The organism is Streptomyces sp. NPDC020875 (assembly GCF_040641415.1).
In the GTDB taxonomy this organism is placed as follows: domain Bacteria; phylum Actinomycetota; class Actinomycetes; order Streptomycetales; family Streptomycetaceae; genus Streptomyces.
This window is the reverse complement of sequence record NZ_JBFADP010000002.1, coordinates 173,015-228,541: the sequence shown is the minus strand read 5'-3', so window position 1 is coordinate 228,541 and position 55,527 is coordinate 173,015. Positions and strand designations below refer to the sequence as shown.

At 72.0% G+C, this 55,527-nt stretch carries 55 protein-coding genes and 2 pseudogenes (2 of these 57 only partly in view); 34 read left to right on the top strand and 23 right to left on the bottom strand.

Going from position 1 to position 55,527, the window contains the following annotated elements; translation table 11 throughout:
* The 4 genes from AB0G74_RS02265 to AB0G74_RS02250 all read right to left on the bottom strand — a co-directional run.
* Positions 1-209, bottom strand: partial view of an NUDIX hydrolase gene (locus AB0G74_RS02265; protein WP_361139449.1) — the 5' portion only. Its footprint begins 205 nt before the window's first position; the window shows 209 of its 414 coding nt (coding positions 1-209); the start codon lies at positions 207-209; the stop codon falls past the left edge of the window.
* The gene (locus AB0G74_RS02260) at positions 206-703 is read right to left on the bottom strand and encodes a hypothetical protein (protein WP_361139446.1); all 498 of its coding nucleotides are present in this window, start codon (positions 701-703) and stop codon (positions 206-208) included. The genes AB0G74_RS02265 and AB0G74_RS02260 overlap by 4 nt, the downstream gene beginning before the upstream one ends.
* 134 nt (positions 704-837) lie before the next feature.
* A complete protein-coding gene (locus tag AB0G74_RS02255) occupies positions 838-1,029 on the bottom strand; it encodes a hypothetical protein (protein WP_361139443.1) in 192 nt (63 codons plus the stop codon).
* Positions 1,029-1,373 (bottom strand): hypothetical protein, encoded by a 345-nt coding sequence (locus AB0G74_RS02250; RefSeq protein WP_361139440.1) that lies wholly within the window; start codon positions 1,371-1,373, stop codon positions 1,029-1,031. Before AB0G74_RS02250 ends, AB0G74_RS02255 begins: the two co-directional genes overlap by 1 nt.
* A 171-nt stretch (positions 1,374-1,544) precedes the next feature.
* Between AB0G74_RS02250 and AB0G74_RS02245 the strand changes: the two genes are divergently transcribed.
* Positions 1,545-2,921, top strand: a complete 1,377-nt coding sequence (locus AB0G74_RS02245; RefSeq protein WP_361139438.1) for a hypothetical protein — start codon at positions 1,545-1,547, stop codon at positions 2,919-2,921.
* 36 nt (positions 2,922-2,957) lie between these two features.
* Here the strand turns inward: AB0G74_RS02245 and AB0G74_RS02240 are convergent.
* The 3 genes and pseudogenes from AB0G74_RS02240 to AB0G74_RS02230 form a co-directional block, all read right to left on the bottom strand.
* Positions 2,958-3,614 (bottom strand): annotated as a pseudogene (locus AB0G74_RS02240) (WbqC family protein); the annotation flags it as partial.
* A gap of 46 nt (positions 3,615-3,660) precedes the next feature.
* Entirely contained in the window at positions 3,661-4,332 is a 672-nt protein-coding gene (locus AB0G74_RS02235) for a YdcF family protein (protein WP_361139436.1), read from the bottom strand.
* Positions 4,275-5,447 carry a hypothetical protein gene (locus AB0G74_RS02230; protein WP_361139433.1) on the bottom strand — a complete coding sequence of 391 codons (1,173 nt, stop codon included), beginning with the start codon at positions 5,445-5,447 and terminating at the stop codon, positions 4,275-4,277. Before AB0G74_RS02230 ends, AB0G74_RS02235 begins: the two co-directional genes overlap by 58 nt.
* Before the next feature lie 155 nt (positions 5,448-5,602).
* Between AB0G74_RS02230 and AB0G74_RS02225 the strand changes: the two genes are divergently transcribed.
* From AB0G74_RS02225 to AB0G74_RS02200, 6 genes are all read left to right on the top strand, one after another.
* Positions 5,603-6,031: a hypothetical protein gene (locus AB0G74_RS02225; RefSeq protein WP_361139430.1), complete on the top strand. Its 429-nt coding sequence runs from the start codon at positions 5,603-5,605 to the stop codon at positions 6,029-6,031.
* An 8-nt stretch (positions 6,032-6,039) separates the two neighbouring features.
* The gene (locus AB0G74_RS02220; RefSeq protein WP_361139427.1) at positions 6,040-6,441 is read left to right on the top strand and encodes an ATP-binding protein; all 402 of its coding nucleotides are present in this window, start codon (positions 6,040-6,042) and stop codon (positions 6,439-6,441) included.
* 335 nt (positions 6,442-6,776) lie between these two features.
* Positions 6,777-7,898 (top strand): adenosylhomocysteinase, encoded by a 1,122-nt coding sequence (locus tag AB0G74_RS02215; RefSeq protein ID WP_361139424.1) that lies wholly within the window; start codon positions 6,777-6,779, stop codon positions 7,896-7,898.
* A gap of 5 nt (positions 7,899-7,903) precedes the next feature.
* On the top strand, positions 7,904-8,446 hold the full coding sequence (locus AB0G74_RS02210) for an NUDIX domain-containing protein (RefSeq protein ID WP_361139421.1): 543 nt from the start codon (positions 7,904-7,906) through the stop codon (positions 8,444-8,446).
* A gap of 20 nt (positions 8,447-8,466) precedes the next feature.
* On the top strand, positions 8,467-8,697 hold the full coding sequence (locus tag AB0G74_RS02205; protein ID WP_361139418.1) for a hypothetical protein: 231 nt from the start codon (positions 8,467-8,469) through the stop codon (positions 8,695-8,697).
* A gap of 322 nt (positions 8,698-9,019) precedes the next feature.
* Positions 9,020-9,568, top strand: coding sequence for a hypothetical protein (locus tag AB0G74_RS02200; RefSeq protein ID WP_361139415.1), 549 nt, complete (start codon positions 9,020-9,022; stop codon positions 9,566-9,568).
* Positions 9,569-9,666: 98 nt separating this feature from the next.
* On the opposite strand, the gene AB0G74_RS02195 is transcribed toward AB0G74_RS02200, so the two are convergent.
* On the bottom strand, positions 9,667-10,089 hold the full coding sequence (locus AB0G74_RS02195) for an NUDIX hydrolase (protein ID WP_361139413.1): 423 nt from the start codon (positions 10,087-10,089) through the stop codon (positions 9,667-9,669).
* 387 nt (positions 10,090-10,476) lie between these two features.
* Here AB0G74_RS02195 and AB0G74_RS02190 point away from each other — a divergent pair, with 387 nt between their 5' ends.
* Together AB0G74_RS02190 and AB0G74_RS02185 are read left to right on the top strand one after the other, a co-directional pair.
* Positions 10,477-11,787 carry a hypothetical protein gene (locus tag AB0G74_RS02190; protein WP_361139411.1) on the top strand — a complete coding sequence of 437 codons (1,311 nt, stop codon included), beginning with the start codon at positions 10,477-10,479 and terminating at the stop codon, positions 11,785-11,787.
* 2 nt (positions 11,788-11,789) lie between these two features.
* Positions 11,790-12,356, top strand: coding sequence for a GNAT family N-acetyltransferase (locus AB0G74_RS02185; RefSeq protein ID WP_361139408.1), 567 nt, complete (start codon positions 11,790-11,792; stop codon positions 12,354-12,356).
* On the opposite strand, the gene AB0G74_RS02180 is transcribed toward AB0G74_RS02185, so the two are convergent.
* The 9 genes from AB0G74_RS02180 to AB0G74_RS02140 all read right to left on the bottom strand — a co-directional run bounded on the left by AB0G74_RS02180 (position 12,325) and on the right by AB0G74_RS02140 (position 22,791).
* Positions 12,325-13,206 carry a GNAT family N-acetyltransferase gene (locus AB0G74_RS02180; protein WP_361139406.1) on the bottom strand — a complete coding sequence of 294 codons (882 nt, stop codon included), beginning with the start codon at positions 13,204-13,206 and terminating at the stop codon, positions 12,325-12,327. The two genes, AB0G74_RS02185 and AB0G74_RS02180, sit on opposite strands and share 32 nt — an antisense overlap.
* 295 nt (positions 13,207-13,501) lie before the next feature.
* Positions 13,502-14,773 carry a cytochrome P450 gene (locus AB0G74_RS02175; protein ID WP_361139404.1) on the bottom strand — a complete coding sequence of 424 codons (1,272 nt, stop codon included), beginning with the start codon at positions 14,771-14,773 and terminating at the stop codon, positions 13,502-13,504.
* Positions 14,770-16,035: a cytochrome P450 gene (locus AB0G74_RS02170; protein WP_361139401.1), complete on the bottom strand. Its 1,266-nt coding sequence runs from the start codon at positions 16,033-16,035 to the stop codon at positions 14,770-14,772. Before AB0G74_RS02170 ends, AB0G74_RS02175 begins: the two co-directional genes overlap by 4 nt.
* Positions 16,035-16,655: an ATP/GTP-binding protein gene (locus AB0G74_RS02165; RefSeq protein WP_361139398.1), complete on the bottom strand. Its 621-nt coding sequence runs from the start codon at positions 16,653-16,655 to the stop codon at positions 16,035-16,037. The genes AB0G74_RS02170 and AB0G74_RS02165 overlap by 1 nt, the downstream gene beginning before the upstream one ends.
* On the bottom strand, positions 16,636-16,992 hold the full coding sequence (locus AB0G74_RS02160; RefSeq protein ID WP_358827798.1) for a DUF742 domain-containing protein: 357 nt from the start codon (positions 16,990-16,992) through the stop codon (positions 16,636-16,638). Before AB0G74_RS02160 ends, AB0G74_RS02165 begins: the two co-directional genes overlap by 20 nt.
* A gap of 5 nt (positions 16,993-16,997) precedes the next feature.
* Complete coding sequence (locus tag AB0G74_RS02155; protein WP_361139395.1) at positions 16,998-17,423, bottom strand: roadblock/LC7 domain-containing protein; 426 nt, start codon at positions 17,421-17,423, stop codon at positions 16,998-17,000.
* Positions 17,420-18,811, bottom strand: coding sequence for an ATP-binding protein (locus AB0G74_RS02150; RefSeq protein ID WP_361139393.1), 1,392 nt, complete (start codon positions 18,809-18,811; stop codon positions 17,420-17,422). Before AB0G74_RS02150 ends, AB0G74_RS02155 begins: the two co-directional genes overlap by 4 nt.
* Before the next feature lie 492 nt (positions 18,812-19,303).
* Complete coding sequence (locus tag AB0G74_RS02145; RefSeq protein ID WP_361139390.1) at positions 19,304-20,665, bottom strand: M14 family metallopeptidase; 1,362 nt, start codon at positions 20,663-20,665, stop codon at positions 19,304-19,306.
* Between the two features lie 422 nt (positions 20,666-21,087).
* The gene (locus tag AB0G74_RS02140) at positions 21,088-22,791 is read right to left on the bottom strand and encodes a glycosyl hydrolase family 18 protein (protein ID WP_361139387.1); all 1,704 of its coding nucleotides are present in this window, start codon (positions 22,789-22,791) and stop codon (positions 21,088-21,090) included.
* A gap of 645 nt (positions 22,792-23,436) precedes the next feature.
* On the opposite strand from AB0G74_RS02140, the gene AB0G74_RS02135 reads away from it, so the two are divergent.
* From AB0G74_RS02135 to AB0G74_RS02075, 13 genes and pseudogenes are all read left to right on the top strand, one after another.
* Positions 23,437-24,294, top strand: a complete 858-nt coding sequence (locus tag AB0G74_RS02135) for a hypothetical protein (RefSeq protein ID WP_361139531.1) — start codon at positions 23,437-23,439, stop codon at positions 24,292-24,294.
* A 312-nt stretch (positions 24,295-24,606) separates the two neighbouring features.
* On the top strand, positions 24,607-25,320 hold the full coding sequence (cpaB, locus tag AB0G74_RS02130; protein WP_361139385.1) for a Flp pilus assembly protein CpaB: 714 nt from the start codon (positions 24,607-24,609) through the stop codon (positions 25,318-25,320).
* A 7-nt stretch (positions 25,321-25,327) separates the two neighbouring features.
* Entirely contained in the window at positions 25,328-26,581 is a 1,254-nt protein-coding gene (locus AB0G74_RS02125) for a P-loop NTPase (protein ID WP_361139383.1), read from the top strand.
* A gap of 79 nt (positions 26,582-26,660) precedes the next feature.
* Entirely contained in the window at positions 26,661-27,098 is a 438-nt protein-coding gene (locus AB0G74_RS02120; RefSeq protein ID WP_361139381.1) for a TadE/TadG family type IV pilus assembly protein, read from the top strand.
* 110 nt (positions 27,099-27,208) lie between these two features.
* Entirely contained in the window at positions 27,209-27,769 is a 561-nt protein-coding gene (locus tag AB0G74_RS02115; RefSeq protein WP_361139379.1) for a TadE/TadG family type IV pilus assembly protein, read from the top strand.
* Between the two features lie 166 nt (positions 27,770-27,935).
* Positions 27,936-29,279 carry a CpaF family protein gene (locus tag AB0G74_RS02110; protein WP_361139529.1) on the top strand — a complete coding sequence of 448 codons (1,344 nt, stop codon included), beginning with the start codon at positions 27,936-27,938 and terminating at the stop codon, positions 29,277-29,279.
* 196 nt (positions 29,280-29,475) lie between these two features.
* A complete protein-coding gene (locus tag AB0G74_RS02105; protein ID WP_361139376.1) occupies positions 29,476-30,417 on the top strand; it encodes a type II secretion system F family protein in 942 nt (313 codons plus the stop codon).
* Positions 30,418-30,437: 20 nt separating this feature from the next.
* On the top strand, positions 30,438-31,328 hold the full coding sequence (locus AB0G74_RS02100; RefSeq protein ID WP_361139373.1) for a DUF5936 domain-containing protein: 891 nt from the start codon (positions 30,438-30,440) through the stop codon (positions 31,326-31,328).
* Positions 31,329-31,841: 513 nt separating this feature from the next.
* Positions 31,842-32,090 carry a hypothetical protein gene (locus AB0G74_RS02095; protein ID WP_361139526.1) on the top strand — a complete coding sequence of 83 codons (249 nt, stop codon included), beginning with the start codon at positions 31,842-31,844 and terminating at the stop codon, positions 32,088-32,090.
* A 62-nt stretch (positions 32,091-32,152) separates the two neighbouring features.
* A pseudogene (locus AB0G74_RS02090) lies at positions 32,153-32,794 on the top strand (pilus assembly protein TadG-related protein); the annotation flags it as partial.
* 29 nt (positions 32,795-32,823) lie between these two features.
* Entirely contained in the window at positions 32,824-33,459 is a 636-nt protein-coding gene (locus tag AB0G74_RS02085) for a hypothetical protein (protein ID WP_361139371.1), read from the top strand.
* Positions 33,456-34,109 (top strand): OmpA family protein, encoded by a 654-nt coding sequence (locus AB0G74_RS02080; RefSeq protein ID WP_361139368.1) that lies wholly within the window; start codon positions 33,456-33,458, stop codon positions 34,107-34,109. The genes AB0G74_RS02085 and AB0G74_RS02080 overlap by 4 nt, the downstream gene beginning before the upstream one ends.
* A 479-nt stretch (positions 34,110-34,588) precedes the next feature.
* Positions 34,589-35,968 carry a hypothetical protein gene (locus AB0G74_RS02075; RefSeq protein ID WP_361139365.1) on the top strand — a complete coding sequence of 460 codons (1,380 nt, stop codon included), beginning with the start codon at positions 34,589-34,591 and terminating at the stop codon, positions 35,966-35,968.
* 71 nt (positions 35,969-36,039) lie between these two features.
* Here AB0G74_RS02075 and AB0G74_RS02070 read toward each other — a convergent pair whose 3' ends face one another.
* Entirely contained in the window at positions 36,040-36,429 is a 390-nt protein-coding gene (locus AB0G74_RS02070; protein WP_361139362.1) for a DUF192 domain-containing protein, read from the bottom strand.
* Positions 36,430-36,559: 130 nt separating this feature from the next.
* Here AB0G74_RS02070 and AB0G74_RS02065 point away from each other — a divergent pair, with 130 nt between their 5' ends.
* The 3 genes from AB0G74_RS02065 to AB0G74_RS02055 all read left to right on the top strand — a co-directional run bounded on the left by AB0G74_RS02065 (position 36,560) and on the right by AB0G74_RS02055 (position 39,572).
* Positions 36,560-37,321, top strand: a complete 762-nt coding sequence (locus AB0G74_RS02065) for an A24 family peptidase (RefSeq protein ID WP_361139359.1) — start codon at positions 36,560-36,562, stop codon at positions 37,319-37,321.
* Between the two features lie 91 nt (positions 37,322-37,412).
* Positions 37,413-39,119, top strand: a complete 1,707-nt coding sequence (locus AB0G74_RS02060; RefSeq protein WP_361139357.1) for a DUF2079 domain-containing protein — start codon at positions 37,413-37,415, stop codon at positions 39,117-39,119.
* Positions 39,120-39,221: 102 nt separating this feature from the next.
* Entirely contained in the window at positions 39,222-39,572 is a 351-nt protein-coding gene (locus AB0G74_RS02055; protein ID WP_361139354.1) for a helix-turn-helix domain-containing protein, read from the top strand.
* Between the two features lie 522 nt (positions 39,573-40,094).
* Here AB0G74_RS02055 and mgrA read toward each other — a convergent pair.
* On the bottom strand, positions 40,095-41,138 hold the full coding sequence (gene mgrA / locus AB0G74_RS02050; protein ID WP_361139351.1) for an L-glyceraldehyde 3-phosphate reductase: 1,044 nt from the start codon (positions 41,136-41,138) through the stop codon (positions 40,095-40,097).
* Positions 41,139-41,382: 244 nt separating this feature from the next.
* Here mgrA and AB0G74_RS02045 point away from each other — a divergent pair, with 244 nt between their 5' ends.
* The 5 genes from AB0G74_RS02045 to AB0G74_RS02025 all read left to right on the top strand — a co-directional run bounded on the left by AB0G74_RS02045 (position 41,383) and on the right by AB0G74_RS02025 (position 47,572).
* Positions 41,383-42,144 carry an isoprenyl transferase gene (locus AB0G74_RS02045; RefSeq protein ID WP_358827780.1) on the top strand — a complete coding sequence of 254 codons (762 nt, stop codon included), beginning with the start codon at positions 41,383-41,385 and terminating at the stop codon, positions 42,142-42,144.
* Positions 42,145-42,522: 378 nt separating this feature from the next.
* Positions 42,523-43,848 (top strand): PhoH family protein, encoded by a 1,326-nt coding sequence (locus tag AB0G74_RS02040; RefSeq protein WP_361139348.1) that lies wholly within the window; start codon positions 42,523-42,525, stop codon positions 43,846-43,848.
* Positions 43,849-44,321: 473 nt separating this feature from the next.
* Positions 44,322-45,041, top strand: a complete 720-nt coding sequence (locus AB0G74_RS02035; RefSeq protein WP_361139345.1) for a transglycosylase SLT domain-containing protein — start codon at positions 44,322-44,324, stop codon at positions 45,039-45,041.
* Between the two features lie 171 nt (positions 45,042-45,212).
* Positions 45,213-46,766 (top strand): AI-2E family transporter, encoded by a 1,554-nt coding sequence (locus tag AB0G74_RS02030; protein WP_361139343.1) that lies wholly within the window; start codon positions 45,213-45,215, stop codon positions 46,764-46,766.
* Positions 46,763-47,572, top strand: coding sequence for a hypothetical protein (locus AB0G74_RS02025; protein ID WP_361139341.1), 810 nt, complete (start codon positions 46,763-46,765; stop codon positions 47,570-47,572). The genes AB0G74_RS02030 and AB0G74_RS02025 overlap by 4 nt, the downstream gene beginning before the upstream one ends.
* A gap of 87 nt (positions 47,573-47,659) precedes the next feature.
* Here AB0G74_RS02025 and AB0G74_RS02020 read toward each other — a convergent pair whose 3' ends face one another.
* From AB0G74_RS02020 to AB0G74_RS02010, 3 genes are all read right to left on the bottom strand, one after another.
* Positions 47,660-48,196: an alkyl hydroperoxide reductase gene (locus AB0G74_RS02020; protein ID WP_361139338.1), complete on the bottom strand. Its 537-nt coding sequence runs from the start codon at positions 48,194-48,196 to the stop codon at positions 47,660-47,662.
* A gap of 3 nt (positions 48,197-48,199) precedes the next feature.
* Entirely contained in the window at positions 48,200-48,754 is a 555-nt protein-coding gene (locus AB0G74_RS02015; RefSeq protein WP_361139335.1) for a peroxiredoxin, read from the bottom strand.
* A 163-nt stretch (positions 48,755-48,917) separates the two neighbouring features.
* A complete protein-coding gene (locus tag AB0G74_RS02010) occupies positions 48,918-49,469 on the bottom strand; it encodes a hypothetical protein (protein ID WP_361139332.1) in 552 nt (183 codons plus the stop codon).
* A gap of 263 nt (positions 49,470-49,732) precedes the next feature.
* Here AB0G74_RS02010 and AB0G74_RS02005 point away from each other — a divergent pair, with 263 nt between their 5' ends.
* The 3 genes from AB0G74_RS02005 to AB0G74_RS01995 are packed head-to-tail and all read left to right on the top strand — an operon-like array spanning position 49,733 to position 53,324.
* Positions 49,733-50,257 carry a PadR family transcriptional regulator gene (locus AB0G74_RS02005; protein WP_361139330.1) on the top strand — a complete coding sequence of 175 codons (525 nt, stop codon included), beginning with the start codon at positions 49,733-49,735 and terminating at the stop codon, positions 50,255-50,257.
* Positions 50,254-50,955 (top strand): ABC transporter ATP-binding protein, encoded by a 702-nt coding sequence (locus AB0G74_RS02000; RefSeq protein ID WP_361139327.1) that lies wholly within the window; start codon positions 50,254-50,256, stop codon positions 50,953-50,955. Before AB0G74_RS02005 ends, AB0G74_RS02000 begins: the two co-directional genes overlap by 4 nt.
* A complete protein-coding gene (locus AB0G74_RS01995; RefSeq protein ID WP_361139324.1) occupies positions 50,952-53,324 on the top strand; it encodes an FtsX-like permease family protein in 2,373 nt (790 codons plus the stop codon). Before AB0G74_RS02000 ends, AB0G74_RS01995 begins: the two co-directional genes overlap by 4 nt.
* A 174-nt stretch (positions 53,325-53,498) precedes the next feature.
* On the opposite strand, the gene AB0G74_RS01990 is transcribed toward AB0G74_RS01995, so the two are convergent.
* Complete coding sequence (locus AB0G74_RS01990; protein ID WP_361139321.1) at positions 53,499-54,485, bottom strand: LysR substrate-binding domain-containing protein; 987 nt, start codon at positions 54,483-54,485, stop codon at positions 53,499-53,501.
* A gap of 118 nt (positions 54,486-54,603) precedes the next feature.
* Between AB0G74_RS01990 and AB0G74_RS01985 the strand changes: the two genes are divergently transcribed.
* Positions 54,604-55,527, top strand: partial view of an RNA polymerase subunit sigma-70 gene (locus AB0G74_RS01985; protein ID WP_361139318.1) — the 5' portion only. 165 nt of this gene lie beyond the right edge of the window; 924 of the gene's 1,089 nt are visible here — the first part of the coding sequence; its start codon is at positions 54,604-54,606; the stop codon falls past the right edge of the window.

The following is a 55,527-nucleotide window of genomic DNA, read 5'->3' as shown; positions in this document are numbered from 1 at the left end:
TGGCGCTCGCCGAGGACCGGGCCCGCAGTGATGGTGAGGCCCGTCTCCTCGCGGGTCTCGCGGACGGCCGTCGCGTGCGGGGGTTCGCCGGGTTCTGCCTTGCCGCCGGGGAACTGCCAGAGGAGTGTGCCCTCCGGGATTCTGCGGCGGACCAGCAGCACCCGGGCGCCGTGGGTGACGACGGCGAGGACGACGGGGGCGACGGTCACCGGATGGGCTCCCGTACGCAGCCGATGAGACGGGTGACGGTGTGATCGGCCAGCAGCCAGCGGAGGCGGGGGTCTTCGTACGGCAGCCGGACCGGGTCGTCCGCCGGGCGCAGGCCGTGCCGCCGGGTGGTGTCGGGGTGGTGGAGGACGCCCGCGTACCCCCAGGCGCGGGGGTAGCGCACTCGTACGGCGATATGACCGCGCAGGAGGGCGGGGCACTGCTCGACGGCGAGCGCGGCGCAGGACGGGCAGACGGGCGGGGTGACGGTGAGTTCCCCTTCGGGGAGGCGTCCGGCGTCGTCGGGCAGCAGCCAGAGAGGTCCCCGGGGGTGCGGGGGCGGTCGCCGTCCGCAGACCTGGCAGAGCAGCCGGGCGGTCGCTTTCCGCTGGCGGCGCGGGTCGAGCTGATCGTAGAGCGGACGGCCCGCGACATCGGTGGCCCGGCGGCCCCGGCCCCGGGCGAGGAGGACACCGTCGTCGGTCCGGTCGTGCACGGTCTCGTCCGTGTAGCCGATCCGCCGCCGTACGGGGTCGAGTACGAGGGGTTCGACGAGGTTCGGCGTGCCCGACCAGGGCGTGACTCAGGGGACGACGCGCCCGTGGAAGCGGGGGAGGTGGTGTCCTTCTGTCACGGGAGTTCCCCCGGTACGGGCCCGGGCGTCCGGCGGGTGGCGTCCTGCGGGCACGCGTACTGCACCCGGCCGGGCCCGCTGGCCCGTTCCACATAGCCGACTTCCACGGGGGTCGCGGTGTGCCGTCCGCAGACGCAGCACACCTCGGTACGGGGCGGGGGCGGCGCGGCGAGCAGACTCTCCAGCATCACCGCAGCCACCCCCACCCGGGCGACGGCCCGTTGGTCAACACCGGTACGGGTTCCCGGAAGGCCAGACCCTGAGGGGCTACGTACAGCATGTGGCGCGGCGGCGGGCCGACGACGGGGCGGAGCAGTTCTAGGGTCCGCTCGACCTCCGCACGGGCCCTGAGGATGGCCTGCGCCTGCCCCTGAGTGGGGGTCGTCCAAGGCCGGGACCACGGGCTCATCGGCGGCGGGCAGGGCGCGGACTCCCGGACGGGCGGGGCGGCACGTAAGCCGAGGTGGGTGAAGAGGCGGGCGATAGCATCACGCATATGGCTGATCAGTTCCTGAGCAAGCTGGTTGGTCACAGCCCCGCCGGGCCGTCGCTATACGGCTCGGCGGGGCGCTTCTGTTGGAAGCCCGGGATCGCAACAAGTGAACGTAGTCACGGGCCTTGCCGACATCGGTCGACAGGGAGCCGCGCGTTGAACGTGTTGATTGGCGGGCCCAACCGGCGTGAGCGGGTTTAACGTACGGTCATGAGCCGGTCACGCAACCTGCGCTTGGCGTGGGTGATCGAGGAGTCGGGCCTCACCTACGATGCGGTCGCCCGCGCCGTGGTCCGGATAGCCGTCGCCGCAGGTGACACGAGCTTGCGTACCAGCAGGTCGACGGTGTGCTACTGGGTGGGCGGCACACCTCCGGCGCCCGCGACGGCCCGGTATCTGTGTGAGGCTCTCAGCCGGAAACTGGGCCGGGTTCTGACTCCGTACGCCCTCGGCCTGTCCGACACCGCCTCTTCCGACCCGGCCGATATCGGGCTTACCGTCGACAGTGACCCGGTGGAGACGCTGGGGGAACTCGGGAGGGCCGACATCGAGCGCCGCAGCTTCCTCACCACATCCGCCTACTCCGTCGCGGGTGCGGCCCTCCCACTCGGCGTGGCCGGGGAGATGGAGGCGCGTACCGCGCGGGCCCTCGGCGGGGGAATCGCCGGGGCGGCGGAGATCGCGACCGTACGGGACATGGTGGCGATGTTCACCAGGATCGACGAGCGCCATGGCGGTCAGCACGGGCGCGGTGCCGTCGTGCAGTACCTCGTGGACGATGTCGCCCGCCTGTGCCGGGCGCGGTGGCAGTCCGAGGCATTGCACCGGCAGATGTATTCCGCGGCCGGGTCCCTGGCCTACCTCGCGGGGTGGAAAGCCTTCGACGCGGGTGAACACGGGCTCGCCCAGCGCTACTACCTTCAGGCATTTGGCCTGGCCCGCCGCTCGGCTCCACTCGATCAGGCGTACGTCCTGCGGATTCTCGCGCAGCACGGTATGGACAACGGCCGCCCCGAACACGTCCTCGGCATGGCCGATGCCGCACTCCGGCTGAGCCGTGGAACGGACCCCTCCACTCAGGCTCTCTTTGTCAGCTGCCGAGCCCGCGCCCTCGCCGCTTCCCAGCAAGGGGCCGAGGCGTTACGAGAGGCGGACCGCGCCCGTGAACTCGCCGCCACCGGCGAGGTAGCGGACATCACCGGATGGGCGAGGAACTGGGGATTCCCGGCCTCCACGGTGGATTACCACCGGGCCGCGATCAACGTCCGCATCGGCGATCACTCTGCTGCCGAAGCTCACTACGCCGCCGCCCGGCGCCGATGGAGCACGGCACACCACCAGCGGGTCGCGGCGCTGTCGGCCACCTTCGAAGGCCATGCTCAGTTGAGCCAGGGCAGGATCGAGCAGGCGTGTTCCACCTGGCACGGTGCACTCGACGCCATGACCGGGGTCCGGTCGTACCAAATCGTCAAGGCCGTACGGTCCATGCGGTCGGACCTGGCCCGGTTCCACGCCCGTGGCGTCCGGCCCGCCGCCGAGCTGGACGAGCGGGCGCGGGTCTGGCTGCGTCACGAAGGCGCCGCGTAGCACCGGGGCGCCGGGCGGTACGGCTGCCCGGCTCGTCGCGAGAGCCCGGAGGCGGGCTGCCACGGCGTTCGGCCCCAGGGTGGCCAAGGCCCACAGGGCACTGAGGCGGCGGCCGGAGGACCAGATGCCGGTGGTCGGCGGCCGGAACGAGGCCACGGCGATGTTCCGAACCATGAACGGGTCGGGGTCGAGATAGGTCATGCCACCGGTCCCGCACAGATACGCGCGGGCGCCGGTCGCCGCGGAAAGGTCTGCGAGCCGGACGGAGCGGCCCGGCCGGGCCGGCAGACGGCTGCTGGTGAGGACTTGGCCCTTCCAGCCCAGCAGGTCCAGCAGGACGCGGGTGGAAGCCTCGGCAACCGGCGCGGTCTTGCCGGTGTCGAATGCATCCAGCACCGGATCCAGGGCCTCGGCGAGGGCGGGCCAGTGAGGGCTGGCCCCATAGCACTGCCGCAGCATCCCTGCGGTCCTGCGGCGGGCCAGGTCCGGGTCGTCGATCACGGCGTCGCGGATGAGGGTGGGCCGTCCGCTCGGCAGGCGGGTGGGGATGGTAAGCCACTGCTGACCGGCGGGGTCATGGAGGTTCGCAAGGCGGGCTCGGTGCTGGTAGTCGCGGCGGGTGAACTGCACGTCGTCCAGGACGATCCAGTAGTCCGCCGCGAACAGCTTGGCCAGCGTGGTCAGCCGGGGCAGGAAATTCGGCTGGTGGACGGCACACAACCCGCCCGGGGCGGGCAGGTCAGGAAGCGATGACGTAGTCGGTGAAGCCGTCACGGATGAGGGATTCGTAGGCTGCATGCACGTCCTCCGGGACGTACTGGGAGATGGCGAAGCCGAGTTCCGGGTACTCGATCACCCGCTGCAAGTCGCCGACCATCATGCTGATCACAGTCTTCTCGTCGCCTATGGCTTTGAGGTAGGCGTCGAACGACAACGGGGCGGAGGCGCACACCACGTCGACCTCGGGCCACTGCTTGCGGCATGTGGCGAAGGCCCGTCGTTCCATGTACGGCATGGTGACCAGTAGCACGGAACGTGGCCGGACATCGGCCGAAGTGAGAACATCGCGCGCGTAGGCGATGTTCTGTCCGGTGTTCGCGGCCTTCGGCTCCAGCAGTATCGCGTGGGCGGGAACGCCGAGCGCCCGAGCGTTTTCCTGGAAGTGCACCGCCTCACCGCGAGGAAACACGCTGCTGGTGGCCGGGCTGTTGCCGCCGGTGAACACGAGGGTGGGGAAGAGGCCGGTCTCGTACAGGTGGGCAGCGTAGGTGCTGACGCCGAGGTCGTTGCATCCCAGCGCGATGGCCGCGTCGCATGGGCGGGGTTCGTGACGCATGTGGTGGTAGTCCCAGATCAGCTGAGCGGCTTGCTGCTGGTCCTCGGTGATTCCCTGCGGTCGTCCGTCCGCCACTCGTTGCTCCCTGGTCTGTGATGTAGGGGTTTGAAGGCTCCCTCGCATGTCCGTCTGATGGCCTCGATGCTACGTAGTTGATGTCCGAGGCCGGACTGTGCCGCTATCCGAGCGGCTTCGTCGAGAAGACGGAGGCCATCGTCACGGGTGGCGGGGTCGGTGCGCAGGATGTGGGCTTGAGCGGTGGTCAGCTGCACCTGTTGCATCGGGGACCGTGCGGTGCCCGTGGTGCGGGCGACGTCCAGGAACCGGAATGCAGCCGTGAGGTCGCCGGCACCACGGCGGGCGAGAGCAAGTTTCTGGTGGGCCACCGACCAGTCATCGGGTTCGGCGAGGTCCTCGAAGTCACGGGTCGCGGCGATCATGACACGGGTCGCGTAGTCGTGTCGGCCGTCCTTGCTCAGCGCGGTCCCCACCCATAGGCGGGCCCTCGCGCGGTCGCGGGGAGAGAGCCGGTCGTCGACAGCCAGGGTCTCGTAGCTGCGGGCGGCGATCTCCAGCTTGCCGGACATCTCCATGACGATCGCGAGGGACAGGTCGAGCTGGGCAACTCGGCGGGGGATTGCGAGCTGCGTGAAGACCTCGCGCGCGTCGGCATAGGAGTGTTGGGCCGACAGCAGTCCGACGAGAGTTCCCTGGTAGCGCTTGAGATCGCCGAGCAGAGCGGTCGAGCGGGCGAACAGATACAGGCCCTTCTCGTCCAGTTCAGGGGCTTTGAAGCGGCCCAGCCACCGGCCGATCAGGCTGTCGGCGAAGGTGAAATCCTGCTGGGAGAGGGCCACCACGACCCGGTCCAGGTCGTCGGCCCAGGACTCGTACTCCCAGGCCCGGGGCCCTGAGAGGATACCCCGGCGCCGAGTGACGACCACGGTGCCGGTCAACTCGGACAGAAGCGTTTCGAAGCGCGGCTGGGCCGAGGCGTCCGCCCGAGTCAACGCGGTGTCGAGGATGGCCTGGGTGTCGGGTCTGGGCTGGGTAGCGGTGAGCTTGCTCTCCCACTTGGAGACGGTCGCGACGGCCAGGCCGAGATGCTCGGCGAAGGCCCGCACGCTCATCCGCAGAGCCAGTCGCAGGGCCTTGGCCTCCAAGCCGGTCCAGTGGTGCACGGTCGCCACACATCGCTCCCTTCCATCGGTCATCGAACCAGATCCGTGCAATCGGCGGGACGGAAGTGGAACGGAAGTAGAACGGCCGGTGATTGGCCGCGAGTCGGTCGGACGCCACGATCGGAGCGTCACCACTTGTCGAGTCGTTTTGGACGGTCCCGAGCATGGAACCCCTCACGGAGCATCGCCCGGTCAGCGGCCCGGTCGTTTACGGCTTCTTGCGGCTGGTGCGGGTGTCCCAAGCGCGCCAGGACGCCCTGGTCGCCTCGCTCGCCGAGTACTGCTGCAGCCACGAACTGCAGTTGTTCGGCGTCTTCACCGACCGCGACGCGTCTGCCGGGTCCGCCTCGGCGGCGTTCACCGGGCTGATGGACGTGCTCGCGCTGCCGGACGTCTATGGCGTCGTCGCCCCGGCCATGTCGCACCTGGGGCCCAAGGTCATAGCCGCTGAACGCGGGCGGCGGATCGAGGCGGTCGGCTCGCGGCTGCTGCTGGTCCGCAAGCCCCGCACGGCCCACCACTCCGTCTCCCGCAGCGGTCCCGTCCGTCGCCGCCACCCCGGCACCACCCGCGTCCTGGACGCCGAGTCATGAGGACCGTGATGACCAAGACGACCCAGCGGTTCTTCGACGGGCGGCCCGAGTCGGTCGGCCAGGCACGGTCCTTCACCGCAGAAGCCCTGGCCGACTGGGGCCTGCCGGACCGCGCCGAGGACGTCCGGCTCTGCGTCTCCGAGCTCGCCACCAACGCCCTGGTCCACGGCACTGCCCCCGGACACGGCTTCCTGGTCAAGCTCGACGCCGACGAGGAAGTCGTACGCCTGGAAGTGCACGACAGCCGCCGCCAGCACCCGGAAGCCCGGCAGGCCGCTGACACGGACACCTCCGGACGCGGGCTGATCCTGGTGAACGCGCTCGCCGACGGCTGGGGAGTCGAGGACCGCACTCCGGTCGGGAAGCTTGTCTGGTCCTGCTTCAAGGCCACGGGAGGCACGACAGCATGAGCGTGTACCCTGGCCGGCGCCCGGGAGGTCGTCCCAGAGCTGGAGTCGCCTGCAGGTCGTCGGCGACCAAGTGCTGGTGCACTTGCCCGGCGCCTTCCGGCGGCTGCGGCTGCCCACCCGTCGGTCCTGGAACCGAAGTTGTCGCCCGCAGCGGCGAGGTAATCCTCCTGCTCGGGCTGGACCCTCTGCCGCAGTCCGCTGACGCCGCCAAGGTCGACGCCTACCTGGACGCAGCGCTCGCAGCCGACCGGCTGCTGTTCGGACGCGCCCGCACCCGCTGAACCCGCATCTCCTCGCACGGCCCCCCCGGACGGAACGGATGAGAGGGAACTGCCATGGAAACCTTCGAACGCGCCCGGCTGGACGCCTACTTCGCCCGGATCGCCGCCCAGTTCGCACCGGGTGAGCAGACGGTGTCGTTCCTCATCACGCATCTGCTGGCCGAGCGTCCCGCATTCGTCCGCGCGGTCGCCGCGATGACCCGCCTCACCGCGGTGCTGCCCAAGCCGAAGTCCGTCCACCCGGCCGCGAAGCGCGAGGTCGAGCAGACGCACATGGTCGACACGCTCACCCGCGAAATGTTCGCCCAGGCCGACGACGCTCTGGACTACCTCGAATCCCGTGCCGCCGACCAGACGGTCACCCTGCTGGACATCGGCGGCTACTTCGCCCCCAGCCTCGCCGACGTCCACAACCGCTTCACCGGCCGGCTCGCCGGGGTGATCGAGGACACCGAGAACGGGCACCGCCGCTACGAGGACATCGACAAACTGCCCTGTCCCGTCGTCTCCGTCGCCCGCTCCCCGCTGAAGGACCCCGAGGACTTCCTCGTCGGCCAGTCCGTCGTCTTCTCCACGGAGGCAGTCATGCGCGATCGCGGTGACATCCTCCACGGCCGACCCGCCCTGGTGATCGGCTTCGGCAAGCTCGGCAGTTCGATCGCCCGGCTCCTACATGCCAAGGGCGTCCAGGTCACCGTCTTCGACATCGACCCCGTCCGCCGCACCCAGGCCCTCTCCCAAGGCTTCACCGTCGCCCGCGACCGCGAAGCCGCCCTGACCGGCGCCGGCCTGGTCCTCTGCGCGACCGGCGCCGTCTCCCTGCGCGGCGAGGATTTCTCCCACCTGCGTAATGGCGCCTACATCGCCACCGTCACCAGCAGCGAGGACGAGCTCGACCTCGCCGGACTGCCCGACGTCTACACCCGCACCCAGGTCGGCGACCACGTCACCCGCTACCAGACCACCGGGCACTACTTCTATCTGGCGAACGGCGGCAATGCCGTCAACTTCATCCACGGCGCCAGCGTTGGGCCGTTCATCTTCCTGGTCCAGGCCGAGATCCTCGCCGCGATCAGGATGATCACCCGCAGCGACCTCGCCCCCGGCCTTCATGAGGTCCCCGCACCCGACCGCGAAGCGATCGCGGCGACCTGGCTCTCCTACTTCAACAGGTGATCACCATGACCATCACGGCCAACCACATCCGCACCACCATCGCCGCCTACCTCGACGAACACCCCGAGGACAAGCGCGAACTCGGCGTCGTCCTCGACCTCCTGGACGACGGCGACGACCTCACCAATCGCAAGACCCTGCCCGGCCACGTCACCGCAGGGGCCATCCTCGTCGGCCCCGACAGCCGCATCCTGCACATTCTCCACAACGTGACCCAGAGTTGGCTTTTGCCCGGCGGCCATCTGGAGCCCTCGGACGAGACGCTCCTGCAGGCCGCCGGCCGCGAACTCGCAGAGGAGACCGGCATCCCGCCCCAGGTCGTCACCCCGCACGGCGAGACTCCGCTCCACATCGACATCCACCCCATCGACGCCAACCCCGCCAAGGGCGAGCCCGCCCACCAGCACTTCGACTTCCGCTTCCTCTTCCGCACCACCACCGACATCGGCGAACTCCAGGCCGAAGAAGTCTCCGACGCCGCCTGGCGAACGATCGGCGCCCTCCACGACGAGACGTTGGGCCAGCGCGTCACACAAGCACTGCGTTGACGTCAAGACCGGCCGCCCCTTTGCCTGCGACCCCCGAAGCGCGCGGGGCGGCCTCCCAGCCCGCCCAGCAACAGGCTGCCACCTGGCACGGCGCGCTCGACGTCATGACCGGGATCCGGTCGTCCCGTACCGTCAAAGCTGTCCGGTCCATGCGGTCGGACCTGGCCCGGTTCCAGGCCCGTGATGTCCGGCCCGCCGCCGAGCTGGACGAGCGGGTGCGGGTGTGGCTACGTCACGAAGGCGCCGCGTAACACCGTTCCGGAACCCAGACGCTCCGCCGCCCCGTGGAGGGCGGGAGGCGCATCGGCGGTGCCGGGGGCCGTTCCTGGCAGGCCGTTCGTCGGTCTCCGGGGCGAGTCGGCTCCGTCGCTCGGGGGAGTCGGGGCGGTCCCGGTGGGCGATGTGCCGGGTGTCGCGGGGTGCGATCTTCGGAGTATGCCGGGGGGACCGAGCCCGCGGAACGGATTGCCGGAGGGCTGGCGCATGATCACTCGAACCATGGAGCGGACTCACGGAGTTCCGGCGGCCCCGGCCGGTCGGGCGCGGGCCGTCTGGGCTGCGGCTCATGCTCCGGTGGCCGGAGTTTCCCGCCGGGTGCGCAATGCCGCGCTCGCCGTTCCGCTCGTCGTACTGCCGTCCGGTCTCTGGCGGATCGCCACGGAGTTCGTCCCCGGTATGGAGGGCGGCGACACTGGCTCGGGCACTCTCCCGGGCTGGCTGCCCGGTGAGGTGTACATCGTCCTCCTGTCCGTCTTCTCGGAGCTGGTGGCGTTCACCGCCGTCGGGCTGATCGCCGCCTGGGGCGAGGTGTTCCCGCGGTGGGTTCCCGTACTGCGCGGGCGCCGGGTGCCGCCGCTCGCCGTCGTCGTGCCCGCCGCGATCGGCGCGGTGCTGCTGACGGTCGTCTGGACGGCCGCCTTCGCCGCGGACTTCGCCGGTGTCACGCTCCAAGGGGAGCCGACCCCGGCGGGCTACCCCGGTGAGGCGGGCGGCTGGACGGCCGCCGTCTACTACGTCTGCTACCTCCCGCTGCTGCTCTGGGGGCCGCTGCTCGGCCTGCTCACCGCGGCGTACCGGCGGCGGCGCCGGGCCGAACGGCCGGAGGGGATCGCGGCCCGGTGAGAGCCCGGGGCGCCGACCCTCTCCAGCCCGGGGGGTGTGGAGGCGGGCTACCCCGATCGGGGTGAGGACCTCCGCCGAGGGCCGGCGCGTTCGGATGGTCAGCCCCCCTTCCGGGCCGAGGCCGAAGCCGAGGCCGGGTGGAGATAGCGGCGGACCGGGGCGAAGACGCCGTACGGCACATAGCGGTCGATGCCGTCGTACGGTGCCCAGACCGTCGCCGCGATGTCCCGGGGGGCGGCGAGCCGCGGGGTCGGGTCGGTGCCGCGGGCGATCGCGCAGGCGACGTAGACGAGTGTGCGGCCCGTCCTCGGGTGCCGGCGTTCGCCCAGGACCGGGCCCGCGACGACCGTCAGGCCCGTCTCCGCCCGGGTCTCCCGGACCACCGCGGCGGCCGCGGATTCGGCCCTCTCGTTCTTGCCGCCGGGGAACTGCCAGAGCAGGACCCCCTTGGGGAGTCGGCGGCGGACGAGGAGCACCCGGGACTCATGGGTGATGATCGCCAGGACCACCGGGGCGGTCACCGCGGGGCTCCTTCCGCAGGGGGCCGGAACACCTCCGCGACCGGTGGCGGCGGCGGGGCGATCGGGCTTCTCCGCCGGACCGGAAAACGAGCGGGGGTTCGCGTCAACAGAGAGGCGATAGCATCACGCATATGACTGATCAGCTCCTTGGAAAGCTGGTTGGTCTCAGCTCCGGCGGACCGTGGCGACGGCCCGTCGGAGCGCCTTTCCCCGCCGGGCCGATCGGTCGGCGAACGGAACGGGGCCCGGCGAATGGTTCCGGCTTCGAGGAAAGCGGGTCGTCGCGGAGTCGAACCAGGCAATTCGGCCGCCCGGCGTCCGGTGCGGCGGCGGAAATTTTTACCCGCGCCCCGGCACGGTCGGTTCCCGCGGGGCTACCTTGGGCTGATGGTGCAGCCGGAGAACACCCGTTTCGCCGCTCATCTGCGCGCCACCGGGCTGTCGCAGGAGGAGTTGGCCGATCGGCTCAACGCTCATATCCAGGTCCTGACCGGCCGGCCCGGCAGCATTACCTCACGACACATCCGTAACTGGCTTACCGGAAAGACGAGGTGGCCCCAGGAACGACAGCGGCTCGCATTGCGGGCGGAGTTCGGATCCGACGCGTATGAGCTGGGATTCAAGCCGAGGAACAGTGCAGCAGTTCACGTTTTTACGGCCGAAGGCTCAGCGGACATGGATCCGGAGGAAATCGTGAAACGCCGTCACTTCACCGTCGCCGGGACCGCCGCAATCGGCGGGTCGGCGCTGCCCGGAACCGGGTCCGCCGCGATTCCCCTGCCCCGGTTCGGCATGGCACAGGTCGACGCCCTCGAAAAAGCCTTCGACCGGCTGATCCGGGACGACGACGGCACGGGCGCCACGGCCCGGCTGGAGGCCGAGGCCCTGGCCTTCAGCGAGCAGGCGCTGGCCCTGCTGCTCTCCGGCGGGATGCTCCCGGAGCGCGTCCGGTCCCGGATCTACGCCCTCGCGTCGTCCTTCACCGGCTTCGCGGTCTGGGCCGCCGTGGACCGCTGCCGCCCCGAACACGCCCAGCGGTACGTGGACCGCGCCCTCACCCTGGCCAGACTCTCCGGCCGGGCCGAGACCGAACTCCGGGTCTGGCGGCACGTCTCGATCCTCGCGGGCCAGCGGGGCGACCACAACGAGGCCATGGCCGCCGCCCAGGTGGCCCGTAACTCCTCCGCCTGCCAGCGGGATCCGCTGCTGGCCGCCATCACCTCCGCCCGGCTCGCCTCCGTCGACGCGGGCACCGGGAACGCCCGCGCCGGGCGGCGCGCCCTCGACAACGCCCACAGCGCCTTCGACCGCGCCGACCACACGGCGGACCGCGACAGCTGGTGGGCGTTCTTCGACGCGGCCGAACTGCACGGCCTGTCCGCCCTGGTCCTCGCCAAGCTCGGCGAGTACGAGGAGGCGGAGGCCCATCTGCACCGCGCCCTCGCCCTGCTCCGCCCCGAATACCGCCGCAACCGCGCCTACTACACCGCCCATCTCGCCCTCACCCAGCTGCGGCAGCGGGACGCCGAGACCGCCTGCGGCACGGCCCTGACCGTACTGGCGGACCGGAGCGCCCTCACCGGGCGGACCCGTAAGACACTGCGCAGGTTCGACCGGGGGCTGGCCGGGATCGCCCCCGGGGCCCGGTTCGCCGACGCCTGGACCGAACGCTTCCACGACCCGAAGGGGCGGCTCTGACCATGGAGTTCCGCCATCTCGACGCAGCCGGTCTGGAGGCCGTACGGCACCTTGTCCTCGCCGTCCATACCGAGGTCAGACACCAGGACTTCGGCATGACGGGCGACTTCCACAGCGGCGCCCGGTTCGATCTGCGGCTGAGCGCCTACGCCGCCCGCCCCGGCTGGGCCGCCGTCATCGGCTACGACGACGGCGAGCCCGCCGGGTTCTGCTTCGGCATACCGCTCGCCGCCGACACCCGCTGGTGGCGGAGCATGAACCCACCGCTCCCGGCCGGTCTGGTCCGGGAGGACGGCCACCGCACGGTCGCCCTGAACGAGATCGTGGTCCGCAAACGCTGGCGCGGTACCGGGGCCGCCCGGCGGCTGCACGACACCTGGCTCGCCCGGCGGACCGAGGAACGCGTCACGCTGCTGGTCGACCCCGGGGCCGGGGGCGGCCGGGTGAAGACCGTCTACGAGAGCTGGGGCTACCGCACCCTCGGCGAACAGCAGCCCTTCCCCGACTCGCCCCGCTTCACCGCGATGATCCGGCCCGTCACTCCGGAGCACCCGCCGCCGTCGTCGTGAAGTCGTAGACCGCCCACTCGTTGAGGACCCGGAACCCCAGCCGGTGGTAGAGCGCGTTGCTGGTGGGGTTGGCGGCGTCCGTGAAGAGGACGAGCCCGGTCGCGCCCTCCGTACGGGCCGTCTCGCAGGCCGCGGCGGTCGCCGCCGCCGCGTAGCCGTGGCCCCTGTGGTGGGCGGGGGTGTAGACGGGGTCGATCTGGACCACTCCGGCGACCGGCGGATTGGCGCCCGCGACGGAGACGGGGGTGCCGTCGGGGGACTCCCAGAACGTGTAGTCCTTGTCCGCGAACCGGGTGTCCGGCCAGGTGTCCATGGTGACGGTGACGGACTCCCGGACGTCCTCGGCGAAACCCCGGCACAGGTCGACGACCTGGGCCAGATCTGCCTCGCCCGCGCGCCGGGCCCGGCCCGCCGGAAGCGGCTCCGGCGGGGTGAGGATGCCCAGCCGGTGCAGCCGCAGTTCCACCCGGAGCGAGAAGGCCGCGCCGGTATGCCGGTGCCACGCCTCGGCGAACGCGGTGGCGGCCGGGCGGTCGGCGCTGACATAGGGGAGGTCGAACCCGAGGTCCGCGAGATATCCGGCGAGTCCGGCGGCCCGCTCGGGCGTGAGACCGGTCAGACCGATACCGAGTCCCGGGAGACGGTGGAAGACCCCGTGGACCCTGCCCCCGCTCTCCAGCCGGCCGAACTGGAGCGCCTGCCCCGGGGCGAAGGTGTACGTGCCCGCGCGCACGCGGGCGATCACCGTCAGGGGCATCAGGCACACATCCGGGCTGGCGTGCAGGAAGTCACCCGCCCCGGCGAGAAAGTCGTCGATGTCGTCGGTGAGGTGCCACTGAACCGCAAGCATGCGGCATGCTCCCCGACGCGCCCGCGCCGGGCAACGCGTTTTCCCCTCCGGGGCGGTCAGGTGGAGGCGGTCAGGGGCGCGAGGAACTGCGCGACCAGCCCGCCACGATCCGCAGACCGGATACCGCGTACGGGAGCTGTACGGTTCCGCTTGCCGCGAGTGGCGGTGCCGCCCGAGCAGGTACGCGGTCCGCGGACCGTATGTGGCTGGTCGCGCAGTTCCTCCCCCTATGCCTTCGGCAATGGGGGGACCCCCAGCGCCTTGGCCCTCCACAGCACCGCCCCGGAGGGGTGCGTCAGCCGTGGAGGAGGATCGGGAACGCCTCCAGGTCGTTCTGGGTCATCACCGGCATATTGCGCAGCTCGTCCGCCGGGACCGCCAGCCGGAGGTCCGGGTAGCGGGCGAAGAGCGCCGGGAGGGCGATATTCGCCTCCAGTCGGGAGAGCGCCGCGCCGGGGCACATATGCGGGCCGTGGCCGAAGGTCATATGGCGGATCGGGGTGGCCCGGCGGATGTCGAAGGAGTCCGCGTCGCCGCCGTGCCGGTCCCGGTCGCGGCCGATCGCCCGGTACGAGATCACCACGCCCTCGCCGCGCTCGATCACAAAGCCGCCGCTGCCTTCGCCGTCATCGCCGTCGACCGCGACTTCGATGTCCTCGGTGGCGAACCGCATCAGCAGATGGGTCGTCGGCGGGTCCCAGCGGAGCACCTCCTCGACCACCGTCTCCCAGGGCACCTCGCCGGAGCGGACGAGTTCGAGCTGGTCGGGGTGGGTGAGCAGGGCGCGTACGGCATTGAGGACCAGACCGACGGTGGTCTCGTGCCCGGCGCCGATCATGTCCTTGAGGTTCCCCATCACCTCCAGCTGGGTGAGGGGTTCACCGCCCTCGTCGGCGAGGATCAGCGCGCTGGTGAGGTCGTCGCCGGGCGCCTGGGCCTTCTCCGCGACCAGCTCGGTGAAGATCTCGGTCAGCTCGGCGACGGCGGCCAGCCGCTCGTCCTGCGGGGTGAGGAGGGAGAAGAACGCCTTCCAGAGCCGCATCTGGCGGGGGATGGACTCGTCGGGGACGCCCATCAGATTGCAGACGACGCTCATCGGCAGCGGCTGGGCGAAGTACGTCTTGAGGTCGACCCGGCCGTCGGGACCGGCGTGTCCGGGCAGGGCGTCGAGGAGTTCGGCGGTGATGTTCTCCACCACCGGGCGCATGGACTCCACCCGGCGGGCGGTGATGGCCTGGGCGGTCTTGGCGCGCAGTCGCCGGTGTTCGGCGCCGTCCACGGAGAACATGGAACGGCCGGTGTCGATCATGCCGACCAGCGGCCAGCGGCGGTCGACCTCACCGGACTGCCAGAGTCTCCACCGGTTGATGTCCTTCACCAGCCGGGCGTCGGTCAGCAGCCGCCGGGCGACGGCGTGTTCGGTGACGGTCCAGGCGGGGGCGCCGAGCAGATCGATCCGGACGAAGGGCCCGGTCTCCCGGAGCCGGGCGGTCTCGCCGTCGAGATCGCGGACGAGGGGGTCGATGACCAGGGAGGGGGCGGGGGCGGGCGCGCTGGTACGGCTCATTGCTGATCTCCAGTCGGGCGAATGGGCGTGAACCGAACGGGAATCGCCGTCATGCCCCGCAGAAACGTGGACGGACGGCGGACCAGGGTCTGCGCGGGCACCGCGAGATCGACGTCGGGCAGCCGGTCCAGCAGTACCTCGATGGCGGTACGGGCGACGATCTCGGCGATCTCCTGGGCCGGGAGCGGGCAGCGGTACTCGCCGTGGCTGAAGGAGAAGTGGGCGCTGTTGCCGCCCTGCGAGGGCGCGAACTGCTGCTGGATCAGCGGGTCGGCGTTGGCGGCGGCCAGTCCGAGCATCAGCAGGTCACCGGCCCGGATCTGCCGTCCGGCGAGCAGGGTGTCCCGGGCCGCCCAGCGGCCCGCCAGGATCTGGGTCGGGGTGTCCTCCCAGAGCACCTCGTTCATGGCCTGGCCGATGCTGTGCCGACCGCCGCCCAGGGCGGCGGCGAACCGGTCGTCGGTGAGCATCAGCCGGATCGAGTTGCCGATCCAGTCGGCGGTGGTGACGAAGCCGGCGCCCAGGACGTCCTTCACATTGAGCGCCACCTCCTCCTCCGTGAAGCCGTCCTGCGCCAGCATCCAGGAGGTGACGTCGTCCCCGGGCTCGTTCCGCTTGGCCTTCACCAGCCGCTGGTTGAGGGCGAGGTACTCACCGTGGGCGCGCTGGGCGCCCTCGCCGCCGTCGACGAGTTCACCGAGCGCCCTGGCCAGGGTCGTACCGTCCTCGTCGGAGTAGCCGAGGACCCGGGCCAGCGCCAGTACGGGCAGCGGCTTGGCGAACTCGGCCACCAGATCGGCCTCGCCGCGCCCGCAGAACGCGTCGATCAGCCGGTCCGACAGCTCCTCGCAGGTCCGCCGGAGATCGAACGGGTCGATGCTCTCCAGCGCCGGGACCACCAGGGACACATGGCGGCGGTGGTCGGCGCCCGCGGTGAAGTAGATCGACGGCTGGGGCCGCTGGATCATCGGCAGCAGAGGCCAGTCGTCGGGGATGTTCGGCCACTGGTTCCACAGGCCCACATCGCGCGGGAACAGCTCCGGGTCGCTGGTGACCTGGTGCATCTCGTGGTAGCCGACGATCAGCCAGGCCGGGATGTTCCCCGGCAGCTCGACCGGGACGACCGGCCCGTGCTCCCGGCGCATCTCCCGGTAGAGCTGGTGCGGGTCGGTGTGGAAGCGGGGGCCGCTCAGCGCCACGGGGGAGGTGTTCCCCTGGTGGGCCGGGCAGCCGCCGGTCCGGGCGGATTCTGGGGTGGTCATCAGGCCGTCTCCGGAGTGCCGACGAGTGCTTGCAGATGCTCGACCAGGGTGATCAGCACCTTTTTGCTGGAGTCCCGGGAGCGGGCGTCGCAGTCGATCAGCGGGATATGCGGATCGAGGTCCAGCGCGTCCCGGATCCGCTCCGCCTCGTGCGGCGGTCCGCCGAAGTCGTTACGGGCCACGATGAACGGGGTCCCGTGGTGCTCCAGCCGGTCGATGGCGTACCAGGAGTCCGCCAGCCTGCGGTCGTCGACCAGGACGACCGCGCCCAGCGTGCCGCTGAAGAGCCGGTCCCACAGGAACCAGAACCGCTCCTGGCCGGGGGCGCCGAAGAGATAGAGCACCGTACGGTCGTCCAGGCTGATCCGGCCGAAGTCGAAGGCGACCGTGGTCGCCGACTTGTTCGGGACGGCCCGCAGATCGTCGATGTCCCGCCCGGCCAGCGTCATGGTCTCCTCGGTGTTCAGCGGACGGATGTCGCTGACCGAGCGGACCATGGTGGTCTTGCCGACGCCGAAGCCGCCGACGATGACGATCTTCAGTCCGTTGTCGGCGGTCCGGCTGAGGGGCGTACGGGACGCCGGGCGCGGCTCGGCGAGGTCAGAGTTCGCGGAGTCCAACGAGCACCTTCTCCAGGGTCGCGTGGTCGGGAAGCCGCGCCGGCGACGCCAGGGTGCGCGGATGGCGGACGGTGATCCGGCCCGCGTCCAGCAGATCGGAGAGCAGGATCTTGGTGATGCTGACCGGTAACCGCAGCTCGGCCGCGATCTCGACGACCGCGACCGGCAGCGGGCAGAGCCGCAGGATGGCGGCGTGCTCCGACTGCATGCCCCGGGCCGGTTCGCACTCGGCGACCACCAGGGTCACCAGGTCGAAGTCATTGCGGCTGGGGCGGCTCCGGCCGCCGGTCAGCGTATAGAGACGGTCCGGGTTCTCGTCCCGGGCGGCGCGGACCATCCCGGTCAATCCACGGGTGCGGGATCGGCGGACCGGGGCGGGGCGCTGAGGTGCTCGCCCAACTGCTCGACCAGTTCGAGCATGTTGTGGCCGACGAGTCCGGCGTCGGCGTCCTCGGCGGCGACCACGGCGACATGGCTGCCCTCACCGGCTTCGGCGATGAAGAGGATGCCGCCGTAGAACTCGGTCATCGACTGGCGTACGCCGCCGGAGCCGTCGCCGAACTCCACGGACGCGCCGTGGGAGAGGCTCTGGATCCCGGCGGAGATCGCGGAGAGCTGGTCGGCGCGGTCGGCGGACAGCTCGGCGGTATGGCAGAGCTTCAGGCCGTCGCGGGAGAGCACCAGGGCGTGCCGGGTGCCGGGGGTGCGCTCCAGCAGTCCTTCCAGCAGCCAGCCGAGGCCAGCCGCGCCGGTGGCGGATACGGTCATCGGTCGTCCTCCGAAAGGGGAGTCGCGGGGGTCGTGGTCGTGGTCGTGGTGGTGCCGGGGCCGGAGTCCGGCGTACGGCCGGTGACGGCCCGGCGGAAGGCGCCGAAGCGGGCTCCGGCTCCGGCGGACTGCGGCCGGGCGCTCCTGCCGCCGGAACCGGACTCGGCCGGGGCGGCCGAGCTGGGCAGTCCTTCGGGGTGGGTGGCCGCCAGGGTCCGGCCGCGCCGCCGCTTGGGCAGTTCGGCGGCAGGCTGCGGCCGTTCGCCCGCCGACAGCGCCGGGTCCGGCGGGAACGCGGGTACGGGCTCGGGCGCCGGGGCGGCGGCCGGGGCCGCGGCGACGGCCGCCGGGCGCCCGGTGCGCCGCAGGGCGACCGGAACCTGGGGCTCGTCGGGACGGCTGCGGGTGATCAGCTCCTGGGGGATCATCACGACCACCCCGGTGCCGCCGATGGCCGACGGGCGGAACGAGACCGTCAGTCCGTGCTTCTTCGCCAGCCGCCCGACCACGGCCAGGCCGAGCCGGGTGCCGGTGAGGGTGGAGAGGTCGCCGGAGTTCCCGGTGACCGCCTTCTCGGCCCGGCGCAGCGCCGTCTCGCCCATCACCAGACCGCTGTCCTCGATGGTGATCACGGCCCCGGCCGGGACCTCGGCGACATAGCCGTGGACGTCGGTGGTGGGGGGCGAGAAGTTGCAGGCGTTGTCGAGGAGTTCGGCGAGCAGATGCATCACGCCCTCGGCCGCGTGGCCCGCGACAGCGATGTCGGCGACCGAACGGAGGCGTACCCGCTGATAGCCCGCGATCCGTCCCATGGCGCCGCGGAGGATCGATTCCATCGGGATCGGCTTGGCCCAGCGGCGCCCGGAGCGGGCCCCGCTGAGGACGGCGATGGAGTCGGCGAGCCGCCCGGCCTGGGCGGTGCGGTGGTCGAGATGGAGCAGATCGGCGAGGACGTCCTCGTCGTCGTGGAGATGCTCCATCTCGCGGAGGTCGGCGAGCATGCCGGTGGTCATGGCCTGCATCCGCCCGGCCGCGTTGGCGCAGGCGGCCATCGCGGCGGCCCGGCGCTTCTCACCGAGCCCGGCTTCCGAGACGGCGGCGGCCCGGAGCCGTTCCGCGCGCTCCGCCTCGTCCGCGATCTGCCGCATCACCCGCTGATAGGCGAGGTGTTCGGGGGCGGGTACGGCCGCGAGTGCCGAGCCCGGTCTCCCGCCCTGCCGGATCGCGGTCATCAGCGCCGGTACCGACTGGTCGGCGAACCGGTCGGCGGCGGTCGCGAGATCGGCGGCGCGGGCCCGTGCGCGACGGGCCTGTGACCTGTACACGAGCGCCGCCGCGAGTGCGGCGAGTAAAAGGGCGGCGACTGCGGCGACGCCGAACACTGCCATCAACTGCTCCTCGTGCACAGCAGACGTGTGCGAAGTGGTCAACTCCGGGGACCCTATAGAACACTTGACGGGTTCACCACCGGCAACGGTGGGCAAAGTCCATCACCGGCGGTCCGGAAAAGGCGACACGCGGGCAACCCGCGCAAAAATTCGGCCAACTTTGCGGCCGACGGCCGGAGGTATGGCTTGGTAACGCCCGGTCCCGGGGCGGGACGGCCGCCGCCCCGCCGACGGTAACCGGCCGCAGCGCGGGACCGGTGCGCGGCGGGGGCGCCCGGAAGGGGCCGTGCGCGGGCGCGGGGGCGTGCGGCCCGGGGCGCGGAGAGCCGGTCGCGCGAGGGGAAGCCGTACGGGTCCGGAGGCGTACGGGTCCGGAGACGTACGAGTGCATGCGCGGCGCGGGGCGGCGAACGAACGGCGCGGGGCCCGGGGGCCGCGCGCCGTCGTCCGACATGTCCTCACGGGCCCCGGACGCGGCCCGTCATCCGGGTATCAGCAGTACTGGGCCTCCTTGCCGATGGAGCGGTACATGCAGTCGGAGTTCTCCAGGAGCTGGAGTACGGCGTCCCGGTTGCGGCTGGTCTCCCGTTCGATCACCTCGTCCGGCGGATAGAAGCCGCCGCCCGACGCGCTGCGCGGGAACAGCTCGAAGGTGTAGCCGAAGATCTTCTGGTTGCCCCAGAGCCAGTCGTCGATCGATCCGTCGGTGATGTACAGATCGCTGGACTGCTGCGGGGTGTAGCCGTTGCTGGCGGCCATCTTCTGGCCGACCGCGGCGAAGGCGTTCCGGTCGTCCTGGGTCATCCCGGCGGCGGTGTCGGAGTAGGTGTAGCCGTACGGCCAGAGCACCAGCTCGCTGTAGGTGTGGAAGTCGATTCCGGTCCTGATCTGCTGCTTGCCGCCGACGACCCGGCTGCGGACGAAGTCGGCGACGACCTTCACCTCGGGCGCGGACTCGGCGGCCCGGCCGCGGTAGGTCTCGGAGCCGGGGCTGGTGGAGGAGCCGCCGCAGCAGCCCCACCGGTAGTTCCAGTTCCGGTTGAGGTCGGTACCGACGGCGGTCGAGCCGGTGTTGGGCTGCCGGTTCTTGCGCCAGCTGCGGTAGGAGCCGGTGGCGATGTCGTACTCGCTGCCGTCGGGGTTGATGCTGGGGACGATCCAGATCTCCCGGCCGTTGACCGCGTTGGTGATCCGCGAGTCGGTGCCGTAGTCCTCGCCCAGCTCCCGCAGCAGATAGAGGGCCATCTCCACGGTCAGATGCTCGCGCGCGTGCTGCTGCGAGGTGAAGAGCACCTCGGGCTCGTTCTCGTCGGTGGCGACGTTGTCGCTGACCTTGACGGCGATGATGTCCCGGCCCTGATGGGTCCGGCCGATCACCCGCTTGTTCATGATGTTCGGATGGGCCGCGATCCGCTGGTCGATCGCCGCGTTCATCTCCGCGTAGTTGTGGTAACGGGAGTCGGCGGGCGGGAAGTCGAGCGGCCGGACGTCGGTTCCGGCGGCGGTACGGGCCGGGGGCCCGGGCAGGGCCGTCAGCCGGTAGCCGAGCGCCCGGAGCTTCTTCGCCTGGGCCGGGTCGGCGCTGACGACGACCGCGCGGGCGTCGACCTCGTCGATCGCGACGCCGGTCGCGGCCAGCGTCGTCCGCTGGGCGGCGCCGACGACGCCGTCGACCTGGTACTGGGTGATCCGTTCGGCGGCCGCCGTGGCCGCCGCCGTCCGTGCGGACCCGGGGTCGGGCGCGTCGGACTGGACCGCGTTGGCGGTGAGGGGGGCCATCAGGGCGATCGCCAGCAGACCGGTGATCGCCGCTGTTCGTCTGCCCCGGCCGCTGCCGCGGATGCGTAGGCGCATTGCTGTCTCCTGAGGGGTGGGGGTGGAACAGGTATGCGACGCGGATGGATGGTGCCGTGTGGGCACACATCGTGGGGCCATGACATGGACTGGTCAAGATGGCGTCGGGGGTACGGGCGGTGCGCACGCCGGTGCGGCGCCGGATACGCCCGCCGTGGGCGGGGCGGTCCGCGAGGGCCGGGCCGGAACGCGGACGGCCGCTCTCAGGGGGCGGCGGGAACGCGGACGGGCCGGAAAAGCGCGACAGCGCCACCGGGACAGGTCGGTGGCGCTGCCGCTGGTGTCGTACGACCTCGGCGTGGGGGTGAACGGTACGTACGACTGGCCTTGTGGTCCGGCGGATCCGGACGGGGGCCGGGCCGTCCGGCGGCTTACCGCCCCGGGTGGGGGGTCCGCCGCCGGGCGGGTGTCACTAGGTCGGGTTACGGAAGGCCGCGGACGTGCGGTCCCACCACGTTCGACCAGGCGTTGCCCGCGTGGGCGTCCCAGTTGATGGACCAGGTCATCGCGCCCCGGATGCCGGGGTAGGTCTGGGCCGGGCGGAACGTGCCGCAGTTGGTGCCGCGGGCCAGGCAGTCCAGCGCCGCGGTCACCGTGGACGGGGAGACGTAGCCGCCGCCCGCGCCGCGCGGCGAGGCCGGGACCCCGATACCGATCTGCGACGGGTCGAGGCCGCCCTGGAGCTGGATGCAGGAGAGCGCCGTCAGGAAGTCGACGGTGCCCTGGGAGTAGACCTTGCCGTCACAGCCGAGCATGGCGCCGCTGTTGTAGTACTGGGTGTTGACGACCGTGAGGATGTCCTTGACCGCCAGCGCCAGCTTGAAGTACTCGGTGCCGGTCGACTGCATGTCGAGGGTCTGCGGGGCCATCGTCAGGACCATCCGGGGCCCCGCCTTGGCGGAGAGCTGGCGCAGGGCCTTGGTGAGGTAGGTCGAGTTGATGCCGTGTTCGAGGTCGACGTCGACGCCGTTGAAGCCGTACTCCTGCATCAGCGCGTAGGCGCTGTTGGCGAAGGCGGTCGCGGAGGCGTCGCTGTTGATGGTGACGTTCCCGATCTCACCGCCGACGGAGATGATGACCGACTTGCCCGCGGCCCGCTTGGCGGCGATGTCCGACTTGAACTCGGCGACATTGGCGTAACCGAGCGCCGGGCTCAGGTTGAACGTCAGCTCACCGGGAGTGGTCGTGGCGTCGGCGAAGGCGACGGCGATGATGTCGTAGTTCGGGCTGACGTCGCGGAGCTTCTGGACGGTCGCGCCGTTGTTGAAGTTCTGCCAGTAGCCGGTCACCGCGTGCCGGGGCACGGTCGGGTTGGTGTCCTCGATCCGGGTGCGGACCGTGACCGGCGGGGCCGAGGCGGCGGACTCGCCCGCGGCGTTCGCCGCCGAGACGGTGAACTGGTAGCTGGTGTCGGGGGTCAGTCCGGTGACGGTCGCCGACGTGGTGGTGGCCGTCTGGACCTTCGTCCCGTTCCGGTAGACGTGGTACTGGGTGGCGCCGGCGGAGGCGGTCCAGTTCAGCGGGACCGTGGTGGCCGTCGGGGTGCCCGCGGCGAGTCCGGTCGGGACCGGCGGTACGACCGGCGGCTCCTCGCCGCCGCCTCCGCCGTCCGGGCCGAAGACGCTGACGTCGTCGACGTAGTAGGCGGACTGGCCGTACCAGCCGTGGGTGTAGACCGTCACCGACGTGGTGGAGGCGCCGGTACGGAAGCTGGTGGAGAGCTGGCTCCAGCCGGTGCCGCCGGGCGACCAGGTGGAGACGTCGGTGGTGCCGGTGCCGGAGGCGCCGAGATAGACGAAGCTGCCCTGGACGTGGGCGCTCAGGGTGTAGCTGGAGTTGGGCTTGACCGCGACGGTCTGGCTGCACCGGGCGATGTCACTGCCCGCCGGGGTGCCCTTGAGGGCGGCGGCGCCGGTCCGGACCGGGGTCGAGGTGGTCGCGCCGTTCCCGCCGGTGCAGGTCCAGTTGGCGAGCCCGGTCTCGAAGCCGGAGTTCTTGGCGTTGTTGATGTCCGCGGCCTGGGCCGGGGCCGCGGTGCCGAGCACGGTGAGACCGGCGCCTACGGCGAGCGCCAGGGCTCCGCCGAGCCATCTCCGTGGACGTCTGTCGAATACGTCGAATACCACGTGCTGCCTCCGCAAGTGTGGGGGTGGAGGTACTGGGACGAGGTGAGTGTGGGGGGTGGGGGGATCCGGGAGGACCGGACCGACGACAGGAAGGAGTTAAGGAGAGAACGGGAAAGCCAGGGGCGGAACGGGGGAGAACCGCGTACGTCCGCCGTTCGTTCCCTGAGCCACCGCTTGGCGTAAAACTGGTCCAGACCAATGGGGTTGTCAAGACCTCCGTCAGCGATTGGCGGTCCCGGCTCTCCCCGGGCGGGCCGCCGCCGACCTGCCCGCGACCGGATCGAGCGGCGGCGATTTTCGGCCGATTCCCCGATGGGTACGGAAGAATCGGGCCCCCCGGCCCTTGCGCCGGCCGCTCCGGGGGTATCGGCTGGGGTTCCGGGCCGATCTCCGGCGACTGTTCCGGGGATACGACGGCCTTCACGGGGGTATGTACGGCTCTGGCCTGAGCGGAGCGTGTGCGGGACGGGGCGGTGAGTTCCGGCGGGGTGTTCTCCGGCCGCCACCTCGTGGCTAAAGTGCTGAGGCAGGAGCAGCAGGCAGTACGGAACCGCGGTCACGGACCCCCGTGGGCCGTTGTCGAAACGGGGAACCAGCGTGCCGACCGCAATAGCTGTCACCAGCGCAGATCTGGTGCTACCGCCGATGGATCCGCATACCCCCACGGCGGCGGCGCTGCCGTCCCCCGACGAAGCGCCGCTGGACGACGCCCTGCGGACGGCCGGATTACTGCTGGAGCAGTACGGACATCTCGTCGTGCCCTACCCGGCGTCGATCCCGGTCGCCCACGAACGACGGCTGCACACCGTGCGCTCCATGCTGGAGAGCCCCCGGATCGCCCTGCTCAAGCTGGAACTCCCGCCCCTGGGAGTCGCCGTGATCACCCGCCAGCTCCGGCAGCTCTCGATCTGCGACCTCGGCCCCGGAGTCGTCGCCTCCGCCGCCCGGCTGCTCTCCCACTACGTCTACAGCGGGGCGCTGCTGCACTCGGTGGCCCGGCTCGACCGGGTCCCGGTGGGCCTGAAGTCGCACGCCAAGTCCTGGGTGCCCGGGGCCCAGTTCGCCGTACTGGCCAACCCCCAGCCCGAGCTGATCAGGATCGGCGCGGGCGACCGTACGGGCCCACCGCTCACCGGCCCGGACTTCGCCACCCGGATGGTGATCGCCAAGGGGCAGGCCCAGCCGGACTGGGTCACCGGCACACTCGCCCCCGCCTGGCAGAGCCAGGCCGTGGACGAGGTCCCCCTGCCCACCGACTCGCCCGGCTGGTGGGGCACCGCCAAACTGGTCGAGTTCGCCGCCTTCCTGCCCGATATCTCCATCCTCTACCAGCTCGTCTCCTCCGTCCGCCGGGCGAAGTGCGTCTGGTGCGGGATCGAAGTCATCGGCGACCTCTGTGGATTCTGTTCGGCGCCCGCCGTCCCGGCGGGGCAGGGCCACCAGCTCGAAGCGGGTGGCCCGCGGAACTCCGGTGTCCTGGGCCATGGAACCCCCGCAGGCTGACCACGCCCGCCCGGCCGGGGCAGGACCGACCACGAGTGGAACCGCCGGGCCCCGGGGAGGGCCCGGGGGAGGCCCGCCGTACGCCGCGCGCCGCTTCGGGCCTCCGTACGCCGTACGCGGCCCGGGGCTCTCGTACGCCGTCCACCGCTTCGGTCCTCCGGGTGCCGCGCGCCGCTTCGGGCTTCCGTACGCCGTACGCCGCGCCCGCACCGGCCCCCGCCCGCGCACCTCGCACACTTCGCACCCCCCGCACGTCCCGCGTACCGCACACCCGTCGTCCCTTCCGTTTCCGCGAACGAGGTTCCCCAGCTCATGAATTCACGCCAACGCCGAGGCGTCATCCTGCTCACGATCTCGGTCCTCTGCGCCCTCGCCGCCTTCTTCGGCGTGATCACCGTGATCGGCGACGTGAATTCCAAGGTCGGCCCCGAGGTCACCGCGTACCGGCTGAAATCCGATATCGCGCCCTACACCGCCCTGCGCGCCGACCAGTTCGAGAAGACCGCCATCCCCGAGCGCTGGCTCTCCGACAGCGCCGTCACCGATCTCGCCCACATCCGGGGCCGGATAGCGGTCACCAAGCTCCGCAAGGGGTCCCTCCTCCAGGAGGACATGATCGTCAAGCGCCCGGCGCTGGCCGCGGGGGAGCAGGAGATCGCCATCATGATCGACGCCGCGACCGGGGTCGCCGGGAAGATCGCCCCCGGTGACCTGGTGAATATCTTCGCCACCTTCGAGGGGCGGCGGGACAGCGACCCGGACGAGTCCCGGATCATCGTCTCCAAGGCCCGGGTGATCGACGTCGGCACCCTCACCCCCATCGGCGCCAAGCGCGACGAACGCCGGGACGCCGCCCGTGAGGCCGTCCCCATCACCTTCGCCCTGAACACCGCCGACGCCCAGCGCGTCGCCTACGCGGAGTCCTTCGCCGAGAACGTCCGGCTCGCCCTCCTCTCCAAGGGCAGCCCCGGCGCGCTGAAGCCCGGCGAGAGCACGTACACCCTCGACGAAGACAAGAGCAGGTGAGTACGGGATGACCACACGCATCCTCCCGGCCGTGGGGGACCCGGACGCGGCCCGGTCGGTCACCACCCTGCTCGGCCAGCTGCCGGACGCCGAACCGCTGCCACCGGTCGGCGACTCCACATCGCTGCTCGACCTGCTGGCCCGGCTCGCCGCCGAATCCCTCGACGAACTCCCCGAGGTCGTCCTGGTCCACGAGCGGATCGGCCCGGTCCCGGCGCTGGAGGTGGTCCGGGACATCGCCCTCCGCTTCCCCGCCGTCGGGGTCGTCCTGGTCACCGTGGACGCCGGTCCGGGGCTCTACTCGGCCGCGATGGACTCCGGCGCCCGGGGCCTGATCGGGCTGCCGCTGTCGTACGAGGAACTGGCCCAGCGGGTGCAGTCGGCCGCCGCCTGGTCCACCGGTGTCCGCCGCCACCTCGGGCACGCCGGGGAGCTGGTCGCCGGACCCGGCGGGACCGTCGTCACCGTCAGCGGCGCCAAGGGCGGGGTGGGGACGACGGTCACGGCCGTCCAGCTCGCCCTCGCCGCCCGCGCCTCCGGCCGGACCGTCGCCCTGGTCGACCTCGATCTCCAGGCCGGGGATGTGGCCTCCTATCTCGACGTCCAGTTCCGGCGCTCCGTCGCCGACCTGGCCCAGATCTCCGACATCTCGCCCCGGGTCCTCCAGGACGCCCTCTTCGCCCACCCCACCGGTGTCGGACTGCTGCTCGCCCCCGCCGAGGGCGAACGCGGCGAGGACGTCGGCGACCGGGCCGTACGCCAGATCGTCAGCGCCCTGCGGGGCCGCCACGAGGTGGTGATCGTGGACTGCGGCACCCTGATGACCGGGGGCAACGCGGCGGCGATCGAGATGGCCGATACGACGGTCCTGGTGACCACGCCCGACGTGGTCGCGGTGCGGGCCGCCAAACGCATGGTCCGGATGTGGGACCGGCTCCAGATCCGCAAGGCGGAGGAGACCGTGACCGTCGTCAACCGGCACACCCGGTCCACCGAGATCCAGCCACCGCTGATCGAACGGATCACCGGGACGAAGGTCGCCCGCGCGACGGTACCCGCGGGGTTCAAGGAGCTTCAGCCGGTGATCGACGCGGGCCGGATGCAGGACCTGGAGGCCAAGTCGGCGGTGAAGCAGGCGCTGTGGTCGCTCGCCGGGGAACTCGGCCTGGTCCGCGCCCCGGAGGAGACCGGGGCGGCGAAGACCGGCCGGTTCCGGGGCGACCGCGGCTCCCTCGGCCTCCGCCGCGGGCGGGCCCGGTGACGGCGGCACGCGCGGCGGTACGGGCGCAGGGCCGGAACCGTACCGCCTCCGTGGCCGGTACGGGTCCGGGGGGCGTGCGGTGAGGGGGCCCGGCCGGTCCGTCCGGCGGGCCGCCCGACGCCTCGTACGGCGGCGGACCGGGACCGTACGGCGGCGGTACGACGACCGGGGCCAGGCGGCGATCGAGTTCACCGGGACCATCCCGGTGATCCTGCTGACCATCGGCCTGCTCTGGCAGGCGGCCCTCACCGGCTACACCTTCTCCCTCGCCGGGAACGCGGCCGACGAGGCCGCCCGGGCGGGCGCGGTCGGCGGCGGCGGCGCCTGCGACGCGGCGGCCCGCCGGACGCTCTCCGGCTCCTGGGGGGCCGCCGGTGTCGACTGCCGCTCCGACGGCGATCTGTACCGGGCCACGGTGGAGCTGCGGGTCCCCGCGTTCTTCCCCGGCGGCGGCGATATCGGCCTCACCCTCACCGGCGAGGGCGCGGCGCTCGACGAGAGGGCCGGTGAACGATGACGGCGGGACGCGCGCGAAGGGCGCCGGAGGCGCGGGGAGCGCCGGGGGTGCCGGGGGTGCCGATACCGGGTCCGGCCCGGCGGGTGCGGCCGGTGCCCGGGGCCGCGCCGGTGAATGCCGCCGCACCCGGCCGCGAGACGACGGCCCGGCGGCTGTCCGGCGGTCGTCCGGCGGCGGATCCGGAGCCGGGGCCGGGGGGTTCGCCGGGGGGCGAGGCGCAGGACCGGCGGGCGTACGGCAGTGGTCCGGCAACGGGCCCGGTCGGCTCGCCGGGCCGCGGGCCAGGCGCCCTGACGCGGCTACGGGACCGGGACCGGGCCCGTGACCAGGGACAGGCGGCCATCGAGTTCGCCGGGGTGATCGCCCTGCTCCTCTTCGTCGCCCTCGCCGCGATCCAGGTCGGCATCGTCGCCTACACCGCCCAGCAGGCCGGTACCGCCGCCCGGGCCGCCGCCAGGACCGAGTCCGCCGAGGACGGCTCCGGCCGGGGCGCGGCGGCCGGGCGGGCGGCGATCAGCGGCTGGCTCGCGGACGGCGCCGACTTCGACTCGGGGCGCTGCGCCGACGAGGACGACGAGATATCCGTGACCGCCGTCGTCGACGTGCCGTCGCTGCTGCCCGGCTTCGACCTCGACCCGGCGGTGAGGACCGTGACCATGCCCTGCGACTGAGCCCACTGAGCCGACTGAGCCCACTGAGCCGACTGAGCCCACCGGGCCGACCGCCCCGGACGAGCCCCTACCGGCCGTACGAGCCCCACGGGCCGTACGAGTCGTACGGCACCCGCCGCCGCCCCCCGATCCACCGCACCACCGCATCACCTGGGAGATGACAGACATGAGCCTGAGGGCGCGCATCGGCAGCCCCGAACCGGTCGACGGCCGGGGCGAGGTCGGCCGTCTCGTCGCCGTCTACCGCGCCAAGCTGCTGGAGGAGATCGACCTCGCCGAGATGTCGGCACTCGCCGCCGGTGACCGCCGGATCCGGCTGGAGCGGGTACTCGGCCACATCATCAGCCGCGAGGGCCCGGTCCTCTCCACCGCCGAACGCGCCCAGCTCATCAGGCGCGTGGTGGACGAGGCCCTGGGGCTCGGCATCCTCGAACCGCTGCTGGAGGACGCCTCCATCAGCGAGATCATGGTGAACGGCCCCGACCAGGTCTATGTCGAACGGTCCGGACGGCTGGAACTGCTGCCCATGCGGTTCTCCTCCACCGACCAACTGATGCAGACCATCGAACGCATCGTCTCCATCGTCAACCGCCGGGTGGACGAGGCCAACCCCATGGTGGACGCCCGGCTCCCCTCCGGCGAGCGGGTCAATGTCATCATTCCGCCCCTCTCCCTCAGCGGCCCCATCCTCACCATCCGCCGCTTCCCCCGCGCCTTCACCCTGCCCGAGCTGATCGGCGTCGGATCGCTGGACGAACAGATGACCCTGCTGCTCGCCGGGTTCGTCCGGGCGAAGTTCAATGTGATCGTCTCCGGGGCCACCGGTACCGGGAAGACGACCCTCCTCAACACCCTCTCCGGACTGATCCCTGAGGGCGAACGCGTCGTCACCATCGAGGACTCCGCCGAACTCCGGCTCCAGCAGAGCCATGTCATCACCCTGGAGAGCCGCCCCCCGAACGTCGAGGGCAAGGGCCGGGTCACCATCCGCGACCTGGTCCGCAACTCCCTGCGGATGCGCCCCGACCGGATCATCGTCGGCGAGGTCCGGGGCGGCGAGACGCTCGACATGCTCCAGGCGATGTCCACCGGCCACGACGGATCCCTCGCCACCGTCCACGCCAACAGCGCCGAGGACGCCCTGACGCGGCTCCAGACCCTGGCCTCCATGTCGGAGGTCGAGATCCCGTTCGCGGCGATCAAGGACCAGATCAACAGCGCCGTCGATGTGATCGTGCAGCTCAGCCGGCACGCCGACGGCTCCCGCCGGGTGACGGAGATCGCCGTGGTGGACTCGCACGGCCGCGAGGAGTACCGGATCGTCTCCGTCTGCCGGTTCGAGGCCCTGCCGATGTCGGCCGACGGCCGGGTCCACGGCCGGTTCGTCTACCATCCCGTGCCCCGCCGGATCGCCCAGCGGCTGCATCTGCGGAACGAGGTCCTGCCGCTGGTGTTCGGGGTCGCCGAGAGCGACGACCAGCTCGCCGTCCGGGGGACGCGGGCGCTGTGACCACATCCACGTACGCCACCGCGACCACGTACGCCACCACGTCTCCGGCGCCGCCGCCCGGCGCGAAGCGCCCGTACCGCCGTACGCCCGCGAACCACCGGGACCGGCCGCCCCGCCCGGCCCCCGTCCCCGTAGCCGGTCCCGACTCCGCCCCTGCCCCTGCCCCTGCCCTCGTCCCAGAAGGTTTCCGTCCGCTATGACCACCCCTGTACTCCTCACCCTCTCGGCCGTCCTGCTGGCGGGCGTGTGCGGGGTCCTCGGCGTCCACCACTGGTCCGTCGGCCGGGCCAGGGCGCAGGCGCTCGTCGCCCGGATGTCCCAGACGGGTACGCCCGCCGGGGCAGGCGGCCGTCGTCGCCGGTTCCCCGCCGTCGACCGCAGGGTGCGCCGGACTCGCTACGGCCGCAGGCTCGAACGCCGGATCAGGACCACCGGCCTCGACATCACACCCGGCGAGTACACCGTCGCCACCGCCGCCGTACTCCTCACCGTCTATCTGATCGTCGCCGCCGTCTTCACCCCCTTCTTCGGCGTCCTGGCCGCCTTCGCCGCGCTCTGGGGCGCCGAGTCCTTCCTCACCTGGCAGCAGGCGAAACGGACCGAGGCGTTCATCAACCAGCTCCCCGAACTCGCCCGGGTCCTCGCCAACGCCACCCAGGCCGGGCTCGCGCTCCGGACCGCCCTCGCGATGGCCGCCGACGAACTGGACGACCCGGCGGGCGCCGAACTCGGACTCGTCGCCGACCGGCTCGCCGTCGGCCAGAGCCTGGACGACGCCCTCGCCGAACTCTCCGACCGGCTGCCCTCCCGGGAACTCGTCGTCCTCGTCACGACCCTCGTCCTCGCCAACCGGGCGGGCGGCCAGGTCGTCAGCTCCCTGCGCAATCTGACCCAGACGCTGGAGGAACGGAAGGAGACCCGGCGGGAGGTCACCACCATGCTCTCCCAGATCAAGGTCACCGCCTTCGCCGTACCCCTGCTCGGCTTCGGATTCCTGCTGATGATCAACGCCATGACACCGGGCGCGCTGGACGAGATGACCGGCTCGTTCGCCGGCCAGACGGCCACCCTGATCGCCGTCGGCCTCTACATCCTCGGCGGGCTGATGATCCGCCGGATGTCCCGGATCCAGGTCTGAGGGCGGAAGGAGCCACCACGATGACCGGACTGCTGCTCGCCGCCCTCCTCGCACTCTCGGTGTACGGGATCTTCCACGGGATCCGGATGTACCGCGCCGAGGCCAAACTCCCCGGCGACCTCGTCCTGGCGCTGGAGGTCGGCGCCACCCGCACCACCGCCGTCGGCTCCGGCATCGACCGGCTCGGCATGCGGTACGCCCCCGCCGTCCTCACCGCCATGGGACCCAAACGGGTCGACGCCCTCCGGCGGCGGCTCGACGCGGCGGGCAACCCCGGCGGACTCACCGTCGACCGCTACGCCGCCCGCCGGGCCGTCTACGGCGCCCTCGGCGTCGCCGCCGCCTTCTCGATGCTGCTGCGCGGCGAGTTCCTGGTCGCCGCCCTGGCCCTGGTCTTCGGACTGACCTGGACCGATGTGATCATCCGGGCCGCGATCCGCCGCCGCCGCGCCGATATCGAACGCACCCTCCCCGACTTCCTCGACGTACTCGCCGTCGTCGTCTCCGCCGGACTCGGCTTCCGGCAGGCGCTGGAGAGGGTCGCGGAGAAGTACCGGGGGCCGTGGGCCGACGAGATCCGGATCACCCTCCGTCAGATGGACATGGGCGTCAGCCGCCGCGACGCCTTCGACCAACTGCGCAGACGTAACGACAGCGAGCAGGTGTCGATGTTCGTCACGGCACTCCAGCAGGGGGAGGAACTGGGCGCCCCGATCGTGGAGACGCTGATCCAGATCGCCACCGACATGCGGCGTACGGACGCCCAGAACGCCCGGCGCGACGCCGCCCGGGCCATCCCCAAGGCGACCCTCGTGGTCACCCTGGTCATGTTGCCCGCCACGATGATTCTGATCGTGATGAGCTTCTACTACGGATCGGGCGTCGACCTCGCCGACGTCCTCGGCGGCTGAGCGCCGTGGACTCCCGGCCCGGACTGCCGCCCAGGCACACCCGGCGGCCCGGACTCCCCGCCGTACGCGGCGAGTTCGGCCCACCGTCTTCGCTTTCGCAATCGGATGTGGGACATTCGACGGCGGACCCCGGTACGCCCGGCGGGCCGTCCACCGTCACCACCGGGCCGAACGAGCGGGAGGGGGAGCCCGTGACACCACCAGCTCCCGACCCGTCGCGGGACGCCCCGTCGAACACCCTCGGCGCCCCCGGACGGCCGTTCCCCGAAACCCCGCCGTCCGCACCCGCGGACACCCCCTCCGACCCCGGCCGAAATCGGCTGTTAGCTCATCAACTCGCCGCCTCAGAAGGACGTTGGGCCCTTGGCCCCCTTCGCAACGGTTCTGCCACGTCATACAGTGCAGGCGACGCTGTCCGTACGTACCGCGAGGAAGCCGTCACGGCGGGTGGTGTCATGGACCGGTACGAGCCGGGCGGGTGTCGTGGCGCCTCCGGCGTCGAAGGGGAAGACGATGGCGAACGACGTGACGCTGAAGGCCCTGGTCAAGACCCGGGTCCACCTCGCGGCCTGGACGGCCGTCAGGACCCGGGCACTGAAGGAACGACGGGACCGGGGGCAGGGGGCGGTGGAGTACGTGGGGGTGATCGTGCTGGTCGGCCTGATCATCGCGGCCATCGTCGGAACCGGGGTGCACCGGGACATCGCCACCGGCCTCAAGGAGAAGGTGAGCGACATCCTCGGCAGCGGCGGCGGCAAGTAGCCGCCACGACGCGGCGGTCGGCCGGTGGACCGTACGCCCGGGACGACACCGGCCAGGCGGCCCCGCTGTACATCACGATGGTGGCCCTGGTCCTGTTCGCCGCCCTCGCGTTCTTCGTGGTCGGACAGGCGGGCGCCAACCGCAACGGCACCCAGTCCGCGGCGGACGCCGCCGCGCTCGCCGCCGCCCAGGAGTCCCGGGACCGGATCGGGGACGAACTCTGGCAGCCGCCGATCGACGCGGACTTCCTCCGCAGGCTGCTCGAAGGTGACTTCTCGGACCCCTCGGGCGCGCCCTGCGGGGCGGCGACCGGGCTCGCGCAGGCCAACGAGGCCACGGTGGACAGCTGCGGCGCCCTCACGGACGGGCGCTGGGGATTCACCGTACGGACCCGCTCGCAGAACCCGGTCGGCGACACCGTCGTGCCCGGCACCGAGAGCGAGCACGGCGAGGCGCGGGCGACGGCCGTCGTGGAGTCCCGGTGCGACTTCGAACCCGCGCCGCCTCCGGAGCCCGCGCCGTCGACCGACCCCACGGCGCCGCCGGAGGGCGAGGAGCCGCCCGAGGAGGGCGAGGAGCCGCCCGAGAAGCCGCCACTGGGCGAGCTGCGCTGCGACGAAGGCGATTTCACGATCGACCCCGAACGGCCGGACTCCTTCCCCGAGATGTCCGACCTCCTCGCCGTACGGCTCGCCGAGGACTGACCGTGAACCCACACGAAGGAACAGCACTGATGAGGACCCGGCACGGAGCAAGGCCCCTGAGCAGAACCGGTACGGCGGCCGCCGCCCTGACGGCGGTCGCCCTGATGTTCTCCCTCACCGCCTGCGGACTCGGCGACTCCGGCGACGGGGACGACAAGGGCTCGGACCCCGCGCCCGCGGGCAGCGCCGAACAGCCGGGACAGCGGGACGACGGCGGGAACACGGAGCAGACGTCGGACGGCGCCACCGGCGGGGACGGGGAGACCAAGGGCCCGCTGGCGACCATCACCGGCGCCAACGGCTTCCAGCTCACCTTCCAGAGCGCCGAACGCGACAGCGGGGGCTTTCTCACCGTCTCAGGCGTCCTCAAGAACGGTGGCGGCAAGAGCCAGTTCCCCCCGCTCGACTGGAGCGGCAACGAGACCAAGGTCAGCCAGACGGGCCCGTCGCTCGCGGGGATGACTCTGGTCGACAAGACCAGCAAGAAGCGCTACTACGTCTTGCGGGACACGGACAACAACCCCCTCACCACCACCGGCCTCAGCACCATGAAGCCCGGCCAGAGCCTCGACTTCTTCGCCCAGTACCCGGCACCGCCAGCCGCCACCAAGTCCGTGGACGTGCTGCTGCCGCTGATGCCGACCGCCACGATCGGGCTGTCATGACCGGCCGTACGCGCCCCGGGGCCCGCCGCCCCGCCGCCGTCGCGGTCGCCGCGGTGGTCCTGGTGACGGGCGTCCAGCTCTCCGGCGCGTCCCCGGCGTCCGCCGACGGGAAACGCCCCGCACAGGCGCCCGCCGGGACCACCGATGCCTCCGAACTGCCCCGGATCGACCCCACCGACCCCGGTCTGAAGATGCGGGACGGCGCGACGCTCGCCGCGCCGCGCGTCCTGGACATCGTCTCCATCGTGGAGACCGAGGGCGGCGAGGAGCGGCGCGAGGAGACCACCACGTCCCTCACCCTCGCCCTCCAGGCCGAGGTGCTGTTCGGTAAGAACAGCTCGGCGCTCTCCCCGCAGGCGTCCGGCCGGATCGCCGCCATCGTCAACGAGATCCGGAAGAACCGGCCCAACCGGGTCCGGGTCTTCGGCTTCACCGACGACCTCGGGACGTACGAACACGGCCAGAAGCTCTCCACGGAGCGCGCCCAGGCCGTGCACCGGGCGGTGAGCGGCCAGCTCGACGACCCCGCCGTCACCTACGAGGTCCGCGGCTACAGCGAGGACTACCCGATCGCCGACAACTCCACCGAGGACGGCCGCCGGAAGAACCGCCGGGTCGAGATCACCTTCCCCACGGGCGCCGGCGGCTGACGCGCCTGTCTTCGGTGAGTGGGAGACCCTCAGCGGCTCGGCCCTCCTGGGCTCCGCGCGCCCAGCGGCCCGCTGCTGTTCGCGGTCCGCGGACCGCATGTGGTTGCTCGCGCAGTTCCGCCCCCTATGCCTTCGGCAATGGGGGGACCCCCAGCGCCACCTAATGCTCTCCCCGGCACCGCCCCTGGGAAAGGGGCCCGTCTCTCGGCGAGGGCGATCAGGAAAGCAACCGGGGGCGCGGGGAACTGCGCGAACGGCCCACGACGGCGCGAGGTCGCCCGACTGGCTTGCCTTGCTGGGCGGATGGCGCAGGCCTCACCCGGAGGGCCTCGTTGTCGAAGGTCGTACCGGTCATACAGGTGTCCGTCCGCGCGCTGTACGCTGCGCCCCGGTCGGGGTCCGCGCGGACCGGCCCCGCCCGCCGGGGAGTCGGCGGCCGTGCGGAGTGAGCGGATCGAGTGGACCGAGGAGCGGACGGGATGGTTCCTGGCCGGGTGGTGAGCGCCGTGACGGCAGCGGCGGGGGCGGCGGCGAGGGAGCCGGACGACCGGCGGGGCCGCCGGATCACGGCGAGGCTGCGACGGCTGGCGATACGGGCCGCCGCCCTGCTGGCCTGCGCCACGGCGGGCCCGCTCGCGGCCCCGGACCCGGCGTCGGCCGCCGAGACGGTCGAGCCGTACGAGACCGCCCCGGACGCCCGGCCGGTCACCGGCGGTACCAGTGGCGACGAGGGGCCCCTGCTGCGGCCGGGTACGTACACCGACACCGTCGCCGCGGGGGAGCGCAAGACGTACCGGGTACGGCTCGACGGGACGTCCAACGCCTATCTGTCGGCGGTTCTCGCGCCGCCGCCCGGGACCCGGGTCGCCGAGTCCGACGGTATCCGGATCGGGCTCGTCTCCTCCGGCGGGACGGAGTGCAGCGACAGTACGAACATCACCTTCGACACCCCCGTCGCCCGGCCCGTCGCCGACTACGCGACCCGGCGGATCGGGCCGGGCCGGAAGTGCCAGGCGCCGGGCGAGTACCTGTACACGGTCGAGTCGATGGGTGACGTCCGTGACTGGCCCGTGGAGATCCGGTTCATGCTGGAGCCCGGACTGCGCGCGGGCGAGAAGTTCCCGGAGCCGCCCGATGACGACTCGTATCCGAGCAGTGCGCCCGGGATGCCGTCGGGGGCGCCCCGGGACGTCGAGGGCGGTACGGGCTTCAACGACGCCCCCGCCACCGGTGAGGGCGCCTGGCGGGACGAACTCCGCCCGGGGGAGAGCCGGTTCTACCGGGTGCCGGTCGACTGGGGGCAGCGGCTCTTCCTCGACGCGGCGCTCTCCGGCCGTGGCCCCGGTGACGATCTGCGGATGACGGTCTTCAACACGGCGCGCGGCTACGTCCAGAGCGCCGACGCGGCGGGCCGGGACGGCGCGGTCGCCCTGGGCACGGCGCCCGCGGCGTTCGGGAACCGGACCGCCAACCGCAACGAGATCGGCGCGATGCGCTTCTCCGGCTGGTACTTCGTCCGGGTCACCCGCGAGTCGGCGGGCGACGGCGGGCAGGACGCGGGGGACGGCGCGGCACGGCTCACCCTGAAGGTGGCCGTGACGGGCAAGCCGGACGGCGCGCCGCCGTACGCGGCCGACCCCGTCGCCGCGGGCTTCGGTGTCACCGATGCCGACCGCGAGGCCGCCCGGCAGGGGCTGACCGGCCGGGAGTCCGACCGCCGGGCGGTGATGCGGGTGATCGCCCTGACCGGGTTCGGCGCCGGTACGGCCCTGCTGCTCGGCCTGGCCGGCTGGACGGTCCTCCTGCGCCGCAGACTCGCCCGTACGCCCCCGCCGCCCTGGGACCCGGCGGCGTCCTGACCGCCCGAACGGTGCGGCGACCGGACCGTGACCGCGTACCGACCCGCCCGCCCGCCGTACGAACCCCGGCGCTACGAGTCCGGTTCCACCCGCAGCCGTACGCCCGGCCGGATGCCCCAGGCGGCCATCGCCCCGGCCTCCGCCTCCAGGACGTGCCGGGCGCGGAGGCGGGGGAGTGCCAGCCGGTGCGGGCGCAGGGTGTGCAGGGCCACGACCCGCAGCTCCCGGTCCAGATACGCCACGTCGACGGCGAACCGCATCCCCAGGGTGTGGACCGCGTTGCAGGGGGTCAGCAGCAGGGCGCCGGTGATCCCGTCGCGGCCGAGGAGGCCCCGGCGGCGGGTGCCGTAGGACGCCGCGATCTCCACCGGGACGACCACCCCGCCCCCGTCGCTCCCGCCGTCGCCGTCCGTGATCCGCAAGGTGCCCGTACCGCACCGCCATCGCTGTCCTCGCCCCATGACGGACGACCCTAGGACTTTTCCGTGCCCCACCGCCCCGGGGGCCGGAACCGGACGCTTCCGTACCGGCCTTTGGGACATACGGGCAACGGCCCGGCCGGGCCCGTCGTGGCGGCCTACGCTCTGAGCCGTGTACGTCACGCTGATCGCCGTCGCCGCCCTCTGGGGCGCGGGTACCGGTCTGTTGGTGCCCCGGGCCGTGTACCGGCTCGCCGTCGAGCCCGACGAGGCGTGGCGCGACGCCTGCCCCGACGGGCACCCTCTCACCGGACCGGCGGGCGGCTGGCTCGGCGGGCCCGGCTGCCGGGCCGAGGGCGCGGCGGGCGGACACGGCAGGGTCGTCGGCGTCCGGGGCGCGCACGGCCCCGCCGTCGTCGCCGCGGGTGCCTGCGCGCTGCTGGCCGCCGCCACCGGGCCCCGGCCCGAACTCGCGGTCTGGCTGCTGCTGGTGCCGTTCGCCACGGTGCTGGCCCAGGTCGACATCCGGGTGCACCGGCTGCCCGACCGGCTCACCCTGCCGCTGGCCGCCGGGGCGGCCGGACTGCTGGGGGCCGTCGCGCCGCTGCCCGGCGCCGCGGGTTCCTGGCCGACGGCGCTGCTCGGCGGGGCCGCCCTGGGCGCCGGGTACTTCGTCCTCTTCCTGCTGCACCCCGGCGGGCTGGGCTTCGGCGATGTGAAGCTGGCGCTCGGGCTCGGTGTCGTACTCGGCTGGTACGGCTGGTCCGTGCTGCTGGCGGGTGCCTGCGCCGGATTCCTGTTCGGATCGGTGTACGGGCTGGGACTGATGGTCCGGGGCCGCGCGGGCCGCCGGGACGCGATCCCCTTCGGCCCGTTCATGATCGTGGGGGCGTTCACGGGCGTGGTCGCCGGAGCCCTCGCCGTACCGGTCTGACCCGCCCCGGTTCCGGCTCCCCACCGGTCCTGTCCGACACACACCCGGAGCTGAACGGACCGGCCACCGCCCCGGTCTAGCATCCGAATGTATGCGGACATTCTCTGACAACTCGGTAGTGCGGCGCGGGGCGCGGCGCCTCTCCGGCAGCCCCCCGGTACCCGCCGCCGCACCCCTGCCGGAACCCGGCCCGAGTCCTGGCCCGGGCCCCGGCTCGGGCTCTGATTCGGGCCCCGGTCCGCGCCGTGGTCCGCGTCCCGGTTCGCGGCTCGCGCCACGACTCCCCGCCGCCCTGCTGCCCTGGGCCTGGGCCGCCGTACTCCTCGCGCTCTACGCCACCGTGTCCGTACGCCGTCATCTGCTGCTCCGGACCACCGGCTACGACCTCGGCATCTTCGAGCAGGCCGTCCGCGCCTACGCCCGGTTCCAGCCCCCCGTGGTGCCCCTGCGCGGCGAGGGCTTCAACCTCCTCGGCGACCACTTCCACCCGGCGATCGCCGTCCTCGCGCCCCTCTACCGGCTCTGGCCGTCCCCGCTCGCCCTGCTCACCGCGCAGGCCGCGCTGATCGCCGTCGCCGTCGTCCCGCTGGCCGGCTGGGCGCTGGAGACGCTCGGCCGCCGCGCCGCCCATGCCGTCGCCCTGGTCTACGGCCTCAGTTGGGGCGTCGCGTCCGCCGTCGCCTTCGACTTCCACGAGGTGGCGCTCGCGGTACCGCTCGTCTCGTACGCCGTCGTGGCGCTCGGCCGCCGCCGCTGGCGGGCCGCCGTCCTCTGGGCCGCGCCCCTGGTACTGATCAAGGAGGACCTGGGGCTGACCGTCGCCGCCGTCGGCGCGTACATCGCCTGGAAGGGCCCCCGGCGGCTCGGACTGCTCACGGCCGTCGCCGGACTCGCCGCCTCCGCCGTGGAGATCGAGCTGCTGCTGCCCGCCTTCAATCCGGCGGGCGGCTACGCCCACGGCGGCAACCTCCCCGACGACGCCCGGACGTCCCTGCTGACGACCGTCGCCCTCGCCCCGCTGGACGCGCTCCGCCCCGACGTCAAGGCGGTCACCCTCGTCCTGGTCTTCGCGCCCTCCGCGCTGCTCGCCCTGCGCTCACCGCTCGCCCTGCTGACGGTGCCCACCCTGGCCTGGCGGATGCTCTCCGAGAACGGCTTCCACTGGGGCACGTCCTTCCACTACAGCGTCGTCCTGATGCCGGTCGTGACCGCCGGACTGATCGACGCGCTGCGCCACTGGCGTACGGCCCCGGCCCCGGCCACGACTCCTGGCCCGGCACCGGAGACGGGTACCGCTGCCGGCCGTCCGCCCGCCGCCCGCCATATCCGGGCGTCCCTGGCCACGGCGCTCGCCGTGACCGCGGTGATACTGCCGAGCTTCCCCCTCGCCCTGCTCGCCCAGCGGGCCACCTGGCGCACCACCGAGCACGTCGAGGCGGCCGGGGCGCTGCTCGCCCGGATCCCGGACGGGGCGACGGTGGCCGCGAGTAACCGGCTCGTGCCCCAGCTCACGGCCCGGACCGAGGTCGTCCTCTTCCCCACCTTCCCGGTGGGCTCCCGGCTCTACGAGTACGACCGCGCGACCCTGCCGAGGCCCACCGCCGAGTGGATCGTCCACGACCGCCGGGCCCCGCACGCCTGGCCGTACCGGGCGGGCCACTGGCCCTATCCGCCCGAACAGCAGCTCGCCGAACTGGACCGGGCCCGGCTCGTGTACGGCTATCGCGAGGTCGCCGAACGCGACGGCATCACCCTGCTCAGGCTCGGCCCGCCCCGGGTCCCCGGCGCCCACGGCTGACCACCGCCCGGCGGGCGGAAATACCCCGGGCCCCGGGATTGTTCCCCCTTCGGGCCCCGGCGGCCCCGCCCGATCCCGGACCGTACGAGGAGTCAGTTGCCCGTGGCCGTACGCAAACCGTTCTACGACTGTGGGCTCGACGCGGCCGTCGATGTGGTCGGCGGCAAATGGAAGCCGCTGATCCTGTGGGTGCTGGACGCCGAGGGGCCGGTGCGGTTCGGCGTGATGCGGCGGGCGCTCACCGGGGTGAGCGAGAAGGTGCTGATCCAGCAGCTGCGGGAGCTGGAAGCGGACGGAGTCGTCCACCGCGAGGTCTATCCGGAGGTGCCGCCCCGGGTGGAGTACTCCCTCACCCCCCTGGGGGAGTCCCTCAACAAAGCCCTGGAGCCGCTGGGGGAGTGGGGCCGGATCTATATGGACGAGATCGTCGCCAACAAGACCCGCGTGGCGTAGCGCCCCCCGCCCCGTTCCACGGCGACGGCCGACGCGCCGCCCCGGCGACCGCCGGAACCCCGCCGGAAGCCGGTCCGCCGTCAACTCGCCGCCCCTCGGGGGTTCCCCCTTCGGGGGACGCGCCGGACGGCGCCCGAAGGGCCGCCGCGCCACCGCCGTTCGGTGCGAACCCCTCGAAATCCCCGGGAATACGGGGTTCGCGCCCGCGTACGCTCCGCCGTTCGACTCAACCTGACGGCGAAACCCGCCCCCGGCGCCCCGTCAGTGGCGTCCGGCGGCGGGCATCTCGCGTTATGGTGGAAACCCCCCCTCGGGCCGGTCCGTATCCCCCCCACGGACCGGCCCGGTTCTTTTTCCGGCCCCGACGGCGGGGGCGCGGCCGGTCACGGCCACCCCACCCGGGCCGCCGCACCCCGCGTACCGGCTGCCGCGCACCGGTCGCCCGGTCGCCGCTCATGTACCGCCCGCGCGGAGCCCTGCTTCAGCCGGAGCCGTACGCCCCGCCGCCGGACCCCGGAGCCGTCAGCCCAGGCCGCGCCCGGCCCAGATGTTCGTCCCCTCGGTGTCCACCGCGAGGGTGTCGATCTCCGCCAGCTCGGCGGCGGTCAGGGGCGCCGCGGTCAGCGCGGCCACGTTCTCCTCCAGCTGGGCCACGCTGGAGGCGCCGATCAGCGCCGAGGTCATCCGGGGATCCCGCAGCACCCAGCTGAGCGCCAGCTGGGCCAGCGACTGGTCGCGGCGGGCCGCGATGTCGTTCAGCCCGTTCAGCCGCCGCACGACGTCGTCCGAGAGCAGCCCCGGGTCGAGCGACTTCCCCTGGGTGGCCCGCGAGCCCTCCGGGATCCCCTTCAGGTACTTGCCGGTGAGCAGCCCCTGGGCGAGCGGGACGAAGGCGATGCAGCCCATCCCCGCGGTCTCCAGGGTGTCGAGCAGTCCGTCGTGCTCGATCCAGCGGTTGATCATCGAGTAGGACGGCTGGTGGATCAGGGCCGGGACGCCCATCTCGCGGAGCAGCCGGGCGGCCTCGGCGGTCTGCTCGGCGTTGTACGAGGACACGCCCGCGTAGAGCGCCTTGCCCTGGCGCACGGCCGTGGCCAGCGCGCCCATCGTCTCCTCCAGCGGAGTCTCCGGGTCGAAGCGGTGCGAGTAGAAGATGTCGACGTACTCCAGGCCCATCCGGCTCAGGGACGCGTCCAGCGACGAGAGGAGGTACTTCCGCGAACCCCACTCCCCGTACGGCCCGGAATGCATCAAATATCCGGCTTTGGTGGAAATGATGAGTTCATCCCGGTAGGCCGAGAAGTCCTGGCCGAAGATCTTCCCGAAGTTCAGCTCGGCCGAGCCGGGCGGCGGGCCGTAGTTGTTCGCCAGGTCGAAGTGGGTGACGCCCAGGTCGAAGGCGCGCCGCAGGATCGCCCGCTGCGAGTCGAGCGTGCGGTCGTCCCCGAAGTTGTGCCAGAGGCCCAGCGAGACGGCGGGCAGTTTCAGCCCGGACCGGCCCGTACGGCGGTACTCCATGGCGTCGTAACGGTCGTCGGCGGCGAGATACGTGGAGGAATCAGTCACGTATCTCTCCTTATCACGGACTTGTGACAGACCGGGTTGGGCCGTGGTGGCCGGTCCGCAGTACTGTGGCGGCTTCAAGGGATTCGCCGCACGGCCCGGACGGTGCACATCGCACGGGTGCCGGGGCCGGTGCGCGATCGCCCGTACGGACCCGGGGCAGCCCCCTGGTCCCCCATTCGCCCCCGGGTCCGCCGCGCCCAGGACCGGAGCGGGTGAACCCCATCGGACCGAGAGGTGGACTTCTGTGAACTTGCGGGACCTGGTGTACAGGCTCTACGCACGCCGGGTGGAAGGCCGACTCGACCACGCGCAGGTGCCCAAGCACATCGGAGTCATCCTCGACGGCAACCGGCGCTGGGCCCGCGCCTCCGGCGGCACCGCCGAGCAGGGCCACCAGGCCGGTGCCAGCAAGATCCAGGAGCTGCTCGGCTGGTGCGCCGAGACCGATGTCGAGGTCGTCACCCTCTGGATGCTCTCCACCGACAACCTCGACCGGCCCGACAACGAGCTGGTCCCCCTGCTCGGCATCATCGAGCAGTCCGTCCGGGAGATGGCCGCCGACGGCCGCTGGCGGGTCCACCACGTCGGCACCCTCGATCTGCTGCCCGCCAGGACCCAGACCGTATTGAAGGAGGCGGAGCAGGCCACCCTCGGACATACCGGGATACTCGTCAACGTCGCCGTCGGCTACGGCGGCCGGCAGGAGATCGCCGACGCGGTCCGGTCCCTGCTCCAGGAGCACGCCGAGCGGGGCACCGGCATCGAGGAGCTGGCCGAGACCGTCGACATCGACCTGATCTCCGAGCATCTCTACACCCGCGGCCAGCCCGATCCCGATCTGGTCATCCGGACCAGCGGCGAACAGCGGCTCTCCGGCTTCATGCTCTGGCAGAGCGCCCATTCCGAGTACTACTTCTGCGAAGTCTTCTGGCCGGCCTTCCGGAAGGTCGACTTCCTGCGCGCCCTGCGCGACTACGCGGCCCGCCACCGCCGCTACGGCGGCTGACCGGACCCGCCCCGCCGGGGCCCGGACCGGTTCCGCTTCCCGGCTTCACCCGCTGTTCTCCCATCCGTCGCCGCCCCTCGCGGCATGGCGGCCCCTGATCGAGGGCATATTCCCGGCAGGTCACGGCGTCCGGCCCACGGACGCCGGATCTCCGTGGGCGGCTCACGCCGCCCGCCCGGGAGGCCCTTTGCACACGAAGGAACGCACCCTCGGTGCGGACCGGGCGGAGGGCCGGAGCTCGGCCCGTGCACTGCGGCCCGCAGCCCGGCTCTCCCCGCCTGACGGCGGGGCCGGTCCCCCGCCGTCCGTGGCGGGCGGGCCCTGGCCCGCGACGGCACCGGTCCGTCGACCTCTTCCGAGGGGGTACGTCCTTCCGTGGTGAACAGCAGCTCTAAGCGCCGCATGCCCGACCGGCGCACGTATGTTCTCGACACCAGCGTCCTGCTGGCCGACCCCAGCGCGCCGACCCGCTTCGAGGAGCACGAGGTCGTGCTCCCGATCGTGGTCATCACCGAACTGGAGGCCAAGCGGCACCATCCCGAACTGGGGTACTTCGCCCGGCAGGCGCTCCGTCTGCTGGACGAGTTCCGTATCCGGTACGGCCGGCTGGACGCCCCGCTTCCGCTCGGCGAACTCGGCGGCACCCTCCGGGTCGAGCTGAACCACTCCGATCCCGGGGTCCTGCCCGCCGGTTTCCGGCTCGGCGACAACGACTCCCGGATCCTGGCGGTGGCGCGGAACCTCCAGGCCGAGGGGTACGACGTCACCGTCGTCTCCAAGGACCTGCCACTGCGGATCAAGGCGTCGTCGGTCGGTCTCCTCGCCGAGGAGTACCGCGCGGAACTGGCCATCACGGACTCCGGCTGGACCGGAATGGCCGAACTGACCCTCCCCGCCGACCAGGTCGACCTGCTGTACGGGGGAGAGGAGAGCGTCTACGTCCCCGAGGCGGCCGAACTCCCGGTCCACACCGGACTGGTCCTCCAGTCCGACCGGGGCAAGGCGCTCGGCCGGGTCACCGCCGAGGGGAACGTCCGGCTGGTCCGGGGCGACCGGGAGGCGTTCGGCATCCACGGCCGCAGCGCCGAGCAGCGGATCGCCCTCGATCTGCTGCTCGACCCCGAGGTCGGCATCGTCTCCCTCGGCGGCCGGGCCGGAACCGGCAAGTCGGCGCTGGCGCTCTGCGCCGGACTCGAAGCCGTACTGGAGCGGCGGCAGCACCAGAAGGTGATGGTCTTCCGTCCCCTCTACGCGGTCGGCGGCCAGGAACTGGGCTATCTGCCGGGCACCGAGGCCGAGAAGATGAACCCCTGGGCGCAGGCCGTCTTCGACACCCTGTCGGCCGTCGCGGGCCGTGAGGTCATCGAGGAGGTCCTGGAGCGGGGCATGCTGGAGGTCCTGCCGCTCACCCATATCCGGGGCCGGTCGCTCCACGACGCCTTCGTCATCGTCGACGAGGCCCAGTCCCTGGAGCGGAACGTCCTGCTGACGGTGCTCTCCCGGATCGGCTCCGACTCGCGGGTGGTGCTCACCCACGACGTGGCCCAGCGGGACAATCTGCGGGTCGGCCGGTACGACGGAGTGGTCGCCGTGGTCGAGAAACTGAAGGGCCATCCGCTCTTCGCCCATGTCACGCTCACCCGCTCCGAGCGCTCCCGGATCGCCGCACTGGTCACCGAGATGCTGGAGGACGGACACCTGTAGCGCCGGTAACACCCGTAGCACCGGTAAGCCGGTGCGAACCGTATGGACCGGTGCGAACCGGTTCGGTCGACTTCGGGTCCTCCGGGACCTCTCAGGACAACTCGGCCGCTTTTACGGCGCCGTTCCGCGCAAGGCGCAAGAGCCTAGCGGGACGGCGCCGTTCCGTATCGCCGTTCGGCCGAAAAACTCGGGGCTTAACCCATGTGAGCTTTCCCACGCAACCGGGAATTGCCTTGCGGTGCCGGGTTCCGGCAGAGTCTTGCTTCCGTCAGGCCCCGCACACGACACTCGCGTACCACCCGTGGTGCTCCGCACCGCGGCCACAACTCCACAGCTGCCGTCGTGTGCCGCCCGGAAGCTGTACCGGCCACTCCCGGACGGGAGTCGGCCACGGGCCAGCGCCTCCCGTGACCCTTTTCAGTGGAGGCCCGAGCCAGGGGCACGATTCGCCCGCGGGGTCACCTGTGCGGGTGATGCTGGAAGGAAACCGTGTGAGCCGGATCTCGGTCCGGGGATTCGCGGTGGCGTCGGCCACCGCGGTCACCACCGTCGGAGCCGTTGTCGGCGTTGCCTCGGGCAACCCCCAGTCCTCGGACACCGTGGAGACGGCCGCGTCCGACGCGACCACCACTCTCCTCGCGGACGTCCCGGCGGGCGAACAGGTCCAGGTTCAGGCCCTGACGCTGGCCGAGCAGGCGAACGCCCAGTCCGCGATCGCGGAGGCGTCGGCCAAGAAGTCGGCCGAGGAGTCCGCCCGCGTCGCCGCCGCCGAAGCAGCCAAGGACAAGAAGGCCGCCGCCGAGGCCAAGGTGAAGAAGGAACGCGAGGAGGCGAAGAAGCGGGCCGCGCGCAAGGCCGCCGCCGCCCGGGACGCCTCCAGCTTCACCCCCAAGTCCTCGTACTCCATCTCCGAAGTCAAGGACATGGCCCGGCAGATGGTTCCGGCCGGACAGTTCCAGTGCTTCAGCAACATCATCGAGCGCGAGTCCAACTGGAACTATCTCGCGCAGAACCCCTCGTCGGGTGCGTACGGCCTGGTCCAGGCCCTGCCCGGGTCGAAGATGTCGTCGGCCGGTGCCGACTGGCGGACCAACCCGGCCACCCAGATCAAGTGGGGCCTGAAGTACATGGACAGCCGCTACGGCAGCCCCTGCGGCGCCTGGTCCTTCTGGCAGAACAACAAGTGGTACTGACCAGGCCGGGGCGGTTCCCCCGGACCTCCGGACGAACCCCCTGAATCACCGTGGTCGCTCAACTTCGCGGAACCCCTCACCGTCTCTGGGTGAGGGGTTCCGTCGTGTTGTTGTAGCGTCAACGGACTCCGGGGCACCGGGGGATCTCAGGGGGGAACATTGGGGGATGTCATGTCACGACTGCCGGGTTGGCTGGCCGGAGCCGCGGCCGGGCTGAGCCGGGCGTCGGAGCTGCTGCAGGAACGCCGGACCGCGGCGGCGGAGGAGAACAACGGCCCTGACGGAACCGACGGCATCGGCGGCACCGGCGGCGACGGGCGGGACCGAGGCGGCCCGGCCGCCGGGAAGCCGGGCGCCGCGACCGCCGGGGCGGACGACGCCGCTACGACGGGCACCGGCACCGCCGTCGTACCGCCGCCGCCCGACTACGCGCCCGCCGTACCGCCCCGCCCCGATCCCACATCGGCCATCCCCTGGGGAATCCGGGTCGCCGCCGAGGCCGGCTGGCGACTGCTGGTCCTGGCCGGGGTGTTCTGGGTGCTGATGAAGGTGATCAGCGCCGTCCAGCTGGTGATGATGTCCTTCGTCGCCGCCCTGCTGATCACGGCCCTGCTCCATCCGACCGTCGCCCGGCTGAAGCGCTGGGGCATGCCGCGCGGACTGGCCACCGCCCTGACCGCGGTCCTCGGCTTCGTGGTGATGGGCCTGGTCGGCTGGTTCGTGGTCTGGCAGGTGATGGAGAATCTCGACACCCTCTCCGAGAAGGTGCGGGACGGTATCGACGAGCTGAAGCTCTGGCTGCTCGACAGCCCCTTCCATGTCACCGAGTCGCAGATCAACGACATCGCCGACAACCTCAGCGACGCCATCGGCAACAACACCCAGGAGATCACCAGCGCCGGACTCCAGGGCGTGACGGTGATCGTGGAGTTCCTGACCGGCATCCTGCTGGCGATGTTCTCCACCCTCTTCCTGCTCCACGACGGCGACCGGATCTGGCGCTGGACCCTCAAACTGGTGCCCGCCCAGGCCCGGGAAGGGGTCGCCGGAGCCGGACCCAGGGCCTGGCGGACCCTGACCGCCTATGTCCGGGGCACCGTGATCGTGGCCCTGATCGACGCCATCTTCATCGGGCTCGGGATCTACTTCCTCGATGTCCCGATGGCCGTACCGCTCGCCGTCTTCATCTTCCTGTTCGCCTTCATCCCGCTGGTCGGCGCGGTGATCTCGGGGGCGCTCGCGGTGGTCGTGGCGCTGGTGGCCCAGGGCCCGTTCACGGCCCTGATGGTGCTCGCGGTGGTACTCGCGGTCCAGCAGATCGAGGGCCATGTGCTCCAGCCGTTCATCCTGGGCCGGGCGGTCCGGGTCCATCCGCTGGCGGTCGTACTGGCGGTCGCGGTCGGCGGGATCACGGCGGGTATCGGCGGTGCGGTGGTCGCGGTACCGCTGGTCGCCGTCGGCAATACGGTCGTCGGCTATCTGCGGGCGTACGGTAGGGAACAGACGGCGCGCGGCACGGTACCGGCCGCGGCGGTACCGGTGACCGGGGCCGTCTCCGCCGCCGTACCTGCACAGATCTCGGCGGGCCCCGCGGATTCGCCGGGCCGCCCGGCACCCGAGGACCCGCCCCGGTCGGCCGGGGCACCGGAGCCGGTGCCGTCCGCCGGGCCGGGCACGGACGGACCGGTGGGGGATTCGCCCCCGGCCGGAGAGGAGCCCAGATGATCACCGAACCCGAACTGGTCGGCGGGGACGAGCCGGAGAGAGCCCGCGCCTGGCACGCCGGACCGGGGGAGCGGATACCGGACGGCGACCCGGAACGACGCCCGCCTGCCGAGGAAGTGGCGACCGGCGGCGAGAGCGGCGGCGGCCGACGCGTGCCGAAAAAGGGCTGGCAGTGGGCGCTCGGCGGTGCCCTGCTGGCCTCCGTCCTGTGGGCGGGCGGACTGTACGCGTACTCCGCGACCACCGACGACGCTCTGGACACCGGGCCGTACCGGGCGGTGGACGACCTGTGCCAGGTCGCGTCGTTGCCGAAGCTCACCGCGGCGCTGGGCAAGAAGGCACCGACGAGGTTCGACGAGGAGTACCGTCATCCGGCCAGGGACCAGTCGGTCTGCAACATGGAGCTGGTTCTGAAGCCGGGCGAGGTCCCGGCGGGTCTGACGACCGGAAATTCGGCTCAGGACGACCTCGCCCTGACCACCAATGTGATGATCGTCTACACACTGCACAAGAAGACCGACCCCGGCCCCGAGTTCGACGCGGTCGTCGCGGCTCAGGCGAAGCAGATGACCCGCGAGCCGGAGCGGCTGAAGGGGCTCGGTGAACGGGCCTATCTGATCGACGACGACGGGATGTACACCAACCTGCACATCCTCGACGGCCAAGCGGTGATCGAGCTGACCAGCGATACCTACCGGCCGGAGGTGGAGACCGGCAACGGCGTCCCCGAGCCGGTCAAGCGCCGGGGCCCGCTGATCGAGGACGCCAGGACACTGCTGAAGGAGCTGCGGTCCGGCCGGGGCTGACCCCCGGAGCCGTGGCGCACGGAAAGGGGCCCGTACGACTCATCAGTCGTACGGGCCCCTTCACCTGGGCCGTTCGGCGGTACGGGCTCAGCCCGCGAGCGCCGCCTCGGCTTCGAGGGTCGTACCCACGGCCTGGACGACGGAAGCGATCTTGAACGCCTCCTGGACCGTCTCGCGGTCCACGCCCGCCTTGCGGAGCACCTGCTCGTGCGAGTCGAGGCACTGGCCGCAGCCGTTGACGGCGGAGACGGCGAGCGACCACAGCTCGAAGTCGACCTTCTCCACGCCCGGGTTGCCGATGACGTTCATCCGCAGACCGGCGCGGAGGGTGCCGTACTCCGGGTCGGAGAGCAGATGCCGGGTCCGGTAGAAGACGTTGTTCATCGCCATCACCGCGGCGGCGGCCTTCGCGGCCTGGTACGCCTCGGGCGTCAGGTTCGCCTTGGCCTCCGGCTCCAGCTCACGCAGGACGATCGGGCTGCGCGAGGCGATCGCAGTGGCCAGAACGGTGCCCCACAGCTGCTGCTGGGTGAGCTTGTCGTTGTTGCCGATGACCGAGCCCAGGTTGAGCTTCAGGTCCTTGGCGTAGTCCGGTATGGCGGACTTCAGCGTGTCGAGGGCCATGGGTCACTCACCGGCCAGCAGCGCGACCGGGTCGAGGGTGCCCTCGCCCTTGGTCCAGTTGCACGGGCACAGCTCGTCCGTCTGGAGCGCGTCGAGGACCCGGAGGACCTCCTTCGGGTTACGGCCCACGGATCCGGCGGTCACCATGGTGAACTGGATCTCGTTGTTCGGGTCGACGATGAAGACGGCGCGCTGGGCGAAGCCGTCCGCGCCCTCGATGCCGAGGTCGCGCATCAGCTCGTGCTTGGAGTCGGCCAGCATCGGGAAGGGCAGGTCGCGCAGGTCGGCGTGGTCCTTGCGCCAGGCGTGGTGGACGAACTCCGAGTCACCGGAGAAGCCGAGGATCTGGGCGTCGCGGTCGGCGAACTCGTCGTTCAGCTTGCCGAAGGCGGCGATCTCGGTGGGGCAGACGAAGGTGAAGTCCTTCGGCCAGGCGAAGACGACCTTCCACTTGCCCTCGTAGGACTTGTGGTTGATGACCTCGAACTCCTTGCCGCTCTCCAGGGAGACGCAAGCCGTCAGTTCGAAGGTGGGGAACTGGTCGCCGACAGTCAGCACGATGTTACTCCGGGTGGTTCGAGGGTTGGACAAACGCACCCTGTCACAGGGGGATCGAGCGGGGGAAATCGATCAAACTGGTCAGTATGATTCGGTCGCCCGATCAATCCCGGTGATCCGCCGAGGTCGCCGCCGGTGTCGGAGGCGGGCGGGGAGCGGCAGGTCAGGAGCGTCGGGTCAGGGAGTCGTAGGCGAACTCCAGGGCCTCTTCGTGGTTCCGGCCGGTGTCCACATAGATCTGGCCGGACCGTTCGCACTCCGCGCGGAGGGTGGCGCTCCGCTCCCGGACGAGGGCCGCCGTCCGTTCGTACGCCTCGGGGGGCGAGCCCGCCAGCCAGTCGTCGGGGGCGGCCCGGAGCAGGGCCGGGGTGAGGCCGGTGTTGCCGAGGAAGACCGCGGTGCGGGGGATGCCCGCGGCGGCCAGTGCGGTAGCCGTGGCCGGAGTGATCACATCGCCCTCGACCGTATAGCCGTCGGCCGGGTCCGCCGGGTCGAGTGAGGCGGCGACCGCGGTGAGGAACGCCAGGAGGAAGGGCTGGGCCGGTCCGGCCTTGTCGGGATGGGCGCCGTGCCGGACGCCGTATTCGGGGGCTGCCTCCTGGAGCATCGTGACCAGGGTGTCGGTGGGGAGATAGGGCAGTCCGGCCCGCTCCAGGAGTATCAGCGTGAGGGTGGTCTTGCCGACCCTCGGCGGGCCTCCGATGAGGTGGATCATGCCGGGATGCTAGGTCCGCCCGGGATGATTTTCCGCCTCTTTCGGCGATCACCGGCGCGTTGCCGACGGTGCCGATCCGGCCGTCGCCGGGGGCCGGAACGGGGGTCCGGCCGATGGTCGGCGGGGTGAATCCGTCCTGCTCCGGGGCCCGTTCGGGCCGCGTGCGGCCATCTGCCGGAGATCGCACTTCTTGGAGGGCAGCCCTGTGACCTACGTAAATGATCTATACATGCGGTGTATACACGACGTGTATAGTCCTCGGTATGTCCATCGGTCACACCCTTCTCGGGCTCCTGGAATCCGGCCCTCGCCACGGCTACGACCTCAAACGTGCCTTCGACGAGAGATTCGGCCACGACAAGCCCCTCCACTACGGCCAGGTCTACTCGACCATGTCCCGGCTGCTGAAGAACGGCCTCGTCGAGGTGGAAGGAGTCGAGGCGGGCGGCGGCCCCGAGCGGAAGCGGTACGCCATCACCGACGCCGGGATCACCGACGTCGCCCAGTGGCTCACCCGGCCCGAGGCCCCGGAGCCGTACCTCCAGTCCGTGCTCTACACCAAGGTCGTCCTCGCCCTGCTCACCGGACGCGGCGCCGCCGAACTGCTCGACGTCCAGCGGTCCGAACATCTGCGGATGATGCGCGCCCTGACCGAGCGCAAGCGCGCCGGTGACCTCGCCGATCAGCTGATCTGCGACCACGCCCTGTTCCATCTGGAAGCCGATCTGCGCTGGCTCGAACTCACCGCCGCCCGGCTCGACAAACTCGCCCGGGAGGTCGGGGCATGACCACCGATAAGGCCGTGACGGCCCCCGAAGCCCTGCTCGTCGCCGAGGACCTGCGCAAGGCGTACGGACCCACCCCGGCGCTCGACGGCGCCCACTTCGCCATCCGCGCCGGTGAGGTCGTCGCCGTGATGGGCCCCTCCGGCTCCGGCAAGTCGACCCTGCTGCACTGTCTCGCGGGCATCGTGCCGCCGGACTCCGGCTCCATCCGCTACCAGGGCCGGGAGCTGGCCACGATCTCCGACAAGGAGCGCAGCCGGCTGCGCCGTACCGAATTCGGCTTCGTCTTCCAGTTCGGCCAGCTCGTGCCGGAACTGACCTGTCTGGAGAATGTGGCGCTGCCGCTGCGATTGGCCGGTACCGACCGCAAGACGGCCGAGGCCGAGGCCCGGAAGTGGATGGCCCGGCTGGAGGTCGACGGCATCGGGAAGCAGCGGCCCGGTGAGGTCTCCGGCGGCCAGGGCCAGCGGATCGCGGTCGCCCGCTCCCTCGTCACCACCCCCCGGGTGATCTTCGCCGACGAGCCGACCGGAGCCCTCGACTCCCTCAACGGGGAGCGGGTGATGGAGCTGTTCACCGAGGCCGCCCGGGCCACCGGCGCCGCCGTCGTCCTGGTCACCCACGAGGCCAGGGTCGCCGCCTACTCCGACCGCGAGGTCGTCGTCCGCGACGGACGTTCCCGGCTGGAGTACGCGGCATGACCCCCGGCACCTGGGCCCGGGACCTCGCCCTCGGAGTGCGCTTCGGCGCCTCCGGCGGACGCGAGGGCTGGATCCGTACCCTGCTCACCGCCTTCGGTGTGGGCGTCGGCGTCACCATGCTGCTGCTCGCCGCCTCCGTCCCGAACATGATCGAAGGCCGGGACGTCCGGGGCGACACCCGGACCCCGATCGAGATCAAGGCGCTCGGCTCGCCGGACCGCCCGGCCACCGAGACCACCGTGGCCTGGCGGGCCGTCCACGACGACTACCGAGGCCAGGCGATCTCCGGCGCGATCCTGCGGGCCGAGGGCGCCGACCCCGTCCGCCCGCCCGGGGTGTCCGTCTTCCCGAAGCCCGGCGAGATGATCGTCTCGCCCGCCCTCGCCGAACTCCTCGCCTCCCCCGGGGGCGAGCTGCTCCGCGAGCGGTACGACGGGCGGATCGCCGGAACCATCGGCGACCAGGGGCTGCTCGGCCCCAATGAGCTGCACGTCTATCTCGGCAGCGACACCCTCAGCACCGAGAAGGGCGGCACCCGGATCACCGGGTACGACGAACGGTCCGCCGCCTCCGACCCCTGGGACCCGGTCCTGATCGTCCTGATCGTGCTGATCTGTGTGGCGCTGCTGGTCCCGGTCGCGGTCTTCGTCGCCGCCGCCGTCCGGTTCGGCGGCGAACGCCGCGACCGGCGGCTCGCCGCCCTCCGGCTGATCGGCGCCGACACCCGGTCGGTCCGCCGGATCGCGGCGGGCGAGGCACTGTTCGGGGCGCTGCTCGGACTGGTGGTCGGGATCGGCCTGTTCGCGGCGGTCCGGCCGCTGGCCGCCCGGATCACCCTCTACGATCTCAGCGCCTTCCCCGCCGACGTCCTGCCGTCGCCGGTCTCCGGTGCCCTGGTCCTGGTGGCCGTCCCGGTCGCCGCCGTCGCCGTCACCCTGGTCGCGCTGCGGTCCGTGGCGATCGAGCCGCTGGGAGTCGTACGGAACGCCAAGGCCCGGCCCCGCAGGCTCTGGTGGCGGCTGCTGCTCCCGGTCGCCGGGGTCGCGCTGGTCCTGGCGGGCGGACGGCTGGACGGCGATTCGGCGGCCGACGACGGGGTGATCCCCGTCGCCTTCGGCGCCGTACTCGTCCTCGGCGGGCTGACCACCATGCTGCCGTGGCTGATCGACGCCCTCGTCGGGCGGCTGCGCGGCGGCCCGGTGCCCTGGCAGCTGGCGATCCGCCGGCTCCAGCTGAGCAGTGGTGCCGCGGCCCGCGCGGTCAGCGGGATCATGGCCGCGGTCGCCGGTGGCGTCGCCCTCCAGATGCTCTTCGCCGGGGTGTCGGGCAACTTTCACAAGGCGACGGGCCAGGATCCGTCCCGGGCGGCGCTCGCCGTCACCGCCGATGTCGACGGGGAGCGGGCCGCCGGGGACCTGGTCACCAGCATCACCGGGGCCGAGGGCGTACGGAAGGTCACCGGCGTCGTCCAGTCGTTCCTCTACCGGGAGGCCACCCCGGAGGGCCAGCCGAGCGTCCGGGTCACCGTCGGCGACTGTGCCGCCCTGCGGGAACTGGCGACTGTCCGGAGCTGCGCCGACGGTGACTCCTTCGCCGTCCGCGGGCCGGACCCGGACACCAACGCGAACACCGACCGGACCGTGGTCAAGGGGAAGTCCCTGCTGCTGCGGTCCGCGGAAGCCGAGGACGGCGCCGCCGACCCCGCGACCGGCGGCAAGACCCCGGTCCCGACCTGGGACGTACCCGCCGATCTGCCGACCGTCACCGCCGTCAGGGACGCCCAGGGGCAGTTCCAGACGGGAGTGTTCGCCACCCCCGGCGCACTCGACGTCGACGGGCTGGAGTCGCCGGACGTACTGGCCCTGGTCGCCGTCGACGAGCGGATCCCCGACCGGGTGGAGCACATCCGCAACGCGGTCGCCCGGGTCGATCAGATCGCCATGGTGTCCGAGCTCCAGGCGGTCGAGACGAGCAACCGGTTCGCCAACGTCGAACGGGGCATGCTGATCGGCTCGATCGGCACCCTGGCACTGATCGCCGCCTCGATGCTGGTCTCCCAGCTCGAACAGTTGCGGGAGCGCAGGCGACTGCTCGCGGCGCTGGTCGCCTTCGGCACCCGGCGGTCGACCATCGCCTGGTCGGTGCTCTGGCAGACCGCCGTACCCGTACTCCTCGGGACGACCGTCGCGGTCGTCGGCGGAATCGGCCTCGGGCTGGTCCTGCTGCGGATGGTCAGCGGCCAGGTCGCGAACTGGTGGGGCTTCCTGCCGGTGGCCGGGGCCGGTGGCGCGGTGATCCTGGCGGTGACGGCGTTCAGCCTGCCGTCGCTGTACCGAATGATGCGGCCGGACGGGCTCCGTACGGAGTAGGGGGTTTCTTTCGGATCAGGCCGGATCAGTGAGCGGTGCCAGGGCACGCGAGCCCGGCAAGATCCGAAAGAGACAACCCAGCCGGGCGGGAGTACGGAGCCGGGCGCGGCGCCCCTCGGGGGAGGCGCGCGTCCGGGTCCCGTACCGCCGCGCCCCCGCCGGGCCCGGTGTCCGCTACCCCGCGCCGCCCGGGACCGCGTCCCGGGCGGCGTCCCCGTCCGGGGTCCTGAGCCGTACGGGCAGGGAGGCCAGCGCACCCCGCAACGAGCGGGCGAACTCCTCGAACTCGTCCTGGCGGGCCGCGCCCGACCGCATGGCCAGGGCGATCCGGCGGGCCGGGGCGGGCTCGGCGAACCATCCGTTCGCCAGGCCGCCCCGGCCGGTCTCCACCTCCACCGCCGTCCTCGGCAGCAGGGTCACCCCGAGACCGCCCGCGACCAGCTGGACCAACGTGGCCAGGCCCGCCGCCGTGGTCGTCACCGGGGTCTGCTCGTCCCGGCCCGCCTCCCGGCACACATCGAGCGCCTGATCACGCAGACAGTGCCCCTCGTCGAGCAGCAGCAGCGGCAGCTCGCGCAGCTCGTCCCGGGGAATGTCCCGGCGGTCGGCCAGCGGATGCCCCTCCGGCACGACCAGGACGAAGTCCTCGTCGAACAGCGGGATCTCGGTCACCCCCGGCACCCCCAGCGGCACCGCGAGCAGCAGCAGATCGAGCCGCCCGGCCGCCAGCCCCTCCAGCAGCGACGACGTCTGCTCCTCGTGGACCTGGAGATCGAGCCGCGGATAGGTGCCGTGGACCAGCCGGAGCACGTTCGGCAGCAGATAGGGCGCGACCGTGGGGATCACCCCGAGCCGCAGGACACCGGTGAACGGGGCCCGTACCGCCGCCGCCTCCTCCATCAGCTCGCCGACCGCGTCCAGCACCACCTTGGTCCGGGCCGCCAGCCGCTCACCGGCCGGGGAGAGCAGCACCTTGCGGGTCGTCCGCTCCACGAGCTGCACCCCCAGCGTCTCCTCCAGCGCCGATACGGCCCCGGAGAGCGCGGGCTGGCTCATCCCGATCGCCGCCGCCGCGTCCCGGAAGTGCAGATGCTCGGCCACCGCCGCGAAAGCCCGCAGCTGCGCCAGGCTGGGCTGCTTGCCCCGGTTCGCCGTGACCATTGATACCTTCTTCCTATCGTTCGTCCCGATGTTAATCGGTCGGACGAGGCGATCCGGACCGGGCCCTTCCGGCGGCCCCCGCCGACCCGGCCCGGGACCGGGTGGTACGAAAGGGGGCATGAGCAGCAGCGACGGCGCGGGCGGTACGGACGGCGCGGACTGTATGCGCGGCGGACGGCCGACGGCGGTCACCGCGCCCGGTGAACCCTCCGCCGAGACGATCCGTACCGGCGGCGAGGCCGTCTTCTCCGCGCTCGCCGAGCGCTACCGGCACGAACTGCGGGTCCACATCTACCGCATGCTCGGCTCCTTCACCGACGCCGAGGACCTCGTACAGGAGACCCTGCTCAAGGCATGGCGGCGGCGCGAGACCTTCGAAGGCCGGTCCACCTTCCGCGCCTGGCTCTACCGCATCGCCACCAACACGGCCCTCGACTTCCTCGCCGGACCCGCCCGCACCCGCGAGATCGCCCTCGCCGTCGACAGCGCCGGATCACCCGCCGCCGCGCCCCTCGCCGAGGTCACCTGGCTCCAGCCCTACCCCGACGAGCTCCTCGACCTCGCCGCCCCCGGCCACGGCGAACCCCACACCGTCGCCATCGCCCGCGAAACCGTCGAACTCGCCTTCCTCGCCGCCATCCAGCATCTGCCGCCCCGCCAGCGGGCCGTCCTCATCCTCCGCGACATCGCCGGATGGCCCGCCCAGGAGACCGCCGACGCCCTCGACCTCAGCCTCCCCTCGGTCAAGAGCGCCCTCCAACGGGCCCGGACCACCCTCCGCGACCACCTGCCCGAACGGCGCGCCGACTGGGGCGCCGCCACCGAGCCCAGCGCCGCCGAGCGGGCCGTACTCCAGCGGTATCTGGCCGCCTCCCGCGACGCCGACCTGTCGGCCCTCGCCCTGCTGCTGCGCGAGGACGTCCGCCAGGCCATGCCCCCGCACCATCTGCTCTTCGACGGACGCGCGGCCGTACTCGACCTCTGGCGCCCCGTCCTGGCGGGCGACGAACCATGGGGCGAATGGCGTTCGGTGGCCCATGCC

What these genes read in the sequence shown, in the direction of transcription:
- AB0G74_RS02160 (WP_358827798.1), bottom strand. Translation starts at nt 16,992, where the DNA reads ATGGTCCGCGCCGCCCGGGACGAGAACCCGGACCGTCTCTATACGCTG.
- AB0G74_RS02190 (WP_361139411.1), top strand. Translation starts at nt 10,477, where the DNA reads ATGGTGCAGCCGGAGAACACCCGTTTCGCCGCTCATCTGCGCGCCACC.
- AB0G74_RS02035 (WP_361139345.1), top strand. Translation starts at nt 44,322, where the DNA reads ATGCTGGAAGGAAACCGTGTGAGCCGGATCTCGGTCCGGGGATTCGCG.
- AB0G74_RS02220 (WP_361139427.1), top strand. Translation starts at nt 6,040, where the DNA reads ATGACCAAGACGACCCAGCGGTTCTTCGACGGGCGGCCCGAGTCGGTC.
- AB0G74_RS02105 (WP_361139376.1), top strand. Translation starts at nt 29,476, where the DNA reads ATGACCACCCCTGTACTCCTCACCCTCTCGGCCGTCCTGCTGGCGGGC.
- AB0G74_RS02180 (WP_361139406.1), bottom strand. Translation starts at nt 13,206, where the DNA reads ATGCTTGCGGTTCAGTGGCACCTCACCGACGACATCGACGACTTTCTC.
- AB0G74_RS02135 (WP_361139531.1), top strand. Translation starts at nt 23,437, where the DNA reads ATGGATCCGCATACCCCCACGGCGGCGGCGCTGCCGTCCCCCGACGAA.
- cpaB (WP_361139385.1), top strand. Translation starts at nt 24,607, where the DNA reads ATGAATTCACGCCAACGCCGAGGCGTCATCCTGCTCACGATCTCGGTC.
- AB0G74_RS02150 (WP_361139393.1), bottom strand. Translation starts at nt 18,811, where the DNA reads ATGGCAGTGTTCGGCGTCGCCGCAGTCGCCGCCCTTTTACTCGCCGCA.
- AB0G74_RS02060 (WP_361139357.1), top strand. Translation starts at nt 37,413, where the DNA reads ATGCGGACATTCTCTGACAACTCGGTAGTGCGGCGCGGGGCGCGGCGC.
- AB0G74_RS02225 (WP_361139430.1), top strand. Translation starts at nt 5,603, where the DNA reads ATGGAACCCCTCACGGAGCATCGCCCGGTCAGCGGCCCGGTCGTTTAC.
- AB0G74_RS02145 (WP_361139390.1), bottom strand. Translation starts at nt 20,665, where the DNA reads ATGCGCCTACGCATCCGCGGCAGCGGCCGGGGCAGACGAACAGCGGCG.
- AB0G74_RS02175 (WP_361139404.1), bottom strand. Translation starts at nt 14,773, where the DNA reads ATGAGCCGTACCAGCGCGCCCGCCCCCGCCCCCTCCCTGGTCATCGAC.
- AB0G74_RS02255 (WP_361139443.1), bottom strand. Translation starts at nt 1,029, where the DNA reads ATGCTGGAGAGTCTGCTCGCCGCGCCGCCCCCGCCCCGTACCGAGGTG.
- AB0G74_RS02095 (WP_361139526.1), top strand. Translation starts at nt 31,842, where the DNA reads ATGGCGAACGACGTGACGCTGAAGGCCCTGGTCAAGACCCGGGTCCAC.
- AB0G74_RS02080 (WP_361139368.1), top strand. Translation starts at nt 33,456, where the DNA reads ATGACCGGCCGTACGCGCCCCGGGGCCCGCCGCCCCGCCGCCGTCGCG.
- AB0G74_RS02010 (WP_361139332.1), bottom strand. Translation starts at nt 49,469, where the DNA reads ATGATCCACCTCATCGGAGGCCCGCCGAGGGTCGGCAAGACCACCCTC.
- AB0G74_RS02245 (WP_361139438.1), top strand. Translation starts at nt 1,545, where the DNA reads ATGAGCCGGTCACGCAACCTGCGCTTGGCGTGGGTGATCGAGGAGTCG.
- AB0G74_RS02100 (WP_361139373.1), top strand. Translation starts at nt 30,438, where the DNA reads ATGACCGGACTGCTGCTCGCCGCCCTCCTCGCACTCTCGGTGTACGGG.
- AB0G74_RS02125 (WP_361139383.1), top strand. Translation starts at nt 25,328, where the DNA reads ATGACCACACGCATCCTCCCGGCCGTGGGGGACCCGGACGCGGCCCGG.
- AB0G74_RS02185 (WP_361139408.1), top strand. Translation starts at nt 11,790, where the DNA reads ATGGAGTTCCGCCATCTCGACGCAGCCGGTCTGGAGGCCGTACGGCAC.
- AB0G74_RS02025 (WP_361139341.1), top strand. Translation starts at nt 46,763, where the DNA reads ATGATCACCGAACCCGAACTGGTCGGCGGGGACGAGCCGGAGAGAGCC.
- AB0G74_RS02070 (WP_361139362.1), bottom strand. Translation starts at nt 36,429, where the DNA reads ATGGGGCGAGGACAGCGATGGCGGTGCGGTACGGGCACCTTGCGGATC.
- AB0G74_RS02020 (WP_361139338.1), bottom strand. Translation starts at nt 48,196, where the DNA reads ATGGCCCTCGACACGCTGAAGTCCGCCATACCGGACTACGCCAAGGAC.
- AB0G74_RS01995 (WP_361139324.1), top strand. Translation starts at nt 50,952, where the DNA reads ATGACCCCCGGCACCTGGGCCCGGGACCTCGCCCTCGGAGTGCGCTTC.
- AB0G74_RS02005 (WP_361139330.1), top strand. Translation starts at nt 49,733, where the DNA reads ATGTCCATCGGTCACACCCTTCTCGGGCTCCTGGAATCCGGCCCTCGC.
- AB0G74_RS02210 (WP_361139421.1), top strand. Translation starts at nt 7,904, where the DNA reads ATGACCATCACGGCCAACCACATCCGCACCACCATCGCCGCCTACCTC.
- AB0G74_RS02030 (WP_361139343.1), top strand. Translation starts at nt 45,213, where the DNA reads ATGTCACGACTGCCGGGTTGGCTGGCCGGAGCCGCGGCCGGGCTGAGC.
- AB0G74_RS02000 (WP_361139327.1), top strand. Translation starts at nt 50,254, where the DNA reads ATGACCACCGATAAGGCCGTGACGGCCCCCGAAGCCCTGCTCGTCGCC.
- AB0G74_RS02110 (WP_361139529.1), top strand. Translation starts at nt 27,936, where the DNA reads ATGAGCCTGAGGGCGCGCATCGGCAGCCCCGAACCGGTCGACGGCCGG.
- AB0G74_RS02215 (WP_361139424.1), top strand. Translation starts at nt 6,777, where the DNA reads ATGGAAACCTTCGAACGCGCCCGGCTGGACGCCTACTTCGCCCGGATC.
- AB0G74_RS02155 (WP_361139395.1), bottom strand. Translation starts at nt 17,423, where the DNA reads ATGACCGTATCCGCCACCGGCGCGGCTGGCCTCGGCTGGCTGCTGGAA.
- AB0G74_RS02170 (WP_361139401.1), bottom strand. Translation starts at nt 16,035, where the DNA reads ATGACCACCCCAGAATCCGCCCGGACCGGCGGCTGCCCGGCCCACCAG.
- AB0G74_RS01990 (WP_361139321.1), bottom strand. Translation starts at nt 54,485, where the DNA reads ATGGTCACGGCGAACCGGGGCAAGCAGCCCAGCCTGGCGCAGCTGCGG.
- AB0G74_RS02085 (WP_361139371.1), top strand. Translation starts at nt 32,824, where the DNA reads ATGAGGACCCGGCACGGAGCAAGGCCCCTGAGCAGAACCGGTACGGCG.
- AB0G74_RS02075 (WP_361139365.1), top strand. Translation starts at nt 34,589, where the DNA reads ATGGTTCCTGGCCGGGTGGTGAGCGCCGTGACGGCAGCGGCGGGGGCG.